This window comes from Streptomyces sp. NPDC048479 (assembly GCF_040651435.1).
Lineage (GTDB): Bacteria > Actinomycetota > Actinomycetes > Streptomycetales > Streptomycetaceae > Streptomyces.
In genome coordinates this window covers 1-54429 of sequence record NZ_JBEZKA010000040.1, presented here as the reverse complement: position 1 = coordinate 54429, position 54429 = coordinate 1, and the positions used below count along the sequence as shown (strand labels likewise).

Genomic DNA, 54429 nt, shown 5'->3' with positions numbered 1-54429 from the left:
TCCAGGGCGGCCAGTTGGACCTGCAGTGTTTCGATCTCCTCGCGGATGCGCTCCTGTTCCGAACGGATCCTCTCCAGGTCGGCGCGCACCTTGTCGGCGTACTCGGTTTTGAGGATGGTGTTCTCCTGTGTGGGCATGAGGGGCTCCTGATGTGTGCGTGGGGGTGTTGGGGACGGACTCTACTCACCTGTCGTGAGGAATGTGTGGGGGCAACCCCACAGAATTCTCCGACGCCCGGAACGACACACCGAAGGGCGATCCACTTGAACTGTCCGTACGAAGTCGGAACTCGGGTTCGGCAGCGCGAGATTGCTGAGCTTCGGCCTGTTGCCCCGCATCAAGCGGATCAACAAGGGAAGTTGTACCGGCCGGTGGCCGCGAGGACGTAACTCCCAAGGCGTGGGCCGCGCTTGTCGGCCACGCCGCCTGCGCGTAGCTGACAGCGGGTCAGCTCTCGGCCGGCATCACCCGCGTCACCTTGCCCTTGAGATCGGCGTCCAGGTAGCCGCTGGCGTAGTCGTCGGCGAGGTAGACCGCCAGGCCGAGAGGGGTGTGGAAGGTTTCGTCGGCGGGCCGGACCACGAGGTAGCGCATGGTCGGCTTCTTCACGTTCAGGTCCTTCTCCGCCCTTCTCAGCAGGGCGGGGACGACGTCCCAGTCGAAATCGTCCAGGCTGAACGGCCGGTCGCCGCCCGACAGCGTGCTGCTGATGATGCCCTTCACGACTCCCTCGCCGACGCGGTAGGTGTAGCTGTCGTACCGCGTGTTGCTGCCCTTGACCATGATGTCCACGGACACGTACTCCGGGTAGACGGTGAGGTCGGACGCACGGTCGGTGCCCGTCGCGGCCTTGATCTCCTTGACCGCCGTCCGGATGCCGTCCGGTGTCAGCAGATCGCTCTTCGCGACGGAGTTCGAGGGTGCGGAAGTGGGCGTGGGCGTGGGAGTCGGTGTCGGAGTGCGCGATCCGGTGACGTAGGAACCGCCTGGTGAGTTCGACGCCGTGTCGCCCCCCTGCTTGTTGCCGTCCGGCAACAGGGCCCACACCAGGACGCCGATCAGGAGGGTGACTACGACGGACGTCGCGACCGCGATCCGGTGCTTCCCACGGTTCGTCGGCGGCGGAGTCTGCCGTGTCGGGCCCGCTGGGTAGGGAGTCGGCGACCCTATCGGTCCCCGCACGGCGTCCTGCGGAGTCGGCTGTCCGAAGCCTGCCGGTACGGACGGCCCGGTCGCCTCTCCCGGCGGGGGCGTCAGCCGGTACGACGTGGGCTCGCCGGTCCCCCTCGGAGAGCTCGGGCCGCCCTCCATGGCAGACGCGAGCATCCGGTCGACGGTATCCGGGTCCGGCCGCGCGGCCGGGTCCTTGACGAGTACGGCGGCCAGTACCCCGGTCAGGGGCCCCGCCCGGTGAGGCGGCGGAAGCTCCTCGCGGAGGACGGCCGCCAGCGTCGCCAGCGTTGTCGCCCTGCGCAGCGGATTGTTCCCCTCGACGGCGACGTACAGCATCATCGCCAGCGACCACAGGTCGGAGGCGGGCCCGCCGTCGTCGCCGGAGATCCGCTCGGGGGCCATGTAGTCGGGCGTGCCAATGATGGACCCGGTCGCGGTCAGGACGGTCGACTCCCTGATCGCGGCGATGCCGAAGTCGGTGAGCACCGGGCGGCCGTCCGGCCGCAGCAGCACGTTCGCGGGCTTGACGTCCCGGTGCTGGATCCCGACGTCGTGCGCGGCCCGCAACGCGGCCAGCACCTCTCGCCCGAGCCGGGCGGCCTCGACGGGCGCCATCGGCCCCTTGTCCAGCCGGTCCTGGAGCGATCCGCCGGTCACCAGTTCCATGACGAGCCACGGGTAGGCGAGCCCACCGTCGTCCACCACGTGGTGGATAGTCACCACGTTGGGATGGTCCACTCGGGCGAGCGCCCGCGCCTCCCGCAGTACCCGGGCCCGCAGCATCGCCGCCGCCTCCGGGTCGTACTCCGCAAGCCCCGGATCGGACGACCGCACCTCCTTGAGTGCCACGGCCCGGTCCAGCACCAGATCACGCGCCCGCCACACCATCCCCATACCGCCGCCACCGAGCCGCGCCTCCAGCTCGAAGCGTCCATCGATGACCCGTCTGCCGGATTCCCCGTCGCTCATGGCCGGGAGCCTACGAGACGCCGGTGACACCCTGCAGACCGGGCACTCCCAAGCATCGGCCGCCGGCAGCATCTGCCCATGGCGCACACCAGAGTCACCCGACGCCATCGGCTGCGTGCTGCCAAGGGTGGGCATCGGCTCGGACTACGGCGAAGGCAGGCGAAGTCCCCTGGCCCCCCGCAGGCCACCAGCCGCCACAACCACCCAGAACAACCATAAAACCCCAGCAGAGACCAGGACCACACACGTCGAGGCCCCTGCCTCTACGCTCGGCACGCCAGGCGGACAGGACCGGCTCGATCAACTCCCAGCGGGCGTCGGACAGATCACTGGGATAGCTGCGAAGTCCGGGCATGTTCGAGCAGTACCTGCGAGCCTCGCGGCAGTGCAGGGCGCAAACAGCGGTCTATGGGAGCGTCTCGGGATCAGACAGGAGCGAGCCCTCATAGGCTGGTGTGAACAGGCTCTCCCCTGGGGGCCGGCCGAGGTGCTGGGGCCAGGCGGCTCGGTGGCCGGCGCGGTTCAGACCTTGTCTGCTGCGACCAGCAGATACTGGAAACTGCCGTCCTTGTAGGCGTCCAGGAAGGCCTTCTCGATGCCGGTGGCCAGGGGTGACTTGGCGCGCAGTTCCCAGTAGGGGATGGTGGCCGCGGTGAGGTCAATGACGCTGACGGGGACGAGGCGGTTGGCGGCCATTTCCTTGAAGTAGCTGCTGCGGGGATGAATGCTGCAGATGTAGTGGGCGTTGATCTCGCTGACGGCCCGGGACGGCAGTCCGTAGGCGTCGTTGTAGCAGCCGGTGACGGTGACGTAGCGACCGCCGTGCTTGAGGAGCCTGGCGTACTCGGGGAACAAGAGGGCCAGGTCCACGTACATGGTGCTCTCGTTGTTCCAGATAGCCTGGAAACTGTCGCTCTCGAAGCCGGTGTGGAGCATGTTCTTGAGGTGGAAGCGGACCTTTTCGTCTACGCCGCGTTCCTTGGCCTGGCCGTTGGCAAAGGCGACCTGGGTTTCGGAGATGGAGACGCCGTCGACGCGACAGCCGAAGCGGCTGTGGGCGACGAAGCTGCTGCCGCCGCGGCCCGAACCGGAGTCCATGAGGCGGTCTGCAGGGGTGATGTCGCCGAGGTGGGTCATCAGCAGGTCGGCCTGGGCGCATTCCAGGCGATGGAGCTCGGCCGTGAGGCGTTCCTGGCGGGTTTCCTCGGGGCCCTCGAGGACGGACCAGTCCACGTCGCCGATGCCGTAGTGGTGGTGGTAGATGCCGTCGACCTCGCCCAGGCGAAGGTTGACGGGGTTCTTCTCCTGATTCCAGTAGGTGGCGACGGACTTCTGGTAGAGGCTTCGCAGGGGATGGGTGGTGGTGTCCTGGACGGCCATGGGTTCTCCTTTTGCGGGGTTCTTTACGGGTTCAGTTCGCGTTCTGGTAACGGGCGCTGGTGGCGTGCCACTGTTTGCTGCCGCCCATCCACGCCCACAGACCGGCCAGGTAGCGGCGCAGTTGGGGGGAGCCGGCCGCTGCCAGGACGGCGCAGTCGGCCTGGACGGTGTGCATGAGTTCGTCGTGGATGGCTGCCGTGCGGTCGACGGCTTCTTGGAGGGAGCAGTTGTCCTCGGCGGCGATGAGGTTGGGCAGGTTGGTGTCTGTGGGGTCTTCCTTGGCCATCGAATAGAGGTCGTTGAGCAGGACGTTGGCCATGCCTGCGTAAAGGTAGGTGCGGCGCACGGTGGGGTCGGCGAACTCGTGGGCGGGCAGTTCGTAGCCGCCGACCGGGTCGATCAGCACCATGCAGGGGTAGAAGGCGTTCTCGTAACGGTGCAGGAGGTACTCCCACACCGCGGGCCTGCGCCCGCTGCTGCGCCATTCGGCTTCTTGCCCGTATGCGACGAACATGACGTCGAGTTCGTGGCGCAGACGTGCCACTTGGGTGGTGCTGGCGACCTGGGACAGGTGGGCGAGGCTGGATCGGAAGGCGCGCAGGACGGGCTGCCGGTGAACGAGTTCTTCGAACTGCGCGAGGTAGCGGGCGGGGAGGCGGACAGGGTCGATCACCGCGTGGGCCATCGCGAGGCGGGAGCCCAGGAGCTCCGGTTCTGTGTCGTCGCCCTCGTCGACCCAGTGGTCGTCCACGGACCATTCCGCGAGCCCGCAGCGGGCCGCGGCCAGCAGGCGGTCGGGGTCGTCGCAGTCGGGATGCGCGAGCATGAACAGGCGCCCGAACTGGTGCGAGCGCAGGCGTTCGAGGCGGCCGGTGAAGATGCCGATCTCCGCGGCCCAGTCGACCAGGCGGTTGTTGACCTCCTCCCCGAGGGCGGGGTCGTCACGCACCGCGTCGGGGCAGTACAGGGGCGGGATCCGCACCGCCGTGTCCTGGCCGGCCGAGGGGTCTTGCGTGGCGGACGGTGGGACGTCGTCCTGTCGGGCGGACTGCGCCACTTGCGACGCCGTGGAGGGGGTGAGGGAGCGGATGGCGCGGGCGGCGGCCGTGCCCAGCCCGGCGGGGCCGGCCAGCACGCGCTCAAGCGCGACGTGCGAGGGCGGGGCCGGTAGGGCCTGCGCGGTCGTACGGGGTGTCGGGGCCGTGGGGAGGACTGGTGGGCGGGCGGCCGGCGGCCCGTTCCATGTCCATGGGGGGACGCCGGCGCCACTGGTTCGGGTCATGCGAGGAGTGCCTTTCGGATGGGCGGGTGGGCGCGCCTGCTGGTGGCCGCGCGTGCGAGGCATGCGCGGTATGCCTGCGTGGGGTGTCATACGTGGGCGAAGCCCGAGCGGCCGCGGACGGCGTGCGGCCGGCCGCGCCGGGGCAGCGGGGCGGTTGGGGTGCCCGTCAGCTGCGGTCAGCGCCAGCGGCCGACTTCGACGTTCTCCAGGATGCCGAGAGCGTCGGGGACCAGGATCGCGGCCGAGTAGTAGGCGGTGACGAGGTAGGAGATGATCGCCTGCTCGTCGATGCCCATGAAACGCACCGACAGGCTCGGCTCGATCTCGTCCGCGATCCCCGACTGCCGCAGCCCGATCACGCCCTGGTCGTCTTCACCCGTGCGCATGCACAGGATCGAGGTCGTACGAGCTTCACTGACGGGGATCTTCCCGCACGGATAGATCGGCACACCGCGCCAGGAAGGGACGCGGTGACCGCCGATGTCCACCCGCCCCAGGGACAGGCCGCGCTTGTTGCACTCGCGGCCGAACGCGGCGATGGCCCGCGGGTGGGCGAGGAAGAACTTGTTGCCGCGCCGCCGCGAGAGCAACTCGTCCATGTCGTCGGGACTGGGCACCCCGTCATGCGGCTGGAGGCGCTGCGCGTAGTCGCAGTTGCTGAGCAGCCCGAACTCCGGGTTGTTGACGAGCTCGTGTTCCTGGCGCTCGCGCAGCGCCTCAAGGGTGAGACGGAGCTGCTGCTCGGTCTGGTCCATCGGATCGTTGTAGAGGTCGGCGACGCGGCTGTGGATTTTCAGGACCGTCTGCGCGATGGAGAGCTCGTACTCGCGCGGCTTGGGCTCGTAGTCGACGAAGGTGTGTGGGATGAGTGGCTCGCCCACGTGTCCGGCCGCGAGGTCGATCGCCGCCTCGCCGTACCTATTGGTGCGCTGCTGCGGGAGCGCCGCGACCGTGTCCAGGTGGCTGCCCAGCGACGGGGCGCGTGCGGCGAGGTTGTCGACGTCCCTCCTGGACAGCACCAGCACCGTGCAGGCGGTGGTGGCGCGGAACGTGCACTCCCAGGCCGGGTCCGTTTCGGTCAGACACTGGTCGCCGAAGTAGGCGCCGTCGGCCAGGAATCCCAGAACGGCGTCTCCGCCGTAGGGTCCGGTGCCAACTTTGTCGACGCGGCCGTGCGCCAGCAGGAAGACGCGGTCGTTCGCGTCGCCGGCACAGGCCAGCACCGTGCCCGGCGCACAGTCGACCTGCTCGCAACGACCGGCCAGCTCGCCCAGCACCGCCTCGTCGCCGTACCCCCTGAGCGCCGGCAGCTCCCCCAGCTCTGCCGGGATGACCGAGACCCGCCCGCCGGTCTGCACGAACGTCACCCGCCCGTCACCCACGGCGTAGCTCAGCCGCCGGTTCACCCGGTAGGTTCCGCCCTGCACATCCACCCACGGCAGCATCCGTAGCAGCCACCGCGAGGAGGTCTCCTGCATCTGCGGAACGGACTTCGCGGTCGTCGCCAGGTTCCGCGCGGCGGACGTCGCCAGACTCTGCTGCCCGGACGCTTGTGCTTGGACGGCTTCCCGGTCGGCTTCAACGGTCATACGTGATCCTCAGCTCTCCTGTAGGTGCCGACTCACCCTCCTTCTTCATCACTTCGCCTGTCATCACACGAAAGAAGGCGAATGCCCCTTTCCTGTCCGGGGTAGCCAGGCAACCGTGTCGTTTCTTCGCACAAACATCCACATGCCGTCGATCGCTGCCGACGCCGTAGGTGATCTCGGCACGGGTGATGTAGCTGATGGCGAGGACCTCCACGACGAGGCGGATCTTTGCCCGGCGGTGGAACTGCCCACTGAGGTTTTCGGCTTGGCATCGGGTAATGACAGTTGCTCATCACCTCGACGCGGTCGTCGAGTTCGCTGACGCGCACCTCAGGCTCCCGATCCGGCGGAACAGGGCCCGCAGCTGGGCGGGCCGCACGGCCACGGTCTCGGCCTGAAGCGCGTCGGGCCACGCCCGAACGGGGTTGATGTGACTGCCGCCGCGCGCGGCCTGGAAGGCGACCTCGAGCCGGTCGCACACCACGCACTGGAAGGTCCGGTCCGGCGACCCGTGACAAGGCGGGAGACCTGTGGCTCTACAAGGGCACCGGCGACTACAAGGCGCCCTTCGAGGCCCGCACCAAGGTTGGCGCCGGCTGGAACACGCACAACCGTGTGCTGTCCGTAGGCGACCTCGACGCCGACGGCAAGACCGACATCGTCGCCCGTACGACAGCGGGTGACCTGTACCGGTACTCCGGCACCGGTGACGCGACCAGTCCGCTCAGCAAGCCGGTCAAGATCGGTTGGGGCTACAACACCTACAACCTGCTGTAAGAGTCGACGCCTGAGCAGCGAGAGGACATCGGGGTACGTGCCCGCCCGCCGTATCCCGAACTCATGCGCCTCTCATCGGGGCCTCAGGAGCGTCGGACCTCGTCGAGTGCGTTGCCCGCGAGCTTGACGACGTGGAAGGCATCGAGCACCGCGACCGCGTCGGGCAGCTTGACGTCGAGGATGTGCATGCCCTCCACGCCGAGGAATTCATCGGTCCGAGCGCACCACAACGCGCCAGGACCACACGAAGGTGACGCACGCGAGGCCTTCTCTTGATTCAGTTGCTTGGTCGCTGCTGATCTTGGAAGGCCTCGCTCCGTCGCGCCCTCGCGCCACGCGGTGGACCCGCGCACCGCGAGACGGCTCACCCAGGCTCATCTACGAGAGCCAAAAAATCGGACGGCGATGTCGAGAACCCGTGACTGGCTCCGTCCCTGCAGTGAACGCGACCACAATGGGTCGCACCAGCACCGAGGAGAATCACGATGGCCAAGTACCTGCTGCTCAAGCACTACCGCGGCGCTCCGACTGCGGTCAACGACGTGCCGATGGACCAGTGGACGCCGGAGGAGATCTCGGCGCACGTGCAGTACATGAACGACTTCGCGGCCCGGCTCGAGGGGACCGGCGAGTTCGTCGACGGTCAGGCGCTCGCCCCCGAGGGGACGTGGGTCCGGTACGACGGCGAGGATCGCCCCCCGGTCACCGACGGCCCGTTCGCCGAGACCAAGGACCTCATCGCCGGCTGGATGGTGATCGACGTCGACAGCTACGAGCGCGCCGTCGAGCTGGCCGGGGAGCTGTCGGCCGCCCCTGGGGCGGGCGGGAAGCCGATCCACGAGTGGCTCGAGCTGCGCCCGTTCCTGGCCGCGCCGCCCACCATCACGGAGTGACCTCTGAGATGAACGAGCTCCTGCTCCGGAGCCTCACGCCGAGCGTGCTCGGGATCCTCGTCCGCCGCGGAGCCGAATTCGCGGCGGCCGAGGACGCCGTGCAGGACGCGCTGGTCGAGGCGGTCCGCGTCTGGTCGGCCGACCCGCCGCGGGACCCGAAGGGCTGGCTGGTCACCGTGGCCTGGCGCCGGTTCCTCGACGCGACCCGGGCGGACGCCGCCCGCCGCCGGCGTGAGGACCTCGTCGACGAGGAGCCGGTGCCCGGGCCCGCGCCCGCGGTGGACGACACGCTCCAGCTCTACTTCCTGTGCGCCCACCCGTCGCTGACGCCGTCGTCCGCGGTCGCGCTCACGCTGCGCGCCGTCGGCGGGCTGACCACCCGCCAGATCGCCCAGGCCTACCTGGTGCCCGAGGCGACCATGGCGCAGCGCATCAGCCGGGCCAAGCGCACCGTCTCCGGCGTGCGGTTCGACCAGCCCGGCAACGTCGCCACCGTGCTGCGCGTCCTCTACTTGGTCTTCAACGAGGGCTACTCCGGCGACGTCGACCTCGCCGCCGAGGCCATCCGGCTCACCCGGCAGCTCGCGGCCGCGATCGACCACCCCGAGGCGGCGGGGCTGCTCGCCCTCATGCTGCTCTACCACGCCCGGCGCGCCGCCCGGACCGCGCCCGACGGCAGCCTGGTGCCGCTCGCCGAGCAGGACCGCGGCCGGTGGGACACTGAGTCGATCGCCGAGGGCGTCGAGATCCTGCAGGCGGCCCTCGCCCGCGACCGGCTGGGCGAGTTCCAGGCCCAGGCCGCCATCGCGGCACTCCACGCCGACGCGCCCACCACCAAGGAGACTGACTGGGTGCAGATCGTCGAGTGGTACGACGAGCTCGCGCGCCTGACCGACAGCCCGGTCGTCCGTCTCAACCGCGCCGTGGCCGTCGGCGAGGCCGACGGACCGCGCGCCGGCCTGGCGGCACTCGCGGCGCTGGACGACTCACTGCCCCGCCACGCCGCGGTGGCGGCGTACCTCCACGAGCGCGACGGCGACCTGGCGACGGCGGCACGGCTGTACGCCGAGGCGGCCCAAAAGGCACCCAACCTCGCCGAGCGCAACCACCTGACGCGCCAGGCCGCCCGGCTCAACGCCCGCCGGTATCGCTGACGGGTCGCGCTCGGATTTTCCCGCGACACTTGGCGCGGCCCCGTGGCCAGAGCAGTCGCCTCAAAGTGAGCAGGCGGGTCGAGACCAGCTGCACGACGCGTTGCCGGCGGGGAACCTTGGCGGCGACAACATGCGCACTGGAGGCGTGGTATCTCAATAGACCCGCCCGCTGAAGTGCCCGGTGAAGGTGACCCATCTGCGACGGTTCGGCTCTCTGAAAAGCGGCTCACCCAGGCTCATCCATGAAGAGCAGCATCAAAGATCTCCGGCACCCGCGGTGGTGCTCACCGGCACGGCTCGTCAGCTCCTCGGCGCTGTCCTGGTCACCAACGGCCACGTCACCGCAGGCTTCGGCCCGCTCGCCACGTCGCAAAAGCTCCGCCTCGCCGCCCAACGGTGCTCGATGGTGGGTCTACCATCCCCGCGCGCGCGCGAGAGCGGTGGCGGCCGACGACGGCTGCCCCTGATCCCGGGCCGCCCCAGGGGCCCGGCACCGGTGGCAGGGCCCTTGGAGACGATGCCAGGGAGCGTCAGGCCCCGGCCTCAGTGACGTTGACCATCCAGCCGATCTCGAACTTGTCCGTGCACATGCCGAACACGTCGCCCCACATCTGCTTCTCCAGCGGGACCGACACGCTTCCCCCGTCGGACAGCTTCTCCCAGTAACCGCGCAGCTCATCCGCGTCGTCGCCGCTCAGACTCACGGCGAAGTTGTTGCCGGGCTTGCGCTCCATGCCGGGAGGGTTGTCGGCACCCATGAGCGTGAAGCCGCTCGGGGTCTCCAGCTGGCCATGCATGATCTTGTCAGCGTACCCGGGCGGCGCCTCGGAGCCGAAGTCGCCGAAGGTGTGGACCGTCAGGGTGCCGCCGAAGACGTCCTTGTAGAACTCCATGGCTTGCTTGGCGTCACCGGCGAAGCTGATGTACGGGTTGAGTCGAGAGGCCACAGCATGATCCTTTCGTGATGGTTTGTCAGGACTGCACAGTAGCCCCGGTCGACCCCCGCCGTCGTGATCTCCATCGCCTTCTGGACGGCTTCGATCCCATTGCACCCGCCGGCCACCTACATCCTGTGGGCGGCCGAGTTCGCCGGGGCTGTGGGGCAGTTCGGTCATCTACCCTCTCAAGGCCTTGATCGCTGCCGCACGGAGGATTCGCATGACCTTGCATCTGGTACCCATCGACTGCGAGCGGGCTGCCGGGGCTGTCCTGCTGACCGGCATTCCCGGGAGCGGTAAGTCCACGGTGGCCGCTGCGCTGGCCGTCCGGCTTGGGATGTCGGCCCATGTTGAGGTCGATGCACTCCAGCGGATGATCGTCAGCGGTGGCCAATGGCCCTCGCCGACCGGGAACGCGGAAGCCGACCGGCAGATCCTCCTGCGGGCTCGCAACGCGTGTCTTCTGGCTGACAGCTTCGCGAGGGCGGGCTTCATCCCCGTGCTCGACGACGTCGTGGTCCGCCGTTCCCACCTTGACTTCTACCGCACGACGTTCACGGCCAAGCCGCTCCACATCGTCATCCTGGCTCCGGGCCCGGCGACAGCGTGGCAGCGCAACCAGGCACGGCAGAAGGTCTTGGCTACGGACTGGGCTCACTTGGACGCGGCGATGCGCGCAGAACTCGAGCAGGAGGGAACCTGGATCGACAACACGGCGCAGACGCTCGAAGAAACGGTCGAGGCGGTCCTGTCCGTGACCGGCCTGGCATCCACTTCCGAGACGGATCAAGCTCTGTGATGATCACCGGGTGCCGCGTGGAGATCTGACGGATACGCAGTGGGTTCGGCTGGAGACGCTGTTACCCAGGGGCGTTGCGGTGTACATCGCGTACAGACCCGACCTCGGCTCGGCGATCGGAATCGGCGCCGCCATCGTCACCCTCCTGGTCCTTCTTCTGCAAGGTGAGCCAACAGCGAGCCGTCTGTGAAGAACCGACCGTCCGCAGTCAGGAGCACAGTCATGTCCGACATTGCCGGGGCATCCTCGCCCTCTGCTCACCGCGTCCCCAGACCCGCTCATGTCGGCTCCCCAGTCGCTCGCCGCGACGACCGGAGATGAGAGGATCATCGTCGGCCCGAATGGGCGCGATTGAGGTCTTTCAGGGGAGGCACAGTGGGGCTGGGAACGGTGGTCGTTACTGGTGCGGCAGGGAATATCGGCTCGGTCGTGCGGCAGTCCTTGCGCACAGAGGTGAGCCAGCTGGTCCTGCTCGATCGCGTTCCGCTTCAGCAAGAGGCAGCAAACGAGGTGGTCCACACCGTCGACCTGCGAGATGCCCCCGCCGTAGAAGCCGCGCTCTCGGGTGCGGATGCCGTGCTCCACCTGGGCGGGCTGCCGGATGAAGCACCGCTGCCCGACCTCCTGGAAGCCAATGTGCTGGGTACCCACCATGTCCTGGAAGCCGCCCGGCGCACGGCGATACCGCGTGTAGTGCTGGCCAGCAGCAACCGCGTGACCGGGTTCTATCCCACAGCGCATCTCACCGGCCCGCAAGAACCGGTGCGCCCGGATGGTCTGTACGGGGTGAGCAAGGCAGCCATCGAGGCCCTGGGACAGCTCTATGCGGACAAGTTCGGCCTCTCCGTGATCTGCCTGCGCATCGGCAGCTTCGAGGAGGCCCCCACCGAGCCCCGCCACCTCGCGACCTGGTTGAGCCCGCGGGATGCCGTCGGCTTCAGCAGGGCCGCACTCACCGCCCCTCTCTCCACTCGCTTTGCCACCGTGTACGCCGTCTCCGCCAACACCCGCCGCTTCTGGGAACTCCCCACGGAATCCGAACTGGCCTACACACCCGCCGACAACGCCGAAGTACACGCAGCGCACATCACCGACGCCCACGTCCCTGCCGACCCCTCAGCTCCGCAAGCCGGCCCGTACGCCCTGCCCGAATTCACGTTGAAGCACACACAGCCCTGACTGACCTTGGCCCACCGCTCGGGCGCTCGCAGATGGCTCGCCGAAGTGAGGAACCAAGAGCAGAAGTGGGGAATTTCAAATCTACGAGCGCCAACAACAACGAGCCCACGGGCAACGACCCCTTCGAGAAGCCGGGTCAGAACGAAGAGAAACAGGGGCGCTGCCCGGCTCACACGCCTGAGGGCAGGCGTCTGCGGCACGGGGCAGAGACGGCCTTCGTCCACAGAATGAGCACGGCGGCCGGTCCCGCGCTCATCAGTCTCGGCACCCTCTGGCTCTGCCGCCGCTGACCTGAGCCCTGCTCCAGTCGGCGCCGGCCAAGTGCCAGCCTCAGCAGCGCCACGACGTGACCTGCGTCAGGTTCAATGCCAGTACGAGGGCTCGCCCCCTGGCTGGTCGGTGGAGAGCCCCCACACGCACAACACGACGAACACCAGCACGATCAGCAGGAAGCACCCGCATCCGGTGAGCTGCTCACGCAGCTGGGCTTGCCGCCCTTGACGGGTATCGGTCCGCCAGCTCGGGTCGACGGATGCTGTGCCGTTGTCGAGGGCATCAGCCAGGTGCTGCACATCCTCGTAGTGATACACCCGCGATGTGCTCGGTCCCCACGTGCCGTAGCCCGTCCGCGTCTCGCACCGTACACCGTGAGCTGCGGCGACCTCGTGGACGCAGCTTTGACGCACGCGACAGACCGCCGCGGCTTGTCGGGCTCTCAGCCAAGCACGGCCGTCGCTCTGCTCGTCCGCCGTCATCCACGCCCCCGTATCTCCTGGAGGAGATACCCAGTTGTCGGCGCGATGAGCCCGAAGGGCGAAGGTAATCCGAAACCGCCACGACATGCGTGAATCCGTAGCTCGCCGCATGGAAGAGGATCGTCCAATCGCGGCCCAGAACGGGCTGAACCTCCCACGACGAACACCGCTTGACGCCCGTCACGTCGTGGCTGTCCGTGATGACCGCAGAGTCTTTACAACCCTGGGGCGTGCTGCCATGGTCATGTCCCACGTGGCGTCGCCGCGGAAGGCGACGCCCTATTCGTGGGGGGACGTCGACATGATCCGTGGCTTCGCACCGTTGCGTTTCAGACGACTGTCCCGGTTCAGATCCCGGAGCCTGATCCTGCCGGCCCTGACCGCAACCCTCGCGGTTCTCCTCCCCCTCCTCATCTTCGGCGGCAGCGCGAGTGCCGGACCGGGGCAGGCTCTGCCCGCGGGGGACCCGACGTCCCCGCCGCCGGCCCCGCACCACCAGGCCGCCCCCGCCGCAGCCATGGAGCCCGCCGCGCCCACCCTGCCCCGCGACGGCTGGACCGCGACCGCGAGCGACCACGAGACGGCAAGGGGCGACCACAGTCCAGCCCGCGCCCTGGACGCCGACCCCAACACCATGTGGCACAGCAAATGGACAGCACCGGCGACCGCGTTGCCGCACAACATCACCATCGACATGAAGAAAACGGTGGTCGTCTCCGCGCTGGTCTACCAGCCGCGAGCCACCGGCATCAACGGCCGGGTCGGCGAGTACGCGATCCACCTCAGCGCCGACGGAGCCGCGTGGGGTGCTGCCGTGGCCACCGGCACTCTGGCCGACGACAACACCGTCAAGACCCTGAGCTTCGCGCCCAAGGGCGCCCGCTACATACGCCTGACCGCGACCACCGAGGCCGGCAGTCGCGGCCCGTGGACCAGCGCCGGCGAGATCAACCTGCTCGGCGATCCGGGCACCACCGCCTCCGTGGTCGATCTGCCCCGCGACGGCTGGACCGCGACCGCGAGCGACCAGGAGACGGCGAAAGGCGACCACAGGGCCACCCGCGCCCTGGACGCCGACCCCGACACCATGTGGCACAGCAAGTGGACCGCCCCGGCCACCGCGTTGCCGCACAGCATCACCATCGACATGAAAACGGCCCGCCCCGTCTCCGCCCTCTCCTACGAGCCCCGCCGCACCGGCGTCAACGGCCGTATCGGCGCCTACACCGTCACCACCAGCACCAACGGCACCAGCTTCAGCACTCCGGTGGCGAGCGGCACTTGGAAGGACGACGACACGTTGAAGGGCGCCACCTTCACGCGTACCGTCACCGCGCGCTACGTACGGCTCACCGCGACCACCGAGTCGGGGCGCCGCGGGCCGTGGTCCTCAGCGGCCGAGATCCGGGTCAGCGGTCCCGCCGACCCCGCCGCCCACGGCATGTGGGGCAAGGTGACGGGCTTCCCGCTGGTGCCCGTCGCCACCGCGGTGCTGCCCAACAACAAGATGCTCGCGTGGTCCGCGTACGGCGTCGACCGCTTCGGCGGCAGCAACGGCTACACCCAGACCGCGATCATGGACCTCGCGACCGGCCGCGTCACCCAGCGCCGCGTGGACAACACCGGGCACGACATGTTCTGCCCCGGCATCGCGGTGCTCGAGGACAGCCGGGTCCTGGTCACCGGCGGCTCCAACGCCAAGCGCGCCAGCATATACGACCCCGCGACCGACGCATGGACCTCGACCGCGGACATGAACGTCGCACGCGGCTACCAGGCGATGACGCTCCTTTCCACCGGTGACGCCTTCGTCCTCGGCGGATCCTGGAGCGGCGGCAACGGCGGCAAGGGCGGTGAGGTCTGGTCCTCCGGCAACGGCACATGGCGCAAGCTCAGCGGCGTCCCCGTCACCACGGCCATGACCGCCGACCCGCGCGGCCCCTACCGCGCCGACAACCACCAGTGGCTGCACGCCACCTCGATGGGGCGCGTGCTGCAGCTCGGCCCCAGCAAGCGGATCAACTGGATCTCCACCAGCGGCAACGGCAGCATCACCGCGGCCGGCACCCGCGCCGACAGCCCGGACGCGATGAACGGCAACGCGGTCGCATACGACATCGGCAAGCTGCTCACCCTGGGCGGCGCCACCGCGTACGAGAACGTGAAGGCGACCAGGCGCGCCTACACCGTCGACCTCAACGGGGGCGGTACGCCGGTCAGTTCCCGCACCGGCGACATGGCCTACGCCCGCGCCTTCGGCAACAGCGTCGTGATGCCGGACGGCAAGGTCGCGGTCTTCGGCGGCCAGTCCTACCCGGTCCCGTTCAGCGACGCGACCTCGGCGATGACCCCCGAGATCTGGGACCCGGCGACAGGCAGGTTCTCGCGGATGGCGTCGATGGCGGTGCCGCGCAACTACCACAGCGTCGCCAACCTGCTGCCCGACGGCCGCATCTTCAGCGGCGGTGGCGGCCTGTGCGGCGCCTGCGCCACCAACCACGCCGACGGGGCGATCTTCACCCCGCCCTATCTCCTCAACGCCGACGGCACCGAGAAAACCCGGCCCGTCATCAGCGGCGGCGTCCCGGCCCAGGCGGCCAACGGGGCGAAACTCGCGGTGACCACCGACTCGGAGGTCACCTCGTTCGCGCTGGTCCGGGCGGGCGCCGCGACCCACTCCACGGACAACGACCAGCGCCGCGTGCCGCTCACCTTCCGCCAGACAGGCACCGGGGCCTATGAGGTCGCGGTGCCGGCCGACCCGGGCGTGGCTCTTCCAGGCACATACTTCCTCTTCGCGCTGAACGCCCAAGGAGTGCCCAGCAAAGCCGCCATGCTCAACCTGCACTGACGCCAAGCGTCCGCAGCGTCCTTCAGCGGCTGTTTGCGATGGAGCCCTTCCGCTCGTGGTACTGACCGGCTCACTGGCCGTCGAACGGACCATCGCTGGCTGATGAACGCCCGTCGCAACGCCCGCGATCACGAACGGCTGCCCCAGCACTCTGAAGCTGACCTCAACTGGACACTCATCACCGTGATGAGTGCGCAAGGAGGGCATCCGGCACGTGATCCCGGAGAAGAGGGACCACAATGCCGCCCGCCTGCACAGGGGTTCACGCGGCGGACGGCCGCCCGGCTTCGACAAGGACCGGTACAAGGATCGCAATACGGTGGAGCGGGCCGTCGGAAGGCTGAAACAGTTCAGAGCCGTGGCAACCCGCCACGACGAGCGCGGATACGTCTACCTCGGCACCGTCACTGCCGCCCTCCTCATCTGGCTCCGCTCGTGACCGAAGCGACGGATTCCAACGGTCACTTGCGGCCGGAGCACGGCCGAGGAATCGCGTTGCCCAGCCCATGATGGGCCACTAGGGTCGGTGGGGTGACTGCCGGGTCGGCCATGGGCCATGCACGAGTGAGGTTCCCGGCCTCGGCGTGAGCGCGAGGCGGGCAAGAGGCCCGCCCATTTCTCCGCGTCTTTGCTTCCGGCGCCCGCGTACGGCGCCCCGTCCCAGCATTTCCCAAAGACCCGGAGACACACCACCGATGCCATACGACCAGCAGTACCCGCACGAAACCGAGCTGTCGGCGGCCGCCGTCCAGCTGAACCACACTGCCATCTACGCCAGAGACCGGCACCTGTCGGCCGAATTCATCGCCGCGATCCTGGGGCTGACGGTCAGTGCTCCGTTCGGGCCGTTCCTGCCCGTCGACCTCGGCAACGGCGTGACGCTCGACTACTACGAGAAGCGGGACGAGCCGATCCAGTCGCAGCACTACGCGTTTCTCGTGCCCGACGCGCAGTTCCACGCCATGATCGCCCGTCTGGAGGCGGTTGGGGTCACCTACTACGCCGACCCCAGCCACACCGAACCCGGCCAGATCAACCGTCTTTTCGGCGGTCACGGCGCGTACTTCGACGACCCGGACGGCCACAACATGGAGATCATGACTCGGTCCGCCCCTAGCAGGCCGCCTGGCGGCGGTCCAGACGATCCGGGTTCGGTCCCGGTGACGTAGCGTCATCTGCCCGGCGCCGGGCTGCCGTCCTCGCTTCCTGCCTCGCCGGCGCTGCGGCGCGGACTCGCAGCGCGCGGTCCACGGCGCGCCCAACTCCTCGACCAGACCACCAAGGTGGGAGCAGGGGATGCCGGTGAAGGCAGGATGCGACAATGCAGCACGGACCCGTACGGATAACGCACCCCATGAACACCTACAGTCCTCTTCACGCTCCGAGGGCGCCCGGACGCGGCAATCGCACCATGTAGATGTCGATCGGGTCCTGAACCTCCACAGTGAACCCGTGGCGCTCGTACAGCCGCCGGGCGGCGCTACCCTGCAGGACGTTCAGGCGGACGAGTACGCCGTCGACATCGGTCCGGTCCAGCAGTGTTCGCAGGACAGCCGAACCGAGCCCTTGTCCCTGGATACCTGGGGCGAGATAGAAATGCTCCAGCCACAGCCCCTCCTCGGCCGGCCGCAATGTGACGCAGCCCGCGAAGGCGGCATCAGCCAAGACGACCGACGTGTGCTGCGGGGAGAAGGAATCCCGCAGCCGCTGCCGGACCCGATGCTCGTCGAACCGACCCAACCGCTCCAGGTCCGGGCGCATCACCATGGCCCGCAGCTGCGCGATCGCCTCGACATCTGCTGGTTCCGCCGGGCGCATGGCCCATTCCATGGGCCGGTCAGACTTGAAGCCAGGCACCACCTGGCCCGCCTGTATCTCGTCAGCCTCGGTTCTCGCATCCACGGCTGGATTATGTCAGTGGGCCGCTGTGACGACGTGCGCAGCAAGATCGATCACCGGCCACTCACGAGCAGTCCTTGTCGCGCACCACGTCGCCTGCTCTTGCGCGCCTCCTTGAGCGGGAGGTGGAAACGCGGACGGTAGATCATCCTGCTCCTCTCACCGACGCTGCCGAACCCACGGCCGGCCCTGACCGCGCTCGCCGCCCGTGCCGGGCTCTGGACCACCAGCGGCTCGCCCTGCGCAGCGCCGCCTCCCCCTGCGAGCTGGACGAACTGTTCGTCACCCTCATCCCCGGTCGGCCGCCGCGCTCCTGGCCCAACTCAAGGAGCTGCTGCGCTCCCGCCGAGCCCCGGTGCTGGTCGCCCGCAGGCTCGGCGACTGGGGCGTGACGGACGCCGAACTGACCAAACTCCTCGACCCCGCCGCCGACGACGCCGACGGTGAACTCGCCGTCGCTGCGGCGGTCTCCGCAGCCCGCGTGGGCGGCTCCACAGCGCCCGCGGTCGCCCTTCTCGAAGTGCAGTTGGCTGGCCGCACCCTGGACACCTGGCAGCCTGCCGACTGGAGGACACTCCCGACTGGCCCGGCCGCCGCGCCGCTGCTGCCGCTCGTCGAGGGGTTCCGCGACGCCGCGTGCGAGTGGACCCGGATGCACGCCGCCGAGGCGCACCGCATCACCCGCGACCCCGAGGGTGCGGGCCGGAGGCTGGGCGTGAGCTGCGGGCTCACGAGGCGGACGGTCCGTTGTCAGTGGGTCCGTGCATCATGGGCCCCATGACACAGAGCACGGTCAACGCGCTGCACACGCTCGCCCGCGAGCACCTGCCCGGCGACATCGCCGAGCGGTGGATCGGCCTGCTGCGTCCGGGCCTGCGCCTGGAGAAGGCCACGGGTACGGATCCAGCCGTCGGCCGGCTCGGCGGCCTGCCGGAGCTACCGGAGACCGGGGAGTGGCCTGTGTGGGAAGGGCACGGCCCGCTCTCCTTCATCGCTTCACTCGACTGCGCCGCGCTCCCCTCCGCCGCCCTTGACATCGCCCTGCCGCCAGACGGCACATTGGCCTTCTTCTACTTCGACGGACAGCTGGACGAAGGCTGTGCGGTGGTCGCGCCCCATGAGCCCGACAGCTGGGCGGGAGCGCGCGTGGTGTACGTACCGGCGGGCGTCCCCGTCACCGAGCGGGCGGCGCCGGAAGGGATTCAGCCGTACCCCGAGGTACCACTGACGGCGCGCGTGGAGACGACGGCACCGTACCTCTGGCACCCGGTGGTCTACCGGGAGTTCGCGCCGATGCCCGACGACCACCCGGTGTGGGACGAGGACTTCCAGGAGGCACTGTGGGACCACTCCGGGGGCACGGAGCACCGCGTCGGCGGCCACGCGAACCCGGTGCAGGACGAGGTGGAGGCCGAAGTCGCCCGCGGCGCCCTGGGCGGCCCGCCGTGGACTGACCCCCGCATCAAGGACGAGGCCCTCCGCTGGGTGCTGCTCGCTCAGTTCGACACGGATGACGACGCCGACATGATGTGGGGCGACTGTGGTGCCCTCTACTGGCTCATCCGTCCCGAAGACCTGGCCGAACGCCGCTTCGATCGCGCAATGTTCACCTGGCAGTGCGGCTGACACGAATCCACCCGCCGCCGTGGCCGACCGGTGCGTCAGCCCCCGTCGTGCTGCCGGATGAACGGGCATGACCGCGCGGCCAACGTCCTCCGCAGGTTGGGCAGTTCATGCTGGTGTCCCGGATGCTGCCCGCGACAAGCTTCGGCGCCGGTAGCAACGGCTCGATCAGCGACCACAGTTCATCAGAGACGATCCACGGACGAGACTCCCTCTTCCCCACGACCAGAACAACGAGCAGACGAGCCGACAGCCACACCCATCGCCGCTTCTGTGAGGACCTCTAAGCGCGACGGTCCGGCCCCGGTGCTCCTTCACCCTGGACGAGCCCGGCGAAGCGATGGGTCAGTGGTGGGAGAACCCGAAAAGTAACCTGCCGGCACCAGCGCAGCGCTTGCGGTCGGCGTCGGCTCGGCGGCCGACCACGACTGGGACGTGCCTGAGACGACGCGCCGACCGGCGACTACGCCGGGCACGGTCGCCGCGCACCGCAGGTCTCCCGCCCGCTAAGGTGACGCGCCATGACGACCTTTGAACACTCAGCTGCCGGGCCCACTTCCCCTTCGTTCACTGTGCACATTCCGGACGCCGACCTTGAGGTCGAGCCGCTCGACCCCGATCAGATCGTCTCCGGGGAGCCGGTCGTTACCGGCAGGGTCCTGTGGGAGTCCGAAGACGGCAAGCAGCTGCGCGGCATCTGGCAGATCACGCCGGGCGTGGTCACCGACACCGAGGCCAATGAACTGTTCGTCGTCGTGAGCGGGCGCGCCACCATCGAGGTCGAGGGCGGCGACACGCTGGAGGTCGGGCCGGGGGACGCGTGCGTCCTGCGCGAGGGGGACCGTACGACGTGGACGGTGCACGAGACGCTGCGCAAGGCGTACCACATCAGCTTGTGAGGCCCCGCGCGCGGCGAGGTCGCCGCAGGAGGCCAGGCGCCCACCGCATCCCCGCCCGTTCCCCCATGAACGCCTAGCGACCTCCACCGCGGTCGACGCCTGCCCGATGTGCCATGGCCTGGGCAGGGTGCACCGCGCCACCGAGGAACTCGTGGTCCCGGACCCGTCGCTGAGGATCCGGGAGGGCGCGATCGCCGCCTGGCCGGGGGCCCGGCAAGAGCCTGCGGGACGTGACGCAGACCCTCGGCTACGACATCGACCGGCCGTGGCGGGAACTGTCGCAGAAGGGCCGGAGGACGGTTCTCGTTCAACGTGGCCGGAGGCCGGTGCGAGACCTGCCAGGGCGAAGGCTTCGTGGCCGTGGAGCTGCTCTTCCTGCCCGGTACGTACACGCCCTGCCCGCACTGCCACGGCGCGTTTCTACAACGGGGAGACGCTGCAGGTCCGTTACCGGGCGCGGAACGTCGCCGAAGTGCTCGGATGGTGGTCAGCCGACGGAGTCCATGAAACTCAGCATTTGGACATTGATCTGCTCTGCGTGGTCAATCTGCGGTCCGTGACCGGTGTTTGAACTCGATGACTATCCTGCCGAGTGGAGTGAGGGGTCGGAGAGGTTCAAACTCGAAGCTGTATGCCCAGAGCAAGTGATGGACAGCGGAGCGGACTTGAGGCCCCATCACGAACAGGGCTTCAGGCGGCGACGATGTCGCGGGGAGGCGTAGGAGGGGCCGATACCGCCGCGCTCAGGGGATGCCTCGATGTCGCCTTGACCGCGTAGCACCAACCAACCCTCAACTCGACGCCGCCCTGCCATTGAGCTGACAGGCCGGACCGTGGCCCGACAGGCACGGCGCGCTTGCCGTGCGGACCCAGCGGATTCGAATCAGCCGAGGGGGGCGCGGTCGCTCGTTGCCGTTGCCGTTGCGCGCGATGCGTCCGATCGTCCCGCCGCCGCTGCGGTGGCCGGTTCCTCCGGGGTGCACGTGACCTTGTCGCGAGGCGTGTAGTGGGTCTTGAAGTCTTCGCGCTTGATTTCCCGGCCGTCCTGCACGAAGACGCGGCCGACGGAGACATCGAACCCTTGGAGTGGGCTCTGGACTTCGCACTCCGGGCCGCTGCCTGTGCGCGTGCCCGGCGGCTTGATGTTGGTGCGCGGCCCCTTGGTCGCACGTATCTCGTCGTACTTCTTCGTGCCCAGGAAGGTGATGGTCACCGACGTGTCAGTGGATTCGGCCTTGATGTAGAGGGCGTGACCAGAATCGTTGATCCAGCGGAGGTCGAGGGTGCCCCACGCGACTGTGGCCTCGCGGCCCTCGGGGTAGCGCTCGATGTAGAAGGAGTGGGCGCCGTGCTCCATGGGCTTGACGCCCGCGAAGAACATGGCGTTGAACATGGTGGTGGCGACTGCGGAGACGCCGCCGCCGGGCGACTTCACGAACTGACCATTGTTGATCATGATGCCGTCGACGAAGCCGTTGTCCTTCGTGCGCTCGCCGACCGTGCGGTTGAAGCTCCACTCCTGTCCGGGGAGGACAACCGAGCCGTTGATGAGCTGCACCGCACGGCCGATGTTGGTGCTGCGGTAGGGGGCGGCCGGGAACGCGACGGTGAAGGAGGAGACCTTCTCCTTGATGCCGAGCCGCTGGGCCGATGCACTCGTGAGCTTCGGCTGGACCGCTGCGGAGGCGATCTCGCCGGTGCGGGCCGGGCCGGAGCGGGTCAGCAGGGGCATCACGGCCTCGCCGAGCGCCTTCGCGGTGACATGCCGCCCGACACCGCCGTCCTGGGCCACCACCACGCGGTCGTCGGCGTCGAGACGGAGCATGGCGTCCCGAGGGCCCTGGGAGGCGCCCCGCACCGGGCGGGAGACAGCGGGGTCGGCGAACAGCCCCTTGGAGTCGAGGCTCGGCACGAGGCGGTTTCGGCTGTCGGGCTTCATCGTCAGATGCTTGCCGAGCGTGACGGGGGCCATGGCTATGCGTTTGTCGGCGAGGGTCAGCATGACGGGGCCGGACATCGCGGGCTGGGCGAACTCATTCATGGCTTGCTCGGTCTCGTGCGGGCCGATGCGCGGCTGCATCTGCCTCACCGGTATCGCGACGGGGGTGGCATGCGTCGTGTGGAGGTAGCCATGGCGGATGGTGTCCAGGGCCTTGTCCGCGATCACGGTGACGCCGGTGACCGGAGCGACGGCCTTCGCTCTGCCCTTCTCGAACAATATGGCCCCGTCACGCACCTGCCGCTTGGCGGCCGCGGCGATACGGTCTATTCCCGCGCGGCTCTTGTGCTCGTCCACACGTAGCACCGGCTCGACGTCCCGGCCGCCGGAGGCGAGGAGCCTGCCGATCGCTGTCACCGGGTCGGATCCTGCGCTCCCGGCACGGTCGACGGTCGCTGCAGTGTCGAAGGACAGCCCGAGCGCGCCGGGATCGGCCTTCTCGATACGGTCACCGATCTTCAGCGCGACCGGTGCCGCGAAGACCGGCCCGAGCTTGCGGTGCAGGACCCGCTGGGCCTCCGCTCGGCCCATTCCGCCGATGTCGACACCGCGCACCCTTGTGCCCTCGGCGATGTCGTCACCGGCCACGAGCCCAGCGACGTAGAGGCCACCCAATCCGAGCACGACAGCCCCACCTGCGACAGGCAGAACCATCCGCCAGTTGACGGTTCTGCTGCGTGCGCGTCCCATGTCTCTCCCTGTAGCGCCGACGGGCCGGAAAGGTGCGTTTGGCCAGCCAGAGCCAGACCTGCACAAGCGAATTCGCACAGAATAGTCCACAAAATAGACGAAATCGGGTAAATGTAATTTCCGTCACGATTGAGGAAAATGCATGGTCGAGTCGGACCCGGGAAGTCGCCCTCAACACCCCCGGAGCCCGCGAGCTGATCGACAACCTCACGGACAACGCCGGCCTCACGGCCGATCCGCGGCGCATCGCGATTGGATGCGCCGACGGTCGCCGCACAGGATCGGGTCAGCCTCCGGAGCCCGAAGCACCACGAAGGGGGTCCTGCGCGGGATCGACCTGACCGGAAAGCTCGCGATCGTCACCGGCGGCTACTCGGTGACACCGCAGTGCCGTCAAATCCTGTGAGCATCCGCGAACTCGTCGATCGCCAACTGCTGCTGAATCTCGTCAACAAACGCTGTCGCCGAAAAACTCGTCAACATCACCCGGCCGTGGATCTGGATGCCTCCCAGACCCGTGCACAGCTGCCGTCACGAATCAGGTTCTGGCTCAAGTTCTGTTGACCGGCGTCATCGAAGCTAGTCGGTCGCGGCTCCTTGACCTGCGGCGATTAAGTTCGATGACACAACGTCCGAGCGACGCGCGATGGGCCGAAACTGATACGAACCGCAACGAACGCAACCGATGCGGACGGCCTCCCTGTTTGTGGCGGCGCCACCGACGCTCCGCAGCTGCCCTGAGATTCGTCACCCTGAGTTGAGCGCTGTGGAGTCACAGGCTGTGGGCGATGGGGTGTAGCGGTTCGTACAGCGGGAGTTCGGCGCCGCTGGGGAGCCGGATCGCAGTCAGTTTGCCCCAGCGCTGTTCGCTGACCGGGCGGGTGATCTCGACCCCCTGCGCGCGGAACTCGCCGAGCTGGGAATCAAGGTCGTCGCACATCAGGAAGAACTCGTGCTGGGGCGGGCCGTCGGTCGGGTGCACGGCTACCTCGGCCGGGGGCAGCTTGAAGATGAGCCAGCCGCCGCCCGCGTTGACGCCGGGAAAGTCGAGGACATCACGGATGAAGGCGCGGTCCGCCTCGGCGTCCTGGCTGTAGAGGATGACATGTGCACCGCTGATCATGGCTGGCTCCTGCCCGTCGACGTGCTGGCGGTCGTTTCCCCGGCATCCTGGCACGCAGATCACGCACTCCAGAAGCAAACCCCCGCATGACCCACTCAAGCTTGACGAAGCAAATAGAGACACCCCTCACTCCCCTGCCCTGCTCCCCTCTTGGTCGGCCAGCCGCCTGCGTGACCGGTCGCCAGCGCCCAGCGGGCAGTGCCGCAGGTCTGTCGGCCTCGCGGTCCGCCGTACGCCGGCGGCGGGGAGCGGCTGCGGACTGGATCACGAGGTCCGAGGTCCCCCAGAATGACTGCGCAGTCCCCGCATAACCCGTCACGAGAGGAAGCGCCGTCGCATGGCCGGCAACGCAGACATGGTGTCCTTCATCGAAGCGCGGCTTGCCGAGGAGGAGCAGGTCGCGTGGGACGCCGGCGGCACGAGCTGGAGGTGTCCGGCGGATGTTCCAGGAGAGGTCCACGACAGAACCTCCGGTATAGCGTTCACGGTGAGAGGAGCCGGCTACGACCGGCACATCGCACTACAGGATCCGGCTCGTACGCTGGCCCGCATCGAGACCAGTCGCGTCCTGCTCGGCGAGTACGTGGAGGTGGCGGACCGGGACGCCGACCGGCCGGACGACGACTTCGCCTCCGGCCGTGCCGTCGGACTCGGCTTCGCGGTGCGGCAGCTGGCCGCCGAGTACGCCTGGCACCCCGGCTACAAGGCGAAATGGCTCCCCCGGTTCATCCGGTAGCGCTCGTAACAGGTGTGCGGAGTCGAGCGGTGATGAGGTCCTGGCGAGGTGGACGGCCGTCTCGGACGGTGCCTTCCCCGCACGAGGCGCAGGGGCCGGCCGGGTCGGCCAGTCTTCCGGGCGGGGAAGCCAGAACTCCGCGATGTGGGGGCAGCTCGGGACGGGGTGAGGACAGTCCCTGCGTCCACGCGTTCTTGTCGAGCTGGTGTCTGGTGAGGGCAGGCACGGCAGAAGCAGAAGGGGAACATGGGCCGGGCGAGGGCCTCGTCTGCCGTGCGAGGCGGCGAGGTTGATGCAGCCCCGGCACAAACGCCGGGTTCCGGGGACATCGCAAGGGACCATCGGCCGCCACGGTCCCCGGCGGTGGCGGTCGCTGCTTGGCCGGAGTTTCGCGGCGGACGCCCCACCGCTTCCAGCCAACTACTCTGGGTGCTCCTGGGCCCGGGTGTTCAGGCACCGCACGGCGAGGGCCGCGATGTCGTCGTCGAGCCTGCCGCCGCTGTAGTGGAGCAGGTCCCGGTGAAGCCGGTCGAGCAGCTCGCGGGGCGGCGCCGGGTCTTGCCGCCGCATCCAGTCCGGCAGCGGGAAGAACTCGCCAGTGCGGTCCCGGGTCTCCGTTACGCCGTCGGTGTAGAGCAGCAGCTGGTCGCCCGGGGCCAAGGCGACGGTGTCGACAAAGTAGCGGTCTCCGATGAGCGTCGCGAGGTTGAGGGGCGGCGAGGGGGTGGTGGGCTCCAGGACACGGATCTCCCCGCGGTGCACGAGCAGCGGCGGGGGGTGCCCGCAGTTGAGAAGTCTGACGTGGCCGCTGCCGTGCGGGATCTCGGCGAGAATAGCGGTAGCAAAGCGCTCCGGCAGGTCCTGGGCGGGGAACGCGTTGCTGTGGCGGGTGATGCTGGTCTCCAGGCGATGGACGATGCCCCTCAGGTCGGGCTCGTCGTACGCGGCCTCCCTGAAGCAGCTGATCACCGCCGCGGCTGCCCCCACCGCGGGCAGGCCCTTGCCGCGTACGTCGCCGATGAGCAGCCGGACCCCGTACGGCGTGTCGGCCGCCTCGTAGAAGTCGCCGCCGATCCGGGCCTGCTCTTGGGCCGCCAGATACAGCGACTCGATCTCGACGCCCGCGATGCGGCGGGGCAGGGGGCGTAGCAGCACCTTCTGGGCTGCATCAGCGACGAGCCGGACGTGGAAGAGTGTCTCCTCCCGCTGGAGTCGGACATGGCTTGCATATGCGGCCGCCAAGGTGACCGCGGCGATCGCCGCCGCCGTGTATGGCGTCCCCAGGTCGGTGTAGAAGAAGCTGAGGCCGATCATGACCAGCAGGCAGAACGTCCCCAGCAGGATCGTGGGGAGCACGGGCCACATCGCAGCGGCGAGGGCGGGTGCAGCAGGCAGGAGGCGGCTGAAAGCGATCTGCCTCGGTGTGGAGAATGCCAGGCCGGCGATGAGGACGGTAAGGATCACGGGTGAGAGCCGGGCAGCGTCCCACCGGCCGCCGTAGGGAAGACGACGGCTCCGGCGCCGTCCGGACGTGATCACAAAGGTCATCATATAGATCTGAAACGGATATCGAGCTCAAAGGGATCATGCACTCATCTTGATCTTTGACCTCCGCTGTCCTCTGCCACCGAGCTTGGACCGATCGCCGTTGAACTCGGACCGGACGCTGAGGGACGGAGGAGGAAGCCAGCTATTGCGTTCTCGCCGTGGCACTCAGCGGACCACGAACGCTTGCAGACAAGCGGCTCCGGGATAGCGACGCCGACGCGGAAGCAGGGCCGGAGGCGGGCAGTCGCGGAGGGGGCCAGCGGGGGGAGGGAGCGGGGCGCTGGGCCTTGCGGACCGAGTCCGATGGCGGCGCGACCTCGACCACGAGAGAAGAACCCGTTTATCCCCCCGCTGAGCACGACCAGAACACCACTCGATCCAAGTGATACTGCCTACGCGGAGTGCTCGACGTACTCGAAGATGACCCCGCCGGGGTGTCGCACGGTGGCGTTGCGCCCGGTCGGAACCTGGTTCGGGCCGGAGACGATCTCCCCGCCGTGCGTGTCCAGGAGCTTCTTCAATCCGTCCAGATCGTCGACGAGCACCGTGCTCTGGACGTCCCGATATGGAGCAAGCGCCTTCTCGGTGCCCGCAAGGAGCAGGAAGCCGCCGATGCTCGCGACTTCCACGTCGCCGTAGGGGAACCGCATCCGGGTGTCCTGGCCCGTCAGGTCGCGCAGGGCCGGAAGCGCGCGGTCCATGTCATCCACGTACAGCCGGGCCAGCGTCGCCAGCACCTTCATGCCCACCCTCTAAGATCATTTCGATGATCTCGAAATCTTGAACTGATGGCCATGCTAGTTGCAGGCCCGAGGCGGAGAGACGTGCGCACTCCGAGTCAGCCCAAGCCCGCAGACTTCGACCTGGGCGGCCGTGCTGCATGCCCTCGGTGCCCCCGCGCGTCAGGAGCTACTGCGGTGCCTGGCGGCAAACGGTGAAGTCATGTGCAGCCCTGAAGGGATCACCGTTCCGCGCTCCACGCTGTCGAACCACTGGCGGATCCTGCGCGAGGCGGACATTACCTCCACGCGCACCAGCGGCAAGACTCGCCTGGTGTCCCTACGCCGGGCCGAACTCGAGGCCCGCTTCCCCCACTTGCTCAGCGCCGTCCCGGCCGAGGTCACCCAATCCTCCACGGACTCCTGAACCCGCTGCCCCAGCGAATTCCCGTCGGTCTGCCTGGCGCTGAGGCTTCGTGACGTCGGCTTCCCCCCTCACCCGCCAGACGTACCTCCCCCGCCGCGGTTGCCATGAGAGCCGGAGCGCAGCGCAAGGGCGCACCATATGGCCGCCGCCGTCAGCGCGGCCCCAGCCATCACACCCAGCACTGGTGCCTCCGGCCGCCAGCCCAGCGAGAGCCGGGTGCCCAGGATGGTGAGCACGGCCGCGATCCCCCCCGGGGCATAGACCGGCACCCTGGCGGCGGCAGCCCGCAGTGCGGCTGCCGCCGCCAGGCCGGTCGCGGTCCAGGCGACCAGATACGGCCAGAGTGCCCCCGGAGCGGCGGACGGCAGCCCATACTCCTCGGGGCCGATACGGAACAAGGCGCCGGCCCAACCCAGGCCCACCCCGAGGACGGTGATGACCACCACCCACAAGGCGTGGCGCCACAGCGGGCCCGGCCGCACGGCCCCTTCGTAGTCGTCAGAGCTGGAAGGGTCGAGAAGTTCGATCACGGCCAGAAGGACGCGGCCTCGCGGCCACACGTTGCCCCCGAAGGAGAGATCATGCAACCGATGTGTTCGCGGCGGTCCTGGGACCTCAACATCGACTCCACCGTCTGCCGTGCCCACCAGCACGCCGCAGGAGCGAGGAAAATGGGGACTTGCAGAACTTGCAGAAGGAGCCGCCCGGCGGCGTCGCCACCGAGCCCGACGACCACGGCCTCGGACGTTCGCGCGGCGGCCTGACCACCAGGCTGCACCTGGCCGTCGAGCAGGGACAGAAGCCCATGTCGCCCGATATGACGAGCTTGCCGTGCGCTACGAGGCGACCGTGGTGGTCGCAGCCCTCAACGAGTGCCTGTGACCAGCACTTCCGTACCAACCCTAGATAAGTGCCGCCGCCAGCAATGCGGCGGTCCTGGCCACCAGCTGATGATCGGCCGACGCGTCTTCCTCGTGTTTGGTCGTCAGGACGGCCATCACGATCGGTGCGCCGTCCGGCGGCCAAGTGATGCCCACGTCGTTGTTGCCGCCGTACCTCCCGCCACCGGTCTTGTCGGCCACAATCCAGTCGGCGGGAAGGCCGGCGCGGAATCTGTCGCCGCTGGTCGTGTTGGCGAGCAGCCAGCCGGTGAGCCGTTCCCGGTCCTGGGATGTGAGCGCGTCGCCGAGCGTGAGGCGCGCGTAGGTCCGGCCGATGACGCGGGGGGTGGTGGTGTCGGTCACGCGCCGTGGTTCCGCCGAGTTGAGTTCGGGCTCCCATCGATCGAGCCGGGTCTTGCCGTCCCCGATCGAGCGGCAGAAGCGGGTGATGGCGGTCGGTCCCCCCAGCTCGCGGAGCAGCAGGTTTCCCGCGGTGTTGTCGCTGTGGCAGATGGCGGCGTCACACAGCTCCGCGACGGTCATGCCGCCTGCGAGGTTCTCGGCCTTGCCGGTGATCGGGGAGTAGCCCGACTTCTCGACGTACTCTGCGGCGTACCGGATGCGCTTGACCAGGAACTCGCCGTCGTGGTCGAGGTCGCGCAGAACGGCCGCGGCGGCGATCGTCTTGAACAGCGAGCACATCGGGAAGCGTTCGTCCGCGCGGTACGCCACCATCCTGCCCGTGCGCATATTGCGGGCGAACACGCCCAGACGGGCGCAGTGTTGCTGCTCGAGCTCCCTCAGCCTCGAGGTGATGCCGTCATCCCCGCCGGGTAAGGCGTATGCCGTCCCGCCGAGGGGCAGGGCGACGGAAAGTGCCGTGCCGGCGCCGAGAGCGAGTGCGATGCGGCGGGAGGGGCGTGGTCCTGTGGTGGGCAAGGCGTTCCCTTCTGAGGCGATCATGACGTACTTCAACACGCGCTGGCGGCCAGGCTGGTTTCGCTGCGGGTGTGACCGTCCTGGCGCAGCGCCGGTGGGCTGCGTGCCATACGGACCGTGGGACGGGGCCTACGAAAGGGGCATGTGACCAACGCTCTCGCAACAGGCCCTAACCTCACCGCCGCACCGGGCCAGGGAAGGTCGTCAGTCCTCGGGACGTGTGCCCGGACACCGGCTTCGCCCGGCTTTCATGCGGGCAGGCCCGCGCGCTGTCCGACGAGCACACAGCCGTGCGCGGGCCGGGCACGGGCTGGGACCTGCACGAGTACCACCGCTCCTCCTTGACCCATCTCGGCGAGCAGGGCGCGTCGCTGCTGATGCTCATGGCGAAGTCCCGGCACAAGAAGCCGGAGAACGTACGCCGCTACTTCAAGCCCGCCCCGGAGGCCATCGCCGAGCTCACCAGCCTGCCTGCCCCGGCGACAGCAGGCGCTGAGGTCGCTGTGCCCACAGTCGATCGTTGAGCAGTACTGGCTTCGTACGCCTACCGCCAGAGCTTCATCCGGGGCGGGCAGAAGACTTGACCACCGGCCACGGCAAGTACCTGCTGAGTGTCAAGGACTACACCCCGTAGGCCCACGCGGCTTTCACGGACTTGATCCGTCACCGAGTCGAGCTCGACGTCCACCATGCATCGCTATACGGCGGTGAGAAGTTCGTAGCCCGCGCCCCCCACGCAGTCTCCGCCGGAATCTCCCCCGGCCTGCTCGGCTGCATCGACACCCGTACCCGCCCCATACGACGACGTCGGCCTTCAAGACCACAACCGGACCCTGAAGGCCGACGTCACGCAAGGCCCGAATTGACTAACCAACAGCGTCAGGGGCTTGAAGTCTCCCGGGCCGCAGGCGTCTCCCGCTCAGTGACTCTCGCCTGGCCCCATCCGGAAGAGTGCAATCTCCGTCTTGCCACTGTGGAACTGGCCGTCGCCCATGGGCTCCAGGGCGACCGCGAGCCAGCGGCCGTCGTTCGGTGACCAGGCGAGTTCGTCGATGAACGTCCTGAACTGGTGGCCCAGGATGATCTTCTTGTCGGCCATCCGCCAGATGCACAACTCGTGAGGCCGGTTCTCGCCGAACTCCGGATAGCTCAGCTTCCGGCTGAAGCTGCCGATCGCCAGGTAACTCCCGTCCGGGTTGGAGGCGAGCTCGAACAACCGCTCCGATGCGTCCATGACCTTGTCGACCGCCTCGCCCTTCGCCGGGTCGATCACGTACAGGTTCTCCTGCGCGCCGAGGAACAGCCGAGAGGAGTTACCGGAGAAGGCGTGGCACTGGATCGGGTCCCAGCCACCGGCATGGGACAGCTGCCGGTAGGGCGCACGCTTCTCCCCGTGCAGGTCGAAACCGCCCTCGCCCGCGTCGTTCGGCGCGTCCTCGGCCGTCCAGCTGTCGCCGTTCAGCGGGAACCACCACGACATCCAGCTCGAACTCCTCACCGGTCGCCTCCAGGGGGCAGCGAGCGTTTGTCGGTGAGGACCAGGAGCAGTTGGCGATCAGTCCGCCCGAGGACGCAGGTGAGAGTCTTGCGCGCGGCTGGTTGCCTGGTGCGGCGGGGCGCCTGTCACGGACGCCAGTACAGCGAGGGATCTGGGTGGTCGGCGAAGCTGAGCGCACGGTAAAGAGGTTCACCGTCGGGAGAGGCATACAAGTCCACTCGGGCCACCTCGCGTTCCCGGAACCAGTCGAGCAGGCCCTGCATGATCGCGCGGCTGTGGCCGCGCCGTCGGTACGCCGGATCGGTGACCACGCCGATTACGTGTCCGATCCGGCCGTTGCGCAGGTGCGGGCCGGGCAGCCGTTGTTCGATGGTGCCGATGCCGCAGGCGGCGAGGCCGTTGTCGCCGTGCACAACGAGGATCCGCACGGCGTCCGCTGCCACCTGTTCCTTCAGCACCGCGGCAAGGGTGTCCCGCCAGTCGTCGTCTGCTGATGAGGGGGTGAAGAAGTCGCCGCCGAGGGTGTCAAACAGCAACGCCCGCATGCGTACGAGCTCCGCGACGTCATCCTCCACCGCCTGCTGCACAAGTGACATGTAATAAGCATAGAGTGGATTAGGGGCTTACGTCGACCTGGTTTGAGATGGTGCCGTCGATTGACTTGCGGTACTGGAGGTTCGGAAGTGGGCTCTCAACACACGAAATGGAGTCAGCGGCTGGGCAGGTGAGCGACAGTCGGCAGTATGCGGCTGTCCGGGGGGCGGCGTGGGACATGCCGCTGACCAGCCCGGACAGCGCGGGCCTGTCCGGGACAGCCCCCTGCCCTTGTTCCGCCCCGCCGAACACCAGCATGCTCCTGGCATTCCGACGGACATCTCCGTCGGCCCACTCCCCAAGCTCCAGCGAAAGGTGTGTACAAGCATGCGCAGGACTGCGTTACGAAGCACGGCAGGCGGGGCACTGGCGGTATTGGCGCTGATGGCCGCGACCACTCAGGCGGAGGCGAAGGTGGCCGACCGCGGCTGGTCGGCGAGCAACAGCTTCGCCCGCGGCAGCGGCTATATCGACGAGAACAACAACGGCTTCAGCGTCAGCGGCTCAGTGACCGACTACGTCAGCAACCCGTCGACGTCATATGTCTACGTGAGCTGGCAGGAGTACAACCACGGCGCCTGGACGACCTTCAACCGCCAGGCCAGTGGACACGCGACGAACAGCTCGACGGCCGGCATCTCGCTCTCCCGAACCACACCGTACGACGTACGCCGCATTCAGGTGACGGTCTGCACCTCGGCGGGCAATGCAACTGGTACTGCGGCAGCCCCGGTTAATACTGCAAGACCGTGGCCGCTGAGACAGCAGAACGGCCGGGCGTTGCCGGAGGAGACAGGGCACGGTTGCCCGACCGGATCCAGCAGCAGCCGCGTACCTGCGACAGGGACACCGGACGAGGTGCTCGATGACGTGCGTGAGTACGTCATCGAGCACCTCGGCACGCTGATTCTCACCCTGGTGAGCGGGTACGTCTCACTGGCGGTCCTCGTTGATCCCACTCGATGCCTGGCTCGCTCCCCCGCGGCCCGCCGTTGGCCTGACACCAAAAGGAGTCAGGGGCTGGACACGGGAGCGAGGGTCGGCACGTAAGGCACGACGAAGCCGTTACTGTGCTGGCCATCCGATCGCGTTGAAGACTGCGACGGGGTCCAGGTAGTCGCGCCAGTGCGTGACTTTGCGGTCCTTGATTGTGATCACAGAGACGAAGTGGTTGTCGTAGGTCCGCCCGGTTTGGACTGCCTGCCCGTGCACCGCGTACTCAAGCACGATCACCGACGCCTCGTGATCCCGGTGAACGGCCAGTTCGTCTGCGCTCCGCAGGACCATGGTGCTGCCGTAGCCGCGGTACAGCTCGGCCACGGCCCGGCGTCCCTCAACCCGTCGCGGGTATCCGGGAACGGAAATCACGTAGTCGAGGTTGGCGTCCTGCATACAGGATCGTTTCCCTGCGGCATTTCCTGTTCGTGAGCCTTTGCGCGATCAAGGATGTGCTGTTCCCCGGCCTCGGCGTCGAGTTGAAGCGACTGATCGTGGAACCGCAGCTTGTAGTCCTGGAGGCGGCGGCATGCGGTCGGCCGCCGCGCTGTCCGGACTGCGGAGACCGGGGACGTCGGGTCCACTCCACCTACTGGCGGGGACTCGCGGAACTGCCCGTGGCCGGGCGGAAGTTGTTGGTACGGCTTCGGGTACGGCGGTTCTTCTGCGAGCGCAATCGGTGCGAGCGCCGGACCTTCGTCGAGCAGGTGGAGGGTCTGAGTGAGCGCCGTCGGCGGTACAGCCTCCGGTTGAAGCGGTGGCTGCGGTCGATAGCGACCGAGCTCGGCGGCCGGGCAGGCGAGCGACTGTGCCGCAAGATCAGTCTCGCGGCCGGTCGGACCCGCCTGCTGGAACTCCTGGGAACTCCTGGAAGCTCCGAATGTGCCCGAACGCGCGCCGAGGGTGCTGGGCGTGGACGAGTTCGCGTTCCGGCGCGGGCGCCGCTACGGAACGATCCTGATCAACGTGGAGACCGGCCGTGTCGTCGACGTGCTGCCCGACCGGACCTCAGAGACCTTCGCCACCTGGCTGACCGCGCACCCCGGCGCGGAGATCATCTGCCGCGACCGTGCGAGCGCCTACACGAAGGCCGTCAAGGACGCAGTCCCGGACGCCCTGGAGATCGCGGACCGCTGGCACCTGCTCCAGAACCTGTCCGCCGCGGTGGAGAAGACCTGCCATCAGCACCGGCCCTGCTTAAAGAAGCACGCAGAACGGGTGAGCGAGCACCCGGTTCAGATGCCGCTGCTGGACGCACTACCGACCACGCGCATCGTCCAGCGGGTCCTGCACCACCACGCCGAAGTCACACGCATGGTCGCCGACGGCTACCCACTCAGCGACATCGCCCACCGTCTCGACCTCGACCGCAAGACGGTCCGCCGCTACCGCGACACCAGCCTGGACCAACTCCTCAACAGTGCCCGCGACCGCCGCCCCGAGCAACTGGACACCTTCAAGCCGTACCTGCAGCAGCAGTTCGCCGCGGGTCACCTGCGGACGGACGCTTTTCCAGCAGATCCGCGAGCGCGGATTCCGCGGCGGCTACTCGACACTCACCGGCTACCTGCGCACCTTGCATGCCGGCACGGCCCCGTCCGCACCTCCCGAGATCCCGAGCCCGCGCCGGATCACCGCATGGATCATGCGGAACCGCGACCGCCTCAGCGCCGAGGAGATTGAGCAACTCGACCAGGTCCGCCTCGCCTGCCCGGACATCGCGCGGGTCTGCGACCTCGCCCGATCCTTCACCGACCTGGTCCGCAACCGCCGGGGTCAGCTGCTTTCCGACTGGATTCGCCAGGCTGAACAGTCCGGCCTCGTCTCTGTCGCAAAGTTCGCCGCGTTCCTCCGTCAGGACCTCGACGCAGTCACCGCCGGACTGACCCTCGAATGGAGCTCCGGCATCGTCGAGGGCCACGTCAATCGCGTGAAAACGATCAAGAGGGCGATGTATGGACGGGCATCGTTCCGGCTCCTCCGGATACGCATCCTCACCCGGCCGTGATGGAGCCCATGTGACCTACTGCCACAGGTCCGCGCCGTCGCGACCACTTGGGTCCATCGCCAGCAGGTCCTCGTGAAGACCCGAGAGGAGGCGACCGGTAGGAGAACCGTCCTCACCAGACTCCATGACCACCCAGCCGACATCCATACCGGACACGTTCACGTCCCCGCCGCAATCGAGCTCGTCCACCGCAGCGAAGACGGCTTCGTAGGCAACGGCCCTAGCCAGGAGCACCAGGTCGTCCTTGTCCGCCCCCGCATCCAGCAGGCGCCGAGCCGCCGCCACTTGTTCCAAAGCTCCCGGGCCTGCCCAGCAGTCGATCGCACCACGCCACAGGGAACGGAGCAGCACGGAGCGTGCCAGCTGCGGCAGGTTCTCATCGACCTCCGACCTCGCCCAATCCGGCGCATCAGCCGCACCGAGAGCCTCGAATTGCGTCCGAAGGGACTCCGCCGCGGCCCGCTTCGACGGAGCAAGTCCCGACAGCCACGACTGCCATGTCACCTCGACATCATCCATCGCACCAGGATGCCCCACCAGCCACCCACACCGACAAGATCAACAGTTCACGCAAGCGCGGTCAGAGCCTTGATATTGGCTCTGGCAGCGGTTTCGTGAATGACGAGGTCAAACTGTGGCTTGGTCGGGAAAGCCCTGGTCATGGGGGTTGCACGGTTATCAGTTGAAGACCTGCTCTTTCCCGGGATAGCCGGGGTGACGGTGGAGCGTGTGGCGGCTTTCAGGGGCGAGCTGCTCGTGGACGCGTTGAGTACCTGCCCTTCGAGACCGTGTCCGGACTGTGGTGCGGTATCCCGTCGGGTGCACAGCCGCTACCGCCGCACTCTGGCCGACTGCCCAATAGGCGGTCGGCCGCGACTGGTCCGGCTGACCGTGCGCCGGTTCTTCTGCGATACTCCAACCTGCCTGCGTCGCACGTTCGTTGAGCAAGTCACAGGTCTGACGGAACGCCACCAGCAGGCCAGTGCTGCACTACGGAGCTGGCTCCGAGCTATCGCGGCAGAGCTGGGTGGCCGGGCTGGCGCACGACTGTGCAGGAAACTCTCCGTGCCCGCCGGGCGAATGAGACTCCTACGGCTGATCCACACTCCGGCGGTAACTGAGCAGGCCCCGAGGGTGTTGGGGGTAGACGAGTTCGCCTTCCGGCGAGGCGCTCGCTACGGAACCATCCTTGTCGACATCGAAACCCGGCGGCCGGTCGACGTCCTGGCCGATCGGACCTCCGAGACGCTGGCCACTTGGCTGCGCGAGCACCCTGGGGCCGAGGTGGTGTACCGAGACCGGGCCAGTGCTTATACCCGAGCCGTCAAAGAAGCCGCTCCGAACGCAACCGAGGTGGCAGATCGCTGGCACCTGTTGCGCAACCTCTCGCTCGCGGTGGAGAAGACCTGCCATGAGCATCGCCCCTGCCTGCAGAAATATGCCGAACACACCCAGCGGGCCGAGCCGAGGATGCCAGCACTGGAGGCCCTGCCGCCGACGTTGATCGTGGACCGGGTCGTACGGCGCCACGAGGAGATCAACCGTATGGTCGACGTCGGCTACCCGCTCAGCGAGATCGCCCGCCGCCTCGGCCTGGACCGCAAGACTGTGCGCCGCTACCGCGACACCAGCTTCGACGTCCTGCTCGCATCCGCCCGCGACCGCCGGAACGTACCCCTCGACCGGTTCAAGCCGTATCTGCAGGCCGAGTTCGCCGCCGGCAACACCGTTGCCACCGAGCTGTACCAGCAGATCCGCGAACGCGGCTTCCGCGGCGGGTACTCCACGCTCTCCCGCTACGTGGGGACCCTGCGTGACGGCACAGCCGTCCCGGCCCCCGCACCTGTCCCGGCTCCCCGCAAGATCACCGGCTGGATCATGCGGCCACGGGAGAACCTCCCACCGCGAGAGACCAATGCTCTGGAGCAAGTCCGCCTGGCCTGCCCAGACATCACCAACGCCTGCGACCTGGCCCGCGCCTTCGCCGACCTGGTCCGTCACCGTCGCGGCCACCTGCTGGGTGAGTGGATTCGGCAGGCCGAAGGCTGCGACCTGAGGCCGATCCGCTCCTTCGCCAGCTTCCTCCGCCAGGACATCGATGCAGTCACCGCCGGCCTCACCCTGTCCTACAGCTCCGGCGTGGTTGAGGGCCACGTCTGCCGAATCAAGCTCCTCAAACGGAGCATGTACGGCCGCGCATCCTTCGCACTCCTCCGAGCGCGGATTCTCACCCCACCGTGATGCCGACCCCTGTGCCGAAACTCAGCTTGGGCAACTGCGAGGAGATTCATTGCGCAGCCTCCAGATCTCCTTCCACTGCCGGGCGTGGTCGGCCGCCAACAGCGGGTCGGGCGCGTCGGCCCGCTGCACCGCGAGGCTGACCCCGCATTCCCTGCACAGTTGATGGATCCGGTAGACACCGTCGTGCCAGACGCTGGTGTTGTCCCGGTTTCCGCATACACGGCACGTCAGCGTAGGAGCTTCATCGGGCGGGACCGACGAACGAAGTACCCGCTCGACGACCACGGGCAGCGGCTCGTCAGGATGGATCGTCGGCTCGGGACAGTAGGCAATGTTCCCCCACCCACGCTGCCAGCCTCGCCAGGAATCGTCTGCTCTCACCTGCCGAAAGCCACGTGCTTTGTCCGCTCGGCGACTGTTGGCATAGGCACGCTCGTCAGCGAGCCAAAGCTGTCGGGCGTGATGCAACTCCTCTACGGCGCGTATGAGCGAGCCCGGATCCTTCTCCAGATTCTTTGGAATCCCCGCACTGAGGCAAAGATGGTGATACGTGGCTCGGAAGCCGTAGGGCGCGAAGTGGACAATGCAAGACCGCAGATTTGTATGTCGGACGCGCGCGGGCAGGCCCTTGTCGTAGACCCGTCTCTGGTGCGTGTTGAAGCTGCTCATCCCAGGACGCTACGGCCTACCGGGCACGGATCGCACTTCACTTCGGCGACCCGCGGTCTCGCCCCGGCCGTGCCCTTCACGAAACCGCTGCCAGAACCTTGATATTCCCCAGCTCTTGCTCTGCCAGGGCACAGACCTGCTCGCCGAAACTCCCCACCCGGCGCTACAGGCCGAAGGCGCCACCCTCGATGAGGATGAGCAGGCCGATGGCGATCAGGACCAGTGGCAGCAGGATGTGGCCCCACCGGCTGAGCGCCTTGGCGATGACGGGACGGGTGGCGAAGAACCGGCCTGCGAAACACCACACGCCCACCAGGATCAGGAAGACGACGGCGTACACGCTCATTCCGCCGACGCCGGCGGTGGCGAATACGGGGACGTAGACGCCAACGTTGTCACCGCCGTTGGCGAAGGTGACCGCGGCGACCTCCAACGCTTTGGGACCGCCCTCGGCCGCCTCTTGCTCGTCGTCCTCGTCACCATGGTGCTTCCACGCCTGCCAGGCCGCCTTCAGGCCGAGTGCCAGGGGCAGCAACCCCAGATAGGGGATGGCCGACGCGGGCAGGAAGGTGGCGCCGAACGCGGCGGCGACGGCGACGGCGAGGATCGCGGCGAAGCCGAGGTACTGGCCGATGACGATCCGACGGGCGGAGCCGGGGTGTCCGGCGCCCTGGGCGAAGAACAGGGACAGGATCAGGATGTCGTCGATGTTGGTGACGGTGAACAGCCCGGCTGCCTGCCCGACGATGCCCAGGTCCACAGGCGCATTCCCCTCTTCACACGGTTGCCCGGCGACAGTACCCGGCGCCCGCCACCCCACCGTTCGTCGGGCGCACCGCACCACCCAACTTGCCGTTCGCTACGCAGCGACCGTGGTCGGCGCTGCCATCAACGAGTGGATACAAGTGGCCCCGCCGCGCCCAGTCGTTAACCTCGGCACTCATGAACCAGCGGAAGCGGAAGAAGCTGTCCCGACATCTATTCGTAGCACTCTTGATGGGCGACACCATCAGAGTGAAGGCACATCTGCGGGCTGGGACCGACCCGAACCGAGCGGACAGTGAGGGCACCACTCCTCTCAATGTGGCATCCGTGAATGGAGAAGCCGAGATCGCCCGCCTGCTCCTGGCGGCCGGGGCCTCTCCGGACACCGAGAGCAGCGGACTCGGCTCGGAAGGCACGCCCCTGTGCGCAGCCGCATGCTGGGGACACACTGAAACGGTGCGCGAATTGTTGGCGCGCGGCGCCGATCCGAACCTTCGTGAAGATCACGGCACGGGCCGCTCACCAATCAACTGGGCGATCGACGGCCCTCATCCCGAAACCGTCGCTCTCCTCACCACAGCGGGAGCAACCCCCGCGGGAACCACATAGCATCGCCGTTCGTCATCAGGGCTCCAGCCAGTTCGCTGGATCTCACCACGAGCTGCTTTCGCAACAGGCCCTACCGGATGATCCGGCAGCAGTTGCGCATCGCGAGGCGCTCGGCCGGTCCCGGGACGGGCTGACCACCACCGCCGCGACCAGGCCCCAACCGGGCTCGTCGGGGCAATAGAGGCGGCCGGCCTCCGATGTTCGATACAGGGACCCATCGAGGCCGCAATGTGGTCGAGCGGTGCTTCGCGCGGTTGAAGCAGTTCCGGACCGTCGCGACCCGGTTCGACAAGCTCGCCGTCCGCTACCGTGCCGGCGTGGTCATCGGGTCGCTGATCCTGTTGGCTGAGAGATGCCGGAGCCTGAGAGAACCAACAGGCGAGTGGGGCACAACAGCCTGCCCTGGCGCCGCTCCGGGTCTCCCGCCCGTGCCCGTCAACAAGCCTCAGCGGCAGTCAGGGTGTTTGCCTGACGGCGAGTCAGTCGCCAGATCTGGACCTCGCCGGTCTCGGCCGGGGCGAGACGCTCGGCAGGGCGGCGGAGGTGCTCGGTGAAGCCGAGGCGGGCCGGGACGGCGCCGCTGGCAAGGTTGGCCGGGTCGTGGACGACCTCGACATAGTCGATGCCGGGAAGGCGGAAGGCCTGTTCGACCAGGGCGCGGGCGGTTCGGGTGGCCACGCCACGGCCGGTGGTGGCCGGGTGCAGCCAGTAGCCGATCTCACGGCTGCTGTCCGGGGTGTCATCACGCCGGCACAGTGCGCAGGCGCCGACGATGGCCCCGTCCAACACGATCGCGTAGGTGAACTCATCACCGCTCGCCCAGCGCTCCGCGCGGCCGGCCAGAAAGTCGGCGGTCCTGGCCAGGCTGTGCTCAGCAACCCAGGGCATCCACGGGCGCAGGTGGTCCAGGGACTCCTCAATGACCCGGAAGAGCTCCGGAAGGTCCACCTCGCCATTGAATGCGCGCAGCGCGAGGTCGTCCAGTTCGATCACCTGCTGTGGAAAGTCCATGCCGGGAGGATCATATGCAGCAGCCACTGTAGGCAACGGGATTTTGAAACGCGCTCCAGTGTGCCGATCACCTCAAGGTTCAGTAGACGATCGGCTCGTGTCAGCGCTCCGTCATGCTGAGCGCCTCATATAGCGGCTCGCCGTGCAGCGCCGAGGCGTCACGCACTTCGGTGCCCCTGGGCCGGAATCGGTCCCCTCGTCGACTCATACGTCCAGACGTTGCCGGTGTTACGGCCGCCGCGGCGCATCACCGTGCCGAGGACGGCCGTGAGGTCGTCCTCGACCTCGGCCAGGAGGTCGGCACCGAAGACGCACAGAGACTCCTCCCAGGGGTGCCAGAAGGTGCCCATGCGCAGGTCACGGGTGAGGAGTTTGTAGTACTCGCCTTCCCAGCACGCGGCGCCCGGCCACGTCGGTTGACCTGGGCCTCCGACGCGGGCGGGGTCGAAGCGGTATCCCTGATGCCACCAGCTGACCGAGAAGAGCGGCTCGTCGGGGCGGAGACGGGCGCGGAGCCCGCGTTCGACGACGGCCTGGAGGCGCTTGACCCGGTGGTCGTCGGGGAGATTGCACATCAGCCGGTGGAAATGGCGAGTGTCGGTGATGTCGCCAACGTGCCAGGTGACGGAGTCCGGTGGCTCCTCGATGCCGGGGTAGTAGGTGTAGCTGGGCTTGAAGGCGAAGCGGGCCTCGAAGTCGTCGCAGAGCGCGTCGTGTTCCCGGTCGTCCAGGAGCATGCTCACCGGGCGGGTGGACGCGGGCTGCGGCCCCTGGGGGGTCCAGCAGTAGGTGCGCACGGCCGACACGGCGCGGAAGCCGGCTGCGAGGAGGGCATCCTTGACCGGACCGGCGGGTGCCTCCGCCGTCAGATAGCGGCGGTCCGGTGCCGCGCCCATAGCCAGGTGGAGGCCATGGCTGTTGCGGGCCCACTGGACCCAGTGCGGCAGGAACTCGGCATGCGGGCCGGTCATACCGCGCACGGCTACGAACTCCGTGCGCCCCACGGCCTCAGCCCAGCCGACGCCGATGAGACGGGTCTCCGCCTCCAAGAGCTGGACGTTCAGGTCCCAGCTCAGACTGTTCCCGTGGTCCTCGCGGACGTCCGCCAGGCCGCGCGCGTACGGGCCACCGGCCTCGACGAGACGACGCATCTCCCTAGCCCGGTGGTAGCCGTAGCTCAGCCGCCGCACCCGCAGGCCCTTCGCCGGCGCCACCGCGCCCGTCACGTCGTCGAGGTCCGCGATCAGCAGCGTCCGTTCCGGACCGACGGCCGTGAAACCGGCGGCGCGCAGCGGTTCGTCCATGGAGACCGGGTCGTGGCCGTACGCCCGCCACTCGACCGGCTCGAAGCGGGCAGCGAAGGCCGCTTGCTGCCGACGGATCAGCCCGGTCACCTCCATCGGCCCGGTCCCGCCGGTCAACGGAGAATGGTGGACCGTGCCGTGCGTGCCGTAGTGGGTCCGAAGGACCGTGCCGTCCCCCTCGATGACGGCCCCCACGGGCGCCCGCTCCGGCACATGTCCCCGTACTTGTTCGTCATACGCTGCCAGCAGCGCGTCCACCCCGTCCATCGAATCCTCAGCCGGGCTCGTTTCAGTGCACGACCATGACCATTGTCAGGACGGTCGCCGCCACAGGCCAATCTTTTCCCGTCGAAGGAGCGGGCCGCCAGGACGTCGAGCCGGTGTCAGGGCGCTGGGGACCCAGGTCGAAGTTGGCGATCTTTCAGCACGTGGGCTCGGTCGGGTTCGGCGGCATCACTGTCCGGGTGCCGGCCGCCCACGATCCTTGTTCCCGCCTCGCTGGGGCCCGCCGCCGTGTCTATACGCGGAAGGGAGGAACTGTACTCGCTGTGGCGGAAGTTGACCTCACGGTGTGGAGATCGCCGGTGCGCCGGCTGAGGTCGACCGGCTGACCGCAGCGCTGATCGACGCGGCCGAGCTCAGGCCGGTGCGCATCTGACAGGAGGCCGAGTGTCCCGCCGGTGCGGGCCGCAGCGGCACGGCGTGCACCCGGAGCGACGGAGGAGGTAGGCGCCGTTCCCAGCAGTCCCAACGAGCCCGGTCGTATCGGTGTTCGCGCCCGCGACGGCGGGGCACGGGTCATAATCTGCTCGTGGAAACCGAACACGGGGTGCATCTGACCAGCCGGAACGGCCCGTTACCGGAGCCCGATCCTCCGGTACCGCCCTGGCCGGTGTGGCGGGCAGATTTTCCCGTCACCGCCCCGGCCGGACACCCCTACCTGCTCGCCACGGTGCGGATGACTGTTCCCTCCGGCAGACACTGGCAGCGCCACCGGCTGGTCGAAAACCATGAACTGCACACCCGCCTCGTCCCCCTGCTGGGCACCCTGCCGCTGAGTCACTCCTTTCTGCAGGAGCCGCACGGCGGACAGAAATGCCGCTTCCACGACGTCGCCGTGAAGGTGTGGCACGACAGCGACCCCGGCCGCTGGCCCAACACCCTCTACCGCCGGCTCGCCGCCGAGGACGGACAACGCCTGGGACTCGGTGAAGTCACCGTCACCCTCCGCCTCGAAACCCGGGACGGACACGTCCACCAGGCAGCCCGGACCATCAGCGAATGCAACGTACGCGCCGACGGCCGCCTCATACTCGCCCAACTCCCCCACGACCCCCTGCCCACCAGTACCTGACCCCTGCGCTCCGGCCGTGCCGGGCGATTGAGCCGTAGCTGCGTAGGAGGAAGGGCGGGCTCCCCGTCTTGGTGCACACCTTGGCGGACCCGAGCTGGACCGGGTCCTGGACGAGGCCCGGGTCGAGTACTCCACCGTCGACGCCACCGACCGCTCCATCGGTGCCACCGCCGCAGCCGTGCCAGCCGGTTGGGGACGCCTTGCGGCCCGCCTGAGCGGCCTTCCGTGGGACAGGGCATCGGGCGCCTTTGCGGACGTGGACGAAGAACTCGCCGGCCAGAAGCGGCCGGTCGTCGCCTTCGCCGCCGGTCAGCCGGGCAGCGGAACGGCTCAGAACCCCGCCATCGACTTGTCGAGCACCCCTCCCACCGCACCGTAAATGCTGCACCTTATCGAGTGCCTCAACCTTCTTCGGAGCGCGAAGCCCACCGAGAAGGAGGCCAGGAAGAGGACTCCTTCGACCACTGCGACCAGCGGGTTGTAGACGAAATATACGAAGGCAGCGATTCCAAGCCAGACGACGATGGGAAGCAGAGAACCGCGCAGGACGGTGCCGAAGCTGATCGATACCAGCCCGTCCGGCAGTACCCGCCCGTTCCACACTTCAATGTGGGTGCGCGTCGCACAGTGCTCATTGGTCATGCGCTGATCAGATCACCCTCGCTCTGATATGCGCGATGCTCCATAAGAAACGGCCATGTCATCCCGTCCCGGTTGGCCGGAGCTTCTTCGTGCGTCACGCCCCTACGGACCACCGAGGCCATGGCCGCCGGCGGGAGGCGGCGCTCGGTCGGTGGTGCCGCTGAGTCAGGAAATCTCGTTACGTGCCTCCGGCCGGGCAAAGTCGCCACAAGGCAGAATGCGCGGTGGAGGCGGGGGCCGAAACTCCGGGAAGGCGGCCGTTATGAGCACCATCGACATCGGCGACGCCACTGTCTACTACGAGCAGCGTGGTCGCGGTCCTGCGGTGCTGTGCATTTCGGGAGTCACTGGCGACGCCGGGCTATGGACGAGCACGGCCGAGGCGCTCGCGGACGAATTCACCATAGTGTCCTATGACCGGCGGGGTAACTCGCGAAGTCCGCGTCCTGAGAACTGGGTCTCGACGTCCGTCGATGAACAGGCCGATGACGCTGCGGGGTTGCTGCGCGGACTCGGTCTCGCTCCGGCCGTGGTGTTCGGTGCGAGCGGCGGTGGAGTCATTCTGACCAACCTCGTGCTGCGTCACCCCGAAGTGGTCCGCGCGGCGATCTTCCATGAGCCGCCGTTCATCTCCGTCAGCTCCGACCCAGATGAGGTAGGCAGGCTCATGGGTGCTTTCTTCGAAAAGGGCATGGCGATGGGTGGGCTGTCGGGTGCGCTGGGGGCTCTGCTCCGCTGGGCCTGGGGCGAGGAGGGCCTGGCGGCCGTCGAACCACAGGTCCGTGAACGGCTGTTGTCCAACGCAGAGGTGTTCCTCGGCGTGGAACTCGGGGCCTTCATCGAGTACCTACCCACACCTGAGGAACTCTCCCGTGTAAAGGTCCCGCGCATCGTCACGGCCGGCGCCGACAACCGCGACCCGAGTGCGGTCTACCACCACGGGTACGAAGAATCGCAGTGGCTCGCCACCCAGATGCACACTGAACTCCTCGAACTCCCGGGCCGGCACGTGCCCTACCTCACGCACCCGGCCGCGCTCGCCGAGGCCTTGCGCCCCCATCTGCGCGCCCTCACCAACTGACCACGAAGCGGGCCACCGACTCCTGCCGAACGCGAGGCCGCGGACGTCGGCCCCGCAAGGCCTCGTGGACACCATGCGCGGCCGACTCGAAGTGTGCGTGACCACACTGCTGATCCCCCGAGCTCTGTCACTGTCGCGCATGACCGGCTATCGGCTGGCCGTCACGACAGAGGTCGGGGCCGGCCGGACTGCGCAACGCCGCAGGTCCGTCCGGGATGCCGGGCACCTCATCAAGGGCCCTGCACATCCGTACCGGTGTCCGGCCTCGATGTCGAGCATCATCGGCCCGAGCGGTTGGCCGTCCCGACCGAAATCGGCCTGCTCAGGTCCGGCACCGCCGTGCCGGCCGTCGCGGCTTGAGGCCGTCGTGGCAGGCGGCGTCCACGGAACCGCATTGCGAGGTGAACGACGTTCACCTACAGTGGTGAACGTCATTCACCTTCAAGAGGGTTTCGCAGTGCCCACTGATTCGCCGTCCCCATCCCCGCCCCCGTCCCCATCCCCGTCTCCGTCCGCCGATCGCCGCGTCATGGCCGTTCTGGCGGCAGGGGGTATCGTCACCACGCTGGTGCAGACCGCCGTCGTGCCGCTGCTGCCGCAGTTGCCTCGGCTGACCGGCGCGGCGCCGGTCGATGTCGGGTGGGTGGTCACGCTCACGTTGCTGACAGGGGCGGTCGCGACGCCGTTGCTGGGGCGGGCCGGGGACATGTACGGCAAGCGGCGGATGTTGTTGGTCGCGCTCGGTGCGCTCGCCGTCGGGTCGCTGGTGTGCTCGTTCGCCTCCACCCTCCCTTGGCTTTTGGCCGGCCGTGGGCTGCAGGGGGTGGGGGCCGCGGTGGTGCCGCTGTCGATCAGTTTCCTGCGGGGCGTGCTACCGCCGCATCGGACGGGTTCGTCGGTGGCGCTGATGAGTTCGACGGTGGGGATCGGTGCTGCTCTCGGTCTGCCACTGGCCGCGCTGCTGGTGCAGTTCGCGGACTGGCATGCGATGTTCTGGGCGATGACCGTGCTCTCGGCGGCGGTGCTCGTGCTGGCGTGGTGGGTGCTGCGGGAGGAGCCGGTTCGGTCGCCGGGGCGGTTCGACCTGGTCGGGGCGTGCGGGCTGAGTGCGGGGCTGGTGCTTTTGCTGTTGGCGTTGTCCAAGGCGGGTGAGTGGGGGTGGGGTAGTCGGCGGATTCTGGGTCTGTCGGGGGCGGCGCTGCTGATCCTGGCGGGGTGGACCGTCCAGCAGCGCCGGGTGTCGCGGCCGCTGGTGGACGTGCGGCTCGCGATGCGTCCGGCGGTTCTGCTGCCGCATGTGGCCGCGTTGTTGGCCGGGTTCGCGTTCTACGCCAACTCCCTCGTCACCGCGCAGCTGATCCAGACGCCTCGGGTCACCGGGTACGGTCTGGGTCTCTCGGTGGTGGCGGCGGGTGCGTGCCTGCTGCCCAGTGGTGTGATCATGGTGCTGTGCGCTTCCTTGTCCGCCCGACTGTCCGCCGCCCGTGGGGCCAAGGCCACGCTGACCCTGGGCACGGTGGTCATCGCGGCCGGGTATGGGCTGCGCTTCGCCGACAGTCGGCAGTTGTGGGCGGTCATCGCCGGTGCGGCCGTTGTGTCGGTCGGCACGGCGCTCGCCTACTCCGCGCTGCCCATGCTGATCATGCGGGCGGTGCCGCTGGAGCAGACCGCCGCGGCGAACGGCCTCAACGTCCTCATGCGCACCATCGGGCAGGCCCTGTGCAGCGCGGTGGTCGCCACCGTGCTGGCGGAACACACCCGCGTGTTCGCCGGCGTGTCGGGCGTGGCCGTGGCGGCGCCTACCCTGGACGGGTACCGCGTGGCCTTCGCCGCGGCGGGGGCGGTCGCGTTGCTGGCCTGTGCGGCCGCCCGCCTCATCCCGCGCCAGCCGCGACCCGCGCCGTCCCCCCTCCAGGAGACTGAACACGATGCCCGGCCCGAGCTCCGCCTCCCCCCGCAGCGGCCGCCCGCGAACGACGTCCAGGAACCCGCCGGCACCGGTGCCGGCGCCGCCGACGCCCGGCCCGGCACCGGACCGGGCGGCACGACCGCGTGACGCCGACGCGCGGCGCGCGGAGATCCTCGCCGCCGCCCGGCGTGCGTTCGCGCGCCATGCCTACGCCGACACGACCATCGCCGCCATCGCCGATGACGCGGGCGTCAGCCCGGCGCTCGTGATGAAGTACTACGGCTCCAAGGAGCACCTGTTCAACCAGGTCTTCACCTTCGACGCCGACGCCACCGCCCTGTTCGACGCCCCTTTGGACGGCCTCGCCCGGCACATGGTCCTGCACCTGCTCGCCACCCAGCGCGGCCAGACCCGCGACCCGATCCTGCGCATCGCCTTCTCCCGTCACCACCTGGAACTCGGCGGACAGGCCCGGGCCAACTTCCGCACGCAGGTCATCGACGCCCTCGCCGCCCGACTCCCCGGGCCGGACGCCGCGCTGCGAGCGGAACTGGCCATCGGCGTGCTGCTCGGCCTCGGGGCCCTGTACGCGACCGTCCAGGCCGACCAGCTGACGAGCCTGGCCCCCGACGAAGTCGCCGATCTGTACATCCCACTCCTGCAACCCCTGCTCGACGGCGAGGCTCCTGCGCGTCGCTGACCAGTACGTTCCCTGAACCACCCCGGTGATCTTCCGCCGGGTACGCTCGCTCGCAGCAGTGAATCCGGCGTCAGACGTGCACTTTCCGACGTGCACTTTCCGACGTGCATTCTCGGACGCGCACTTTCCGAACACTGGAGGTTCTCGTGGCCAAGGGCTACTGGGTCAGCGCCTACCGCACCATTTCCGACCCCGAGAAGCTGGCTGCCTACAACAAGCTGGCCGGTCCGGCCGTCGAGGCCGGAGGCGGACGGCTGCTCGCCCGCGGCGGGCGGGTCGTCGCCCACGACGACGGCGTCGCCGAGCGCGTCGTCCTGATCGAGTTCGACAGCTTCGAACAGGCCGTCGCAGCTCACGCGAGTGAGGCCTACCAGCAGGCGCTGCTCGCCCTGTCCGACGGCGTCGAGCGCGACTTCCGCATCATCGAAGGCGTTTTATAAGCGGATCCCGCCCCCAGGGGCCCTCGTCAGTACCTGCCACGCCACTGGACTCGTTGCGGCGGGCCCATGGGCTTCCGCTTCGAGGGCATAACGACCCGTCATCCGGACTGGCTTGCGCCTGGGGGGGAACGCTGGGCAAGTTCAACCGCCTGGAGAGCGCGCCTACGCGTACCGCCACTTCCGAGTTCCCGACGGCCAGATGGCCTTGACGAAGACCCGCAGGCGATCCGCTCGGCCGCCTACCGCCCTATGCTCGGTCGGCCACGAACCAGTCGAGCGCCGCAGTCAGCTCCGCCGGCTTCTCCACCGGCAGTTCGTGGCCGGCGTCCACCATCCGGACCAGCGCGTCCGGGTAGGCCTTGGCCATCCGAAGCATCTGCGCGACGGGCAGCTGGATGTCGTGGTAGCCGTGCACCAACAGGGTGGGCGTGCGGATCTCGCCGACCCGGTCGAGGACGTCGAAGGTCCGCATGGCGGCGTAGCACGTCATGACCACCTCCCGCGGCGTGGCCGAGGAGGCCCGGATGTACTCGCGAATCTCCTCGCGCGGGTAGCCGGGGGCAAAGGCTCGCTGGATGTTGGCGGCGACGAACAACTTGAACGGCACCAGCGTGGATACCGCCATCAGCAGGCCCCTCCCCCGGCTGTAGGTCATCCGGCTGATCGAGTTCACCAGTACGAGGCGCTCGATCCGCTCGGGATGGCCGAGGGCGAGGGTCTGCGCGATCATCCCGCCCATGGAGTGGCCGACGGGTATGAACCGGTCGACCTTCAGGTGGTCGAGGAGGGCAAGGACGTCCGCGGCCAGCTCTTCGATCGTCCGCGCCCCCGACCCGCTGCTCTCGCCGTGCCCGCGCAGGTCGAGCCGTATGACCCGCCGCTTCGGGGCGAAGTGTGCCGTCTGGTGGTCCCAGCGGTGCCGGTTGGCCGTCCAGCCGTGGATGAACACCAGGGGCACGCCGTCACCGTCACGGGGGCCCTCGTCGTCATACCTCAGTGCTGCGCCGTCGAGAGCGAGCTGCGGCATGGGTCGTTACCTCCTGGGGTGTGGTCCGGGTACGGCCGGGTGCTGCCTCCGGCCGCCCCGGAAGACGTCCGTCACCGCCGCTTGCCGAGGAAGTCGAAATGTGCCCGAACACGTCGAGGGCGGCGCCCCGGCCGAGGAACGTGTCGGGGTGACCGTAGCCGGGAATCTCGGTGTACGCCACGTCCAATTGCGGTTGCCGCTGGGCGAGTACCTCGTGGCAGAGCTTCTGGGAGTCCAGCCACAGCCCGTTGTCGTAACCCGCGAGCAGCAGGACGGGGGTGTCGATACGGCCTGCCGCGTCCAGCGCGTTGCGCGACCGCCCGGTAGCGGTGGTCACCGTCGTACCGGCGCACCCACGCTCCGGGCCGGCTCGATCCGGAGCAGATGCGGCGCAGATGCGGCAGGATCCACAGCGGCGCGGGGCCGAGCAACTCCGCGAGCCGGTTGTGGGCGGCCTCGGACAGGTGCTCGTGCACGAACATCGAAATGCCCGTGCCCCACGCCGAGTTGTGCCGCTGACGCTGATCGATGACGCCTGGGTCGTGGTCTTCTCCTGAGGCGTTCGTCGGGAGTCTGGCCGCCAAGGCCGCCGTGGGGCGACGGTAGTTGCAGTGGTTCTCCCAGTCGCGCAGCTCGTCGTTGAAAGACGCCCGCATCGTCAATGATGACCCCGTCGAGGAGCCGGTAGAACTCTTCGGCATCGATCCGGTGGGAGCGTTCGACCTTTCCGTTCAATTCGGCCGGTGGACACAACAGTTGGCGCCACGTCCTGATCTGCGCCAACGCCATATTCGCCGTGTCCGGTGGTGGAGCAAGGTCAGCAAGGGGCGTGGGGGTCCCTGAACACACGGCGACAGTGCTCGGATCTGACCGGGACAAGATATGGAAATGGCCTTGACCAGGCCGGACAACGTGCGGCTGTCCGGGACAGCCGTTTGTCATTGCCCCGTTCCGGCAACAGCAGAAGGCTCGTCGCTGACCGGTCAACCGATGAACCCTGCTGAACCGCGGGGCCGGACGCAGTCCAGCTGAATCGGATCTGAAGTGAGGAGAGTTCATGCGGTTCCAACAGACTGACCGCGGCACGCTGCGGGGGAAGATCAGCCTCATAGCGGCATCTGGAGTACTCGCGGGTGTCGGCTTGGTGGGAGCGGCTGCAAGCGCCCACGCGGTGGAGAGCGGGGCGTCAGGCGCCAGGGCCGTAACGTGCAGTGTCGGGGTCGGCCACACCGCGGTATGGGCGAAGTGCAGTGGCAACGGTTATGCCCGACTGAGCTACTGGTGCAAGACCACACCGTGGGGCGACACCTGGCAGCTGAAGCGCACGGGCTACGAACGAGTCAACGGCTCGCACACCATCAGTCGCGAGTGCGCGTACGAGGCAGCCAGCCCAAGCTGGGACGCGCGCTGACGACAGAGCAACTTGGCCAGGCTCTATGCCTGTCACGCTTCACCTCAACCCGTACGACGAGCTCAACGGTGGGCCACGCACAGCTCGGGCCTACAACAACGCGGCCCCCCAGCTCCCATTTCGATACGCACTGTGGCCATTTACGTTGGCTGTCATTGCCACGTCTTCCGGCTTACGGCTGTCGGCCGTACCACGCCACGAGCCGGTCGATCTCCGGCGCGTCCGCATCGACGTCCACGACCGCGGCGAACGGCATGTGGCCGCCGCGCGGTTCGGCCGGCACGGCGCGTCGCATGGCCGTAAGGCAGACCGCCAGCACCGCCGGGTCCCATGAGGGGCACTGGCCGGTCGCGGTGGCCAAGTCCCAGGTGTGCAGGGTGAACTCAGTGGTGTAGACGATGGCGGCGGCCGCACCCGGCAGGGTGCCGAACGGCAGGCGCAGCGGTCGGCTCAGGATCGCGGGCTCAGACCACACGGCCTCGACCTCGCGGGCGGCGGCGTCCCAGGCCGTCGTCCAGTCGCCGTCGGCGACGTCGTCCGCAATCGCCGGGACGCTGAAGGGGTCACCGCCGCGCCCGATCACGGCAACCCTGCGCAGGATGGCGACGAGGTGGTTGGACATCTGCCGGACGGTGTACTCGGTGCAGGGCGTCGGCCCGTCAAGCTGGTCAGCACTTACGGCGGCAAGCGTGCGCCCCGCTAGGGCGATTGCCTTCGCGAGGCCCGGACGGGGGTCGGCGCCAGGGGCAATTGCGGGTGCGAGGGTGACGGCGGTCAGCGTCTCGGCAACGTTCGCTGTTTCGGTCATGAGTCCCATCCTGGAAGCCAAATAGGCCATCTTCTGGCCAGTTTCTGGAAGAGATTGATCGGCATGAGAGCTGATCGTCTGGTGGCGACGCTGCTGTTCCTGCAGACGCGCGGGCGGGTGACCGTGGCCGAGATGTCAGCGGAACTCGAGGTGGCCGCACGGACGGCCCGCCGTGACCTGGAGGCGCTGGCGACCGCTGGCAGTCCCGTCTATTCACAGCGCGGGCGGGGCGGCGGATGGTCGCTGGTGGCGGAGCCCCAACTCGACGCGCTGCAGCGTGGGCACCTTCTGATCCGTCGCTCTATCCGGATCGGCTACTGAATTTGAATGCGTGATGCCGGTCGGCGTGATCGTGTTCAGTTGTCCATCGTCAGGCCAGTGCCTGTGAGGCATCCGTTGACCAGGTGTGGCCGGTACTGGATCTGATTGAGGCTTCGTTTCATGGCTCTGGCGAGCTGGTCGAGATTCGCGGCAGCGAGGTTGCCGATGGTCCGTTTGACCAGCGACCAGATGCCTTCCAAGTCGCCGCCCTGCCCTCACAGCCCACAAGTACCGGGACCACCCGCCGACTGTCGGGCGAACGACCCCGACGAGGACGTCGCCGCAGTCACAGCGCGTGTGGTGATTCCTGCGGGCCACGGCCACACTGCCCCGAACCGCGGAGAGCGTCACCACTATGGCCCTCAAACGACGACCTGTTCGGTGCCGCGGAAGGGTACTTCCGCTCGTCGATCCCCTTCTCCCTTGCCGAGCTTGCTGCCACAGGTCAGTCCCTCGAACCATGACCTCGAACACTCACAGTTCGCGCCGGGGTCCGTTCCCACGCCAAGCCACCGAACCAACCCTCCGCCCAGCCGTAACTTCCCGGTCCGCATCCCGGCCTCAGTCCGTCCCGGGCAGGGCTCCGCACAGACATCCGTCGATGCCTGTCCCGGCGGCGGAGCGCTCTGCTCCTGGCCTTCGGCAGCGGATACGGTCCGTTGGCCTCCTCCTCCGCGGCAGGGTGCTGTGGGCCGGTTATCCGTGCCGGCGCAGGTCGTGGAAGAAGTCCTCGATGACGAGGAGCTGCCCGGAGCGGGCCGTCTCGTCGTAGACGTATTTGCCGACGGCGAGGTCGAGTACTCCGAGGCCGAAGGGTGAGAACACCAGTGGCCGGTCCATGGGGGGTGTCACTCGTCCGGTCATGACGTCGTCAAGTGTGCCGTGGAGGAAGTCGCGGTTGCCGGTGAGCTGTTCGGCCAGGTGCGGAGAGGTGTTGGCTTTGAGGCAGTGTTCGACGTCGTCGACGATGTTGGTTGAGGCGAGGATGATCTCGGGTGCGAGGTCGCGCAGGGACACGTGCAGGACCAGGGGGTTGTGGTCGAACCAGGCCGGGTCGCTGATGTGCGGCTCGCCGGCGATGGTGGCGAAGACGACGAGGTCGCTGGAGCGGATCAGTTCCTCGGGGCTGTCGTGCACGGTGATCCGTCCGGCCGTGCCGGTCTGTTGGAGGTAGTCGCGGAAGCCGGCGGCGCTGTCGGGAGACAGGTCGTGGACGCCGGTCTCGTCGAACGTCCAGCCGGTGCCGGTCAGGAAGGTGTGGATGTAGCGGGCGATCAGGCCCGTGCCGAAGAAGCCGATGCGGGTGGGCCGTTGCCGGTTTCGGGTGAGGTGGTCGGCGGCGAGGGCGGCCGATGCGGCGGTTCGGGTGGCGCTGATGATGGAGCTTTCCAGGCAGGCGAAGGGGTAGCCGGTGTCGTGGTCGTTGAGGATCAGGACTGCGGAGGCCCTGGGAATGCCGGCCTGGACGTTGTCGGGGAAGCTGGAGATCCATTTGAGGCCGTCCACCCGCACTTGCCCGCCGATCGAGGCGGGCAGCGCGATGATCCGGGAGGAGGGGCGGTCGGGGAAGCGCAGGAAGTAGGAGGGTGGGTTGACCGACTCTCCGGCGGCGTGCAGCTGGTAGGTGGCCTCGACGAGGTCCACGATCTGCTTTTCCCGGTCCTGCAGGGCGTGCTGGACCTGGGCGCCGGAGATCACTGCGAACGGTGGCACGGTGTGCGGCTGGGACATGGCGGGCTCCATTGCGGTGGAACGGACGGTAGTCATCCGGCGCTTACCTCGGCGATCGGCGGGCACTCGGCCAGGCGCAGCGGCTCGGCCATCGCGACGAGTACCTCACGTGGTCCTTGGAAGGCCTCCCTGCTGTGCGCGGTGCGCACATTGTCGACGAGCATGAGGTCGCCGGCCTGCCACGGCTCGCGGGTGGTGTGGGCCGTGTACGTGTCGTTGAGGAGCTGAATGATGTCCGGGCCAATAGGGTCGCCGCCTCCGAAGCGGGTGTTGAACGGCAGTCCCTCGGCGCCGTAGACGTCGATGAGGTATTCGCGGATTTCGGGTTCGATCGTCCATTCGTTGAGGAAGGCGATCTGGTTGAACCAGCAGCGGCGGCCGGTGACCGGGTGGGCCGTCACGGCGGGGCGGCGCTGACGGGTGCGCAGGCTGCCGTCGGGTTGCCAGGCGAATTCGATGGCGCCTGCGCGGCAGTAGTCCTCGATGGCGGTCCGGTCGTCGGTGCCGAAGGCCTCGGCGCAGGAGGCGCCGATCTCGTCGCTGTAGGTGCGGGTCAGCAGCCAGCCTTCCTGTTCGAACCGGTGGACCACTTCGGGCGGCAGTGCCTCGAGCACGGTGGGGGCGTCGGCGATGGCGGTGGCTCCGCCGGTGGTGGGTGCGGTCAGGCAGGCAAACAGCATGAGGCAGGGGGGATGCAGGGTGTAGCTGAGTTCGTGGTGCATGCACATCGGCTGGTTCGGCGGCCAGGTCGAGGAGGAGTACACGCCCGGGGTGTAGGTCTGGCGGGGGGCGAAGGCTTCCTTGTCGGTCATCAGGGCGGGGGCCAGGCGGCGGAGGACGGCGCCGGCCTGGTTCGCGTCGCGGAGCTGCAGGCCTCGGATGAGGAGCGCGCCGTGTTCGGTGACGAGGGAGCGCAGGTTGTGGCGATGTTCGGCCGCCCAGCCTGGCGCGTCGTCGGGGGCGTCGGTGTGCAGGATCGCGGGTTTGCCGGGGTCCAGGTCCACGTTGAGCAGGGACACCGGGGTCGGGTACGGCATGGTGCTTTTCCTTTCGATGTGGTTCAGGAGGAGGCCAGTAGTTCGGTTGCGGGTCGCTGAGGTCTGTCCTCGACCAGTTGGGCGAGGTCGGCGAGGACCGGGTGGCCGGTGACGTCCTTGGGGGACACGGCGCGGTCCAAGGCAATCGCAAGCTTCACCGCCGACAGTGAGGTGCCGCCGCGGTCGAAGAAGTGGTCCCGCCGTCCGATCCGGTCCTGCGCGATGCCGAGCACCGTCGCCCAGGCGGCCGCCAGCCGCTGTTCGGTCGGCGTGGCCGGCGGCTCGTGATCGTCCTCGCCGGTGCCGAGTTCCAGGGCGAGCGCGCACAGCTTCTTCTTGTCGATCTTGCTGTTGGCGGTCAGCGGCAGACTCTGACGCCAGTGGAAGGACGCCGGGATCATGTACGCGGGCAGTGAGATGGCCAAGCGGTCCTGCAGGATGCCGGGCTCCAGGGGCTGGGGGCTGCAGTAGAAGGCCACCAGCTGCTTGCTCTGGTCGCCCCGTTCGACCACCACCACCGCGCCGTCGCGGACATCGGGGAGGCGCAGCAGGGTGTTCTCGATCTCGCCGATCTCGATCCGGAACCCGCGGATCTTGACCTGGGCATCGCGGCGGCCAAGGAACTCCAGCTTCCCCGAAGGGTGCCAGCGGCCGTAGTCGCCGCCGAGATAGAGCCGCATGCCTTCGTGGTGCGGATCGGCCAGGTAGGCCGCCTGGGTGCGTTCGGGGTCGTTGATGTAGCCGCGGCCGACACAGAGCCCGGAGAAGACGATCACGCCCGGGGCACCCAGCGGCACCGGCGTGAGGTGTTCGTCGACGACGTACACGCGCACGTTGTTGACCGCGCGGCCGAGCAGGATCCGGTCCGGCGCCCGGTCCATGACCTCGTGGTTGGTGTCGTCCGAGGTCTCTGTCAGCCCGTAGGCGTTGACCAGCCCAATCCCTGGCTGGGCGGTGAACCAGCGCTCGGCGAGCTCCTTCTTCAGCGCCTCACCGGTCACCGACACGTACCGCAGATCGGGCAGCGTGCGGGGGTGCCGTTCGAGATCGG

Annotated in this window: 54 protein-coding genes and 11 pseudogenes (1 of these 65 only partly in view); 32 read left to right on the top strand and 33 right to left on the bottom strand. The window is 68.3% G+C overall.

The genetic code is table 11. The annotated features are described in order from the left end of the window. From AB0D12_RS36850 to AB0D12_RS36820, 7 genes and pseudogenes are all read right to left on the bottom strand, one after another. On the bottom strand, positions 1-137 hold the 5' end (the start) of the coding sequence (locus tag AB0D12_RS36850) for a hypothetical protein (RefSeq protein WP_362693150.1). The gene continues 463 nt to the left of window position 1, outside the view; 137 of the gene's 600 nt are visible here — the first part of the coding sequence; it begins with the start codon at positions 135-137; its stop codon lies off the left edge, out of view. 310 nt (positions 138-447) lie between these two features. Further along, on the bottom strand, positions 448-2142 hold the full coding sequence (locus tag AB0D12_RS36845) for a protein kinase (protein ID WP_362693147.1): 1695 nt from the start codon (positions 2140-2142) through the stop codon (positions 448-450). 262 nt (positions 2143-2404) lie between these two features. Next, positions 2405-2497, bottom strand: a pseudogene (locus tag AB0D12_RS36840) (IS5/IS1182 family transposase); the annotation flags it as partial. Positions 2498-2664: 167 nt separating this feature from the next. Beyond that, entirely contained in the window at positions 2665-3522 is an 858-nt protein-coding gene (locus tag AB0D12_RS36835) for a geranyl diphosphate 2-C-methyltransferase (protein WP_362693145.1), read from the bottom strand. A 31-nt stretch (positions 3523-3553) separates the two neighbouring features. Next, on the bottom strand, positions 3554-4657 hold the full coding sequence (locus AB0D12_RS36830; RefSeq protein ID WP_362693141.1) for a family 2 encapsulin nanocompartment cargo protein terpene cyclase: 1104 nt from the start codon (positions 4655-4657) through the stop codon (positions 3554-3556). 323 nt (positions 4658-4980) lie between these two features. Next, a complete protein-coding gene (locus AB0D12_RS36825; protein ID WP_362693138.1) occupies positions 4981-6393 on the bottom strand; it encodes a family 2B encapsulin nanocompartment shell protein in 1413 nt (470 codons plus the stop codon). Further along, positions 6383-6607: a hypothetical protein gene (locus AB0D12_RS36820; protein ID WP_362693135.1), complete on the bottom strand. Its 225-nt coding sequence runs from the start codon at positions 6605-6607 to the stop codon at positions 6383-6385. The genes AB0D12_RS36825 and AB0D12_RS36820 overlap by 11 nt, the downstream gene beginning before the upstream one ends. A gap of 401 nt (positions 6608-7008) precedes the next feature. Here AB0D12_RS36820 and AB0D12_RS36815 point away from each other — a divergent pair, with 401 nt between their 5' ends. After that, the gene (locus AB0D12_RS36815) at positions 7009-7170 is read left to right on the top strand and encodes a hypothetical protein (protein WP_362693132.1); all 162 of its coding nucleotides are present in this window, start codon (positions 7009-7011) and stop codon (positions 7168-7170) included. A gap of 89 nt (positions 7171-7259) precedes the next feature. Here the strand turns inward: AB0D12_RS36815 and AB0D12_RS36810 are convergent. After that, a pseudogene (locus AB0D12_RS36810) lies at positions 7260-7340 on the bottom strand (transposase); the annotation flags it as partial. Between the two features lie 315 nt (positions 7341-7655). Here AB0D12_RS36810 and AB0D12_RS36805 point away from each other — a divergent pair. Both AB0D12_RS36805 and AB0D12_RS36800 read left to right on the top strand, forming a co-directional pair. Next, entirely contained in the window at positions 7656-8063 is a 408-nt protein-coding gene (locus AB0D12_RS36805; protein WP_362693129.1) for a YciI family protein, read from the top strand. A gap of 8 nt (positions 8064-8071) precedes the next feature. Continuing rightward, entirely contained in the window at positions 8072-9217 is a 1146-nt protein-coding gene (locus tag AB0D12_RS36800) for a DUF6596 domain-containing protein (RefSeq protein WP_362693165.1), read from the top strand. 530 nt (positions 9218-9747) lie between these two features. On the opposite strand, the gene AB0D12_RS36795 is transcribed toward AB0D12_RS36800, so the two are convergent. Next, positions 9748-10164 (bottom strand): VOC family protein, encoded by a 417-nt coding sequence (locus AB0D12_RS36795; protein ID WP_362693126.1) that lies wholly within the window; start codon positions 10162-10164, stop codon positions 9748-9750. A gap of 211 nt (positions 10165-10375) precedes the next feature. On the opposite strand from AB0D12_RS36795, the gene AB0D12_RS36790 reads away from it, so the two are divergent. Both AB0D12_RS36790 and AB0D12_RS36785 read left to right on the top strand, forming a co-directional pair. Beyond that, the gene (locus AB0D12_RS36790) at positions 10376-10954 is read left to right on the top strand and encodes an AAA family ATPase (RefSeq protein ID WP_362693162.1); all 579 of its coding nucleotides are present in this window, start codon (positions 10376-10378) and stop codon (positions 10952-10954) included. Between the two features lie 429 nt (positions 10955-11383). Next, entirely contained in the window at positions 11384-12133 is a 750-nt protein-coding gene (locus AB0D12_RS36785) for an NAD(P)-dependent oxidoreductase (RefSeq protein ID WP_362693123.1), read from the top strand. A 362-nt stretch (positions 12134-12495) separates the two neighbouring features. Here AB0D12_RS36785 and AB0D12_RS36780 read toward each other — a convergent pair whose 3' ends face one another. Beyond that, complete coding sequence (locus AB0D12_RS36780) at positions 12496-12723, bottom strand: hypothetical protein (protein WP_362693120.1); 228 nt, start codon at positions 12721-12723, stop codon at positions 12496-12498. Between the two features lie 466 nt (positions 12724-13189). On the opposite strand from AB0D12_RS36780, the gene AB0D12_RS36775 reads away from it, so the two are divergent. The 4 genes and pseudogenes from AB0D12_RS36775 to AB0D12_RS36760 all read left to right on the top strand — a co-directional run bounded on the left by AB0D12_RS36775 (position 13190) and on the right by AB0D12_RS36760 (position 16908). Further along, positions 13190-15739 (top strand): discoidin domain-containing protein, encoded by a 2550-nt coding sequence (locus tag AB0D12_RS36775; RefSeq protein ID WP_362693117.1) that lies wholly within the window; start codon positions 13190-13192, stop codon positions 15737-15739. 79 nt (positions 15740-15818) lie between these two features. Further along, a pseudogene (locus tag AB0D12_RS36770) lies at positions 15819-15937 on the top strand (IS5/IS1182 family transposase); the annotation flags it as partial. Then, a pseudogene (locus AB0D12_RS36765) lies at positions 15930-16178 on the top strand (IS5/IS1182 family transposase); the annotation flags it as partial. The pseudogenes AB0D12_RS36770 and AB0D12_RS36765, both read left to right, overlap by 8 nt. A gap of 256 nt (positions 16179-16434) precedes the next feature. After that, positions 16435-16908, top strand: coding sequence for a VOC family protein (locus AB0D12_RS36760; protein WP_362693114.1), 474 nt, complete (start codon positions 16435-16437; stop codon positions 16906-16908). A gap of 205 nt (positions 16909-17113) precedes the next feature. Here the strand turns inward: AB0D12_RS36760 and AB0D12_RS36755 are convergent, their stop codons facing one another. Next, complete coding sequence (locus AB0D12_RS36755; protein WP_362693159.1) at positions 17114-17557, bottom strand: GNAT family N-acetyltransferase; 444 nt, start codon at positions 17555-17557, stop codon at positions 17114-17116. A gap of 436 nt (positions 17558-17993) precedes the next feature. On the opposite strand from AB0D12_RS36755, the gene AB0D12_RS36750 reads away from it, so the two are divergent. The 4 genes and pseudogenes from AB0D12_RS36750 to AB0D12_RS36735 all read left to right on the top strand — a co-directional run. Then, on the top strand, positions 17994-18419 hold the full coding sequence (locus AB0D12_RS36750; RefSeq protein ID WP_362693111.1) for a hypothetical protein: 426 nt from the start codon (positions 17994-17996) through the stop codon (positions 18417-18419). Then, positions 18416-19264 (top strand): YwqG family protein, encoded by an 849-nt coding sequence (locus AB0D12_RS36745; RefSeq protein WP_362693108.1) that lies wholly within the window; start codon positions 18416-18418, stop codon positions 19262-19264. The genes AB0D12_RS36750 and AB0D12_RS36745 overlap by 4 nt, the downstream gene beginning before the upstream one ends. A 518-nt stretch (positions 19265-19782) precedes the next feature. After that, the gene (locus AB0D12_RS36740) at positions 19783-20160 is read left to right on the top strand and encodes a cupin domain-containing protein (RefSeq protein ID WP_362693105.1); all 378 of its coding nucleotides are present in this window, start codon (positions 19783-19785) and stop codon (positions 20158-20160) included. Positions 20161-20236: 76 nt separating this feature from the next. Continuing rightward, positions 20237-20438: pseudogene (locus tag AB0D12_RS36735) on the top strand (hypothetical protein); the annotation flags it as partial. Positions 20439-21043: 605 nt separating this feature from the next. Here the strand turns inward: AB0D12_RS36735 and AB0D12_RS36730 are convergent. After that, on the bottom strand, positions 21044-22783 hold the full coding sequence (locus AB0D12_RS36730) for a VanW family protein (protein ID WP_362693102.1): 1740 nt from the start codon (positions 22781-22783) through the stop codon (positions 21044-21046). Positions 22784-23105: 322 nt separating this feature from the next. On the opposite strand from AB0D12_RS36730, the pseudogene AB0D12_RS36725 reads away from it, so the two are divergent. Continuing rightward, positions 23106-23225: pseudogene (locus AB0D12_RS36725) on the top strand (oxidoreductase); the annotation flags it as partial. A gap of 396 nt (positions 23226-23621) precedes the next feature. Here the strand turns inward: AB0D12_RS36725 and AB0D12_RS36720 are convergent. Beyond that, on the bottom strand, positions 23622-23972 hold the full coding sequence (locus AB0D12_RS36720) for an extradiol dioxygenase (protein ID WP_362693100.1): 351 nt from the start codon (positions 23970-23972) through the stop codon (positions 23622-23624). A 337-nt stretch (positions 23973-24309) separates the two neighbouring features. Between AB0D12_RS36720 and AB0D12_RS36715 the strand changes: the two genes are divergently transcribed. Beyond that, positions 24310-24708, top strand: coding sequence for a DUF6221 family protein (locus AB0D12_RS36715; RefSeq protein ID WP_362693097.1), 399 nt, complete (start codon positions 24310-24312; stop codon positions 24706-24708). Positions 24709-25128: 420 nt separating this feature from the next. Here AB0D12_RS36715 and AB0D12_RS36710 read toward each other — a convergent pair whose 3' ends face one another. Together AB0D12_RS36710 and AB0D12_RS36705 are read right to left on the bottom strand one after the other, a co-directional pair. Further along, positions 25129-26247, bottom strand: a complete 1119-nt coding sequence (locus AB0D12_RS36710; RefSeq protein ID WP_362693094.1) for a PP2C family protein-serine/threonine phosphatase — start codon at positions 26245-26247, stop codon at positions 25129-25131. A gap of 401 nt (positions 26248-26648) precedes the next feature. Beyond that, positions 26649-26999, bottom strand: coding sequence for a hypothetical protein (locus AB0D12_RS36705; protein ID WP_362693091.1), 351 nt, complete (start codon positions 26997-26999; stop codon positions 26649-26651). A 199-nt stretch (positions 27000-27198) separates the two neighbouring features. Between AB0D12_RS36705 and AB0D12_RS36700 the strand changes: the two genes are divergently transcribed. After that, on the top strand, positions 27199-27402 hold the full coding sequence (locus AB0D12_RS36700) for a helix-turn-helix domain-containing protein (protein WP_362693088.1): 204 nt from the start codon (positions 27199-27201) through the stop codon (positions 27400-27402). A 68-nt stretch (positions 27403-27470) separates the two neighbouring features. On the opposite strand, the gene AB0D12_RS36695 is transcribed toward AB0D12_RS36700, so the two are convergent. After that, positions 27471-27929: a hypothetical protein gene (locus AB0D12_RS36695; protein WP_362693156.1), complete on the bottom strand. Its 459-nt coding sequence runs from the start codon at positions 27927-27929 to the stop codon at positions 27471-27473. 84 nt (positions 27930-28013) lie between these two features. On the opposite strand from AB0D12_RS36695, the pseudogene AB0D12_RS36690 reads away from it, so the two are divergent. Further along, a pseudogene (locus tag AB0D12_RS36690) lies at positions 28014-28183 on the top strand (IS5/IS1182 family transposase); the annotation flags it as partial. Between the two features lie 121 nt (positions 28184-28304). Here AB0D12_RS36690 and bla read toward each other — a convergent pair. Further along, entirely contained in the window at positions 28305-29246 is a 942-nt protein-coding gene (gene bla / locus AB0D12_RS36685) for a class A beta-lactamase (RefSeq protein WP_362693085.1), read from the bottom strand. 152 nt (positions 29247-29398) lie between these two features. Between bla and AB0D12_RS36680 the strand changes: the two are divergent. Then, positions 29399-29746: pseudogene (locus tag AB0D12_RS36680) on the top strand (site-specific integrase); the annotation flags it as partial. 395 nt (positions 29747-30141) lie between these two features. On the opposite strand, the gene AB0D12_RS36675 reads toward AB0D12_RS36680, so the two are convergent. Next, complete coding sequence (locus AB0D12_RS36675; RefSeq protein ID WP_362693082.1) at positions 30142-30702, bottom strand: hypothetical protein; 561 nt, start codon at positions 30700-30702, stop codon at positions 30142-30144. A 143-nt stretch (positions 30703-30845) separates the two neighbouring features. Continuing rightward, positions 30846-31316, bottom strand: a complete 471-nt coding sequence (locus AB0D12_RS36670; protein ID WP_362693079.1) for a GNAT family N-acetyltransferase — start codon at positions 31314-31316, stop codon at positions 30846-30848. 325 nt (positions 31317-31641) lie between these two features. Here AB0D12_RS36670 and AB0D12_RS36665 point away from each other — a divergent pair, with 325 nt between their 5' ends. Further along, complete coding sequence (locus tag AB0D12_RS36665) at positions 31642-32364, top strand: hypothetical protein (RefSeq protein ID WP_362693077.1); 723 nt, start codon at positions 31642-31644, stop codon at positions 32362-32364. Positions 32365-32379: 15 nt separating this feature from the next. On the opposite strand, the gene AB0D12_RS36660 is transcribed toward AB0D12_RS36665, so the two are convergent. Next, a complete protein-coding gene (locus AB0D12_RS36660) occupies positions 32380-32706 on the bottom strand; it encodes a nuclear transport factor 2 family protein (protein ID WP_362693075.1) in 327 nt (108 codons plus the stop codon). Between the two features lie 32 nt (positions 32707-32738). Between AB0D12_RS36660 and AB0D12_RS36655 the strand changes: the two are divergent. The 3 genes and pseudogenes from AB0D12_RS36655 to AB0D12_RS36645 form a co-directional block, all read left to right on the top strand. Continuing rightward, positions 32739-32972: pseudogene (locus AB0D12_RS36655) on the top strand (transposase family protein); the annotation flags it as partial. Positions 32973-33192: 220 nt separating this feature from the next. Further along, on the top strand, positions 33193-33993 hold the full coding sequence (locus AB0D12_RS36650; RefSeq protein WP_362693072.1) for a transposase: 801 nt from the start codon (positions 33193-33195) through the stop codon (positions 33991-33993). Beyond that, positions 33956-34318 carry a transposase gene (locus tag AB0D12_RS36645; protein ID WP_362693069.1) on the top strand — a complete coding sequence of 121 codons (363 nt, stop codon included), beginning with the start codon at positions 33956-33958 and terminating at the stop codon, positions 34316-34318. The genes AB0D12_RS36650 and AB0D12_RS36645 overlap by 38 nt, the downstream gene beginning before the upstream one ends. A 15-nt stretch (positions 34319-34333) precedes the next feature. Here the strand turns inward: AB0D12_RS36645 and AB0D12_RS36640 are convergent, their stop codons facing one another. Further along, positions 34334-34837: a hypothetical protein gene (locus AB0D12_RS36640; RefSeq protein ID WP_362693066.1), complete on the bottom strand. Its 504-nt coding sequence runs from the start codon at positions 34835-34837 to the stop codon at positions 34334-34336. Between the two features lie 99 nt (positions 34838-34936). Here AB0D12_RS36640 and AB0D12_RS36635 point away from each other — a divergent pair, with 99 nt between their 5' ends. Next, the gene (locus AB0D12_RS36635; protein WP_362693063.1) at positions 34937-36559 is read left to right on the top strand and encodes an ISL3 family transposase; all 1623 of its coding nucleotides are present in this window, start codon (positions 34937-34939) and stop codon (positions 36557-36559) included. A 21-nt stretch (positions 36560-36580) separates the two neighbouring features. Here the strand turns inward: AB0D12_RS36635 and AB0D12_RS36630 are convergent, their stop codons facing one another. Together AB0D12_RS36630 and AB0D12_RS36625 are read right to left on the bottom strand one after the other, a co-directional pair. Beyond that, the gene (locus AB0D12_RS36630) at positions 36581-37228 is read right to left on the bottom strand and encodes a hypothetical protein (RefSeq protein ID WP_362693060.1); all 648 of its coding nucleotides are present in this window, start codon (positions 37226-37228) and stop codon (positions 36581-36583) included. A gap of 163 nt (positions 37229-37391) precedes the next feature. Further along, positions 37392-37988 (bottom strand): cadmium resistance transporter, encoded by a 597-nt coding sequence (locus tag AB0D12_RS36625; protein ID WP_362693058.1) that lies wholly within the window; start codon positions 37986-37988, stop codon positions 37392-37394. 182 nt (positions 37989-38170) lie between these two features. On the opposite strand from AB0D12_RS36625, the gene AB0D12_RS36620 reads away from it, so the two are divergent. Together AB0D12_RS36620 and AB0D12_RS36615 are read left to right on the top strand one after the other, a co-directional pair. Beyond that, a complete protein-coding gene (locus tag AB0D12_RS36620) occupies positions 38171-38602 on the top strand; it encodes an ankyrin repeat domain-containing protein (RefSeq protein WP_362693055.1) in 432 nt (143 codons plus the stop codon). A gap of 158 nt (positions 38603-38760) precedes the next feature. Continuing rightward, positions 38761-38943: pseudogene (locus tag AB0D12_RS36615) on the top strand (IS5/IS1182 family transposase); the annotation flags it as partial. Between the two features lie 94 nt (positions 38944-39037). Here AB0D12_RS36615 and AB0D12_RS36610 read toward each other — a convergent pair. Both AB0D12_RS36610 and AB0D12_RS36605 read right to left on the bottom strand, forming a co-directional pair. Next, on the bottom strand, positions 39038-39613 hold the full coding sequence (locus AB0D12_RS36610) for a GNAT family N-acetyltransferase (protein WP_362693052.1): 576 nt from the start codon (positions 39611-39613) through the stop codon (positions 39038-39040). A gap of 158 nt (positions 39614-39771) precedes the next feature. Then, complete coding sequence (locus AB0D12_RS36605) at positions 39772-41184, bottom strand: DUF2716 domain-containing protein (protein ID WP_362693049.1); 1413 nt, start codon at positions 41182-41184, stop codon at positions 39772-39774. Between the two features lie 544 nt (positions 41185-41728). Here AB0D12_RS36605 and AB0D12_RS36600 point away from each other — a divergent pair. After that, on the top strand, positions 41729-42271 hold the full coding sequence (locus AB0D12_RS36600; protein WP_362693046.1) for a hypothetical protein: 543 nt from the start codon (positions 41729-41731) through the stop codon (positions 42269-42271). A 330-nt stretch (positions 42272-42601) separates the two neighbouring features. On the opposite strand, the gene AB0D12_RS36595 is transcribed toward AB0D12_RS36600, so the two are convergent. Further along, positions 42602-42913 carry a hypothetical protein gene (locus AB0D12_RS36595; protein ID WP_362693043.1) on the bottom strand — a complete coding sequence of 104 codons (312 nt, stop codon included), beginning with the start codon at positions 42911-42913 and terminating at the stop codon, positions 42602-42604. A 262-nt stretch (positions 42914-43175) separates the two neighbouring features. Here AB0D12_RS36595 and AB0D12_RS36590 point away from each other — a divergent pair, with 262 nt between their 5' ends. From AB0D12_RS36590 to AB0D12_RS36575, 4 genes are all read left to right on the top strand, one after another. Then, entirely contained in the window at positions 43176-43994 is an 819-nt protein-coding gene (locus AB0D12_RS36590; RefSeq protein ID WP_362693040.1) for an alpha/beta fold hydrolase, read from the top strand. 529 nt (positions 43995-44523) lie between these two features. Beyond that, entirely contained in the window at positions 44524-46050 is a 1527-nt protein-coding gene (locus tag AB0D12_RS36585; protein WP_362693037.1) for an MFS transporter, read from the top strand. Continuing rightward, positions 45995-46603 carry a TetR family transcriptional regulator gene (locus AB0D12_RS36580; protein WP_362693034.1) on the top strand — a complete coding sequence of 203 codons (609 nt, stop codon included), beginning with the start codon at positions 45995-45997 and terminating at the stop codon, positions 46601-46603. Before AB0D12_RS36585 ends, AB0D12_RS36580 begins: the two co-directional genes overlap by 56 nt. 146 nt (positions 46604-46749) lie before the next feature. Next, complete coding sequence (locus AB0D12_RS36575) at positions 46750-47043, top strand: DUF1330 domain-containing protein (RefSeq protein WP_362693031.1); 294 nt, start codon at positions 46750-46752, stop codon at positions 47041-47043. 247 nt (positions 47044-47290) lie between these two features. On the opposite strand, the gene AB0D12_RS36570 is transcribed toward AB0D12_RS36575, so the two are convergent. Both AB0D12_RS36570 and AB0D12_RS36565 read right to left on the bottom strand, forming a co-directional pair. Continuing rightward, entirely contained in the window at positions 47291-48070 is a 780-nt protein-coding gene (locus tag AB0D12_RS36570; protein WP_362693028.1) for an alpha/beta fold hydrolase, read from the bottom strand. Next, positions 48030-48407, bottom strand: coding sequence for a hypothetical protein (locus AB0D12_RS36565; protein ID WP_362693025.1), 378 nt, complete (start codon positions 48405-48407; stop codon positions 48030-48032). The genes AB0D12_RS36570 and AB0D12_RS36565 overlap by 41 nt, the downstream gene beginning before the upstream one ends. Before the next feature lie 720 nt (positions 48408-49127). Here AB0D12_RS36565 and AB0D12_RS36560 point away from each other — a divergent pair. Beyond that, positions 49128-49481 carry a hypothetical protein gene (locus AB0D12_RS36560; protein WP_362693022.1) on the top strand — a complete coding sequence of 118 codons (354 nt, stop codon included), beginning with the start codon at positions 49128-49130 and terminating at the stop codon, positions 49479-49481. A 172-nt stretch (positions 49482-49653) separates the two neighbouring features. Here AB0D12_RS36560 and AB0D12_RS36555 read toward each other — a convergent pair whose 3' ends face one another. Next, positions 49654-50289 carry a TIGR03086 family metal-binding protein gene (locus AB0D12_RS36555; RefSeq protein ID WP_362693019.1) on the bottom strand — a complete coding sequence of 212 codons (636 nt, stop codon included), beginning with the start codon at positions 50287-50289 and terminating at the stop codon, positions 49654-49656. 63 nt (positions 50290-50352) lie between these two features. On the opposite strand from AB0D12_RS36555, the pseudogene AB0D12_RS36550 reads away from it, so the two are divergent. Further along, positions 50353-50538, top strand: a pseudogene (locus tag AB0D12_RS36550) (HTH domain-containing protein); the annotation flags it as partial. 107 nt (positions 50539-50645) lie between these two features. Here the strand turns inward: AB0D12_RS36550 and AB0D12_RS36545 are convergent. The 4 genes from AB0D12_RS36545 to AB0D12_RS36530 all read right to left on the bottom strand — a co-directional run. Further along, entirely contained in the window at positions 50646-50810 is a 165-nt protein-coding gene (locus AB0D12_RS36545) for a hypothetical protein (RefSeq protein ID WP_362693016.1), read from the bottom strand. A 496-nt stretch (positions 50811-51306) separates the two neighbouring features. Next, a complete protein-coding gene (gene sbnB, locus AB0D12_RS36540) occupies positions 51307-52377 on the bottom strand; it encodes a 2,3-diaminopropionate biosynthesis protein SbnB (RefSeq protein ID WP_362693014.1) in 1071 nt (356 codons plus the stop codon). Then, positions 52374-53378 carry a TauD/TfdA family dioxygenase gene (locus tag AB0D12_RS36535; RefSeq protein WP_362693011.1) on the bottom strand — a complete coding sequence of 335 codons (1005 nt, stop codon included), beginning with the start codon at positions 53376-53378 and terminating at the stop codon, positions 52374-52376. The genes sbnB and AB0D12_RS36535 overlap by 4 nt, the downstream gene beginning before the upstream one ends. Before the next feature lie 23 nt (positions 53379-53401). After that, positions 53402-54429, bottom strand: a 1028-nt coding sequence (locus AB0D12_RS36530; RefSeq protein WP_362693008.1) for a non-ribosomal peptide synthetase, incomplete at its 5' end; no start/stop codon positions are given.

Excerpts from the sequence above, each read along its gene's own strand:
- AB0D12_RS36845 (WP_362693147.1), bottom strand. The coding sequence starts at position 2,142 with ATGAGCGACGGGGAATCCGGCAGACGGGTCATCGATGGACGCTTCGAG.
- AB0D12_RS36835 (WP_362693145.1), bottom strand. The coding sequence starts at position 3,522 with ATGGCCGTCCAGGACACCACCACCCATCCCCTGCGAAGCCTCTACCAG.
- AB0D12_RS36825 (WP_362693138.1), bottom strand. The coding sequence starts at position 6,393 with ATGACCGTTGAAGCCGACCGGGAAGCCGTCCAAGCACAAGCGTCCGGG.
- AB0D12_RS36805 (WP_362693129.1), top strand. The coding sequence starts at position 7,656 with ATGGCCAAGTACCTGCTGCTCAAGCACTACCGCGGCGCTCCGACTGCG.
- AB0D12_RS36800 (WP_362693165.1), top strand. The coding sequence starts at position 8,072 with ATGAACGAGCTCCTGCTCCGGAGCCTCACGCCGAGCGTGCTCGGGATC.
- AB0D12_RS36790 (WP_362693162.1), top strand. The coding sequence starts at position 10,376 with ATGACCTTGCATCTGGTACCCATCGACTGCGAGCGGGCTGCCGGGGCT.
- AB0D12_RS36775 (WP_362693117.1), top strand. The coding sequence starts at position 13,190 with ATGATCCGTGGCTTCGCACCGTTGCGTTTCAGACGACTGTCCCGGTTC.
- AB0D12_RS36760 (WP_362693114.1), top strand. The coding sequence starts at position 16,435 with ATGCCATACGACCAGCAGTACCCGCACGAAACCGAGCTGTCGGCGGCC.
- AB0D12_RS36755 (WP_362693159.1), bottom strand. The coding sequence starts at position 17,557 with ATGCGCCCGGCGGAACCAGCAGATGTCGAGGCGATCGCGCAGCTGCGG.
- AB0D12_RS36745 (WP_362693108.1), top strand. The coding sequence starts at position 18,416 with ATGACACAGAGCACGGTCAACGCGCTGCACACGCTCGCCCGCGAGCAC.
- AB0D12_RS36740 (WP_362693105.1), top strand. The coding sequence starts at position 19,783 with ATGACGACCTTTGAACACTCAGCTGCCGGGCCCACTTCCCCTTCGTTC.
- AB0D12_RS36720 (WP_362693100.1), bottom strand. The coding sequence starts at position 23,972 with ATGATCAGCGGTGCACATGTCATCCTCTACAGCCAGGACGCCGAGGCG.
- AB0D12_RS36715 (WP_362693097.1), top strand. The coding sequence starts at position 24,310 with ATGGCCGGCAACGCAGACATGGTGTCCTTCATCGAAGCGCGGCTTGCC.
- AB0D12_RS36705 (WP_362693091.1), bottom strand. The coding sequence starts at position 26,999 with ATGAAGGTGCTGGCGACGCTGGCCCGGCTGTACGTGGATGACATGGAC.
- AB0D12_RS36700 (WP_362693088.1), top strand. The coding sequence starts at position 27,199 with ATGTGCAGCCCTGAAGGGATCACCGTTCCGCGCTCCACGCTGTCGAAC.
- bla (WP_362693085.1), bottom strand. The coding sequence starts at position 29,246 with ATGATCGCCTCAGAAGGGAACGCCTTGCCCACCACAGGACCACGCCCC.
- AB0D12_RS36675 (WP_362693082.1), bottom strand. The coding sequence starts at position 30,702 with ATGTCGTGGTGGTTCCCGCTGAACGGCGACAGCTGGACGGCCGAGGAC.
- AB0D12_RS36670 (WP_362693079.1), bottom strand. The coding sequence starts at position 31,316 with ATGTCACTTGTGCAGCAGGCGGTGGAGGATGACGTCGCGGAGCTCGTA.
- AB0D12_RS36665 (WP_362693077.1), top strand. The coding sequence starts at position 31,642 with ATGCGCAGGACTGCGTTACGAAGCACGGCAGGCGGGGCACTGGCGGTA.
- AB0D12_RS36660 (WP_362693075.1), bottom strand. The coding sequence starts at position 32,706 with ATGCAGGACGCCAACCTCGACTACGTGATTTCCGTTCCCGGATACCCG.
- AB0D12_RS36645 (WP_362693069.1), top strand. The coding sequence starts at position 33,956 with ATGCGGAACCGCGACCGCCTCAGCGCCGAGGAGATTGAGCAACTCGAC.
- AB0D12_RS36640 (WP_362693066.1), bottom strand. The coding sequence starts at position 34,837 with ATGGATGATGTCGAGGTGACATGGCAGTCGTGGCTGTCGGGACTTGCT.
- AB0D12_RS36635 (WP_362693063.1), top strand. The coding sequence starts at position 34,937 with ATGACGAGGTCAAACTGTGGCTTGGTCGGGAAAGCCCTGGTCATGGGG.
- AB0D12_RS36630 (WP_362693060.1), bottom strand. The coding sequence starts at position 37,228 with ATGAGCAGCTTCAACACGCACCAGAGACGGGTCTACGACAAGGGCCTG.
- AB0D12_RS36620 (WP_362693055.1), top strand. The coding sequence starts at position 38,171 with ATGAACCAGCGGAAGCGGAAGAAGCTGTCCCGACATCTATTCGTAGCA.
- AB0D12_RS36610 (WP_362693052.1), bottom strand. The coding sequence starts at position 39,613 with ATGGACTTTCCACAGCAGGTGATCGAACTGGACGACCTCGCGCTGCGC.
- AB0D12_RS36605 (WP_362693049.1), bottom strand. The coding sequence starts at position 41,184 with ATGGACGGGGTGGACGCGCTGCTGGCAGCGTATGACGAACAAGTACGG.
- AB0D12_RS36595 (WP_362693043.1), bottom strand. The coding sequence starts at position 42,913 with ATGACCAATGAGCACTGTGCGACGCGCACCCACATTGAAGTGTGGAAC.
- AB0D12_RS36590 (WP_362693040.1), top strand. The coding sequence starts at position 43,176 with ATGAGCACCATCGACATCGGCGACGCCACTGTCTACTACGAGCAGCGT.
- AB0D12_RS36585 (WP_362693037.1), top strand. The coding sequence starts at position 44,524 with ATGGCCGTTCTGGCGGCAGGGGGTATCGTCACCACGCTGGTGCAGACC.
- AB0D12_RS36570 (WP_362693028.1), bottom strand. The coding sequence starts at position 48,070 with ATGCCGCAGCTCGCTCTCGACGGCGCAGCACTGAGGTATGACGACGAG.
- AB0D12_RS36560 (WP_362693022.1), top strand. The coding sequence starts at position 49,128 with ATGCGGTTCCAACAGACTGACCGCGGCACGCTGCGGGGGAAGATCAGC.
- AB0D12_RS36555 (WP_362693019.1), bottom strand. The coding sequence starts at position 50,289 with ATGACCGAAACAGCGAACGTTGCCGAGACGCTGACCGCCGTCACCCTC.
- sbnB (WP_362693014.1), bottom strand. The coding sequence starts at position 52,377 with ATGACTACCGTCCGTTCCACCGCAATGGAGCCCGCCATGTCCCAGCCG.
- AB0D12_RS36535 (WP_362693011.1), bottom strand. The coding sequence starts at position 53,378 with ATGCCGTACCCGACCCCGGTGTCCCTGCTCAACGTGGACCTGGACCCC.